This window comes from Salinicola halimionae, assembly GCF_003206065.1.
GTDB lineage: Bacteria > Pseudomonadota > Gammaproteobacteria > Pseudomonadales > Halomonadaceae > Salinicola > Salinicola halimionae.
Genome location: NZ_PZJQ01000004.1, coordinates 1 through 57671, shown reverse-complemented (window position 1 = coordinate 57671; position 57671 = coordinate 1). Strand labels below are relative to the sequence as shown.

General features: G+C 61.6%; 53 protein-coding genes and 1 tRNA gene (1 of these 54 running past the window's edge). 22 read left to right on the top strand and 32 right to left on the bottom strand.

Annotated features, from left to right (window positions below; translation table 11 throughout):
* The 10 genes from DOM27_RS06250 to ffh all read right to left on the bottom strand — a co-directional run.
* On the bottom strand, positions 1 to 112 hold the start of the coding sequence (locus DOM27_RS06250; RefSeq protein WP_110655217.1) for a glutathione S-transferase family protein. It extends 509 nt beyond the left edge of the window; only the first 112 of its 621 coding nucleotides appear in the window; it begins with the start codon at positions 110 to 112; its stop codon lies off the left edge, out of view.
* 40 nt (positions 113 to 152) lie between these two features.
* The gene (gene thrC, locus DOM27_RS06245) at positions 153 to 1541 is read right to left on the bottom strand and encodes a threonine synthase (RefSeq protein WP_110655216.1); all 1389 of its coding nucleotides are present in this window, start codon (positions 1539 to 1541) and stop codon (positions 153 to 155) included.
* A gap of 180 nt (positions 1542 to 1721) precedes the next feature.
* On the bottom strand, positions 1722 to 3038 hold the full coding sequence (locus DOM27_RS06240) for a homoserine dehydrogenase (protein ID WP_110655215.1): 1317 nt from the start codon (positions 3036 to 3038) through the stop codon (positions 1722 to 1724).
* Between the two features lie 179 nt (positions 3039 to 3217).
* Positions 3218 to 3976 (bottom strand): DsbC family protein, encoded by a 759-nt coding sequence (locus DOM27_RS06235; RefSeq protein WP_110655214.1) that lies wholly within the window; start codon positions 3974 to 3976, stop codon positions 3218 to 3220.
* 2 nt (positions 3977 to 3978) lie between these two features.
* Complete coding sequence (xerD, locus tag DOM27_RS06230) at positions 3979 to 4866, bottom strand: site-specific tyrosine recombinase XerD (RefSeq protein WP_110655213.1); 888 nt, start codon at positions 4864 to 4866, stop codon at positions 3979 to 3981.
* 167 nt (positions 4867 to 5033) lie between these two features.
* Positions 5034 to 5390 (bottom strand): 50S ribosomal protein L19, encoded by a 357-nt coding sequence (gene rplS / locus DOM27_RS06225; RefSeq protein WP_110655212.1) that lies wholly within the window; start codon positions 5388 to 5390, stop codon positions 5034 to 5036.
* A gap of 121 nt (positions 5391 to 5511) precedes the next feature.
* Complete coding sequence (gene trmD, locus DOM27_RS06220) at positions 5512 to 6291, bottom strand: tRNA (guanosine(37)-N1)-methyltransferase TrmD (RefSeq protein ID WP_110656355.1); 780 nt, start codon at positions 6289 to 6291, stop codon at positions 5512 to 5514.
* A 47-nt stretch (positions 6292 to 6338) separates the two neighbouring features.
* Positions 6339 to 6983, bottom strand: coding sequence for a ribosome maturation factor RimM (gene rimM, locus DOM27_RS06215; protein ID WP_110655211.1), 645 nt, complete (start codon positions 6981 to 6983; stop codon positions 6339 to 6341).
* Between the two features lie 11 nt (positions 6984 to 6994).
* The gene (gene rpsP / locus DOM27_RS06210) at positions 6995 to 7246 is read right to left on the bottom strand and encodes a 30S ribosomal protein S16 (RefSeq protein WP_110655210.1); all 252 of its coding nucleotides are present in this window, start codon (positions 7244 to 7246) and stop codon (positions 6995 to 6997) included.
* Positions 7247 to 7408: 162 nt separating this feature from the next.
* Entirely contained in the window at positions 7409 to 8842 is a 1434-nt protein-coding gene (ffh, locus tag DOM27_RS06205) for a signal recognition particle protein (protein ID WP_110655209.1), read from the bottom strand.
* Between the two features lie 314 nt (positions 8843 to 9156).
* On the opposite strand from ffh, the gene DOM27_RS06200 reads away from it, so the two are divergent.
* Entirely contained in the window at positions 9157 to 9960 is an 804-nt protein-coding gene (locus DOM27_RS06200; protein ID WP_110655208.1) for a cytochrome C assembly family protein, read from the top strand.
* Between the two features lie 107 nt (positions 9961 to 10067).
* A complete protein-coding gene (locus DOM27_RS06195; protein ID WP_110655207.1) occupies positions 10068 to 11351 on the top strand; it encodes an HlyC/CorC family transporter in 1284 nt (427 codons plus the stop codon).
* Between the two features lie 6 nt (positions 11352 to 11357).
* On the opposite strand, the gene DOM27_RS06190 is transcribed toward DOM27_RS06195, so the two are convergent.
* The gene (locus DOM27_RS06190; protein WP_110655206.1) at positions 11358 to 13259 is read right to left on the bottom strand and encodes an MFS transporter; all 1902 of its coding nucleotides are present in this window, start codon (positions 13257 to 13259) and stop codon (positions 11358 to 11360) included.
* Positions 13256 to 13870 (bottom strand): TetR/AcrR family transcriptional regulator, encoded by a 615-nt coding sequence (locus tag DOM27_RS06185; RefSeq protein ID WP_110655205.1) that lies wholly within the window; start codon positions 13868 to 13870, stop codon positions 13256 to 13258. The genes DOM27_RS06190 and DOM27_RS06185 overlap by 4 nt, the downstream gene beginning before the upstream one ends.
* Before the next feature lie 285 nt (positions 13871 to 14155).
* Between DOM27_RS06185 and DOM27_RS06180 the strand changes: the two genes are divergently transcribed.
* A complete protein-coding gene (locus tag DOM27_RS06180; RefSeq protein WP_110655204.1) occupies positions 14156 to 14830 on the top strand; it encodes an SOS response-associated peptidase in 675 nt (224 codons plus the stop codon).
* Positions 14831 to 14911: 81 nt separating this feature from the next.
* Positions 14912 to 17812 carry an insulinase family protein gene (locus DOM27_RS06175; RefSeq protein ID WP_245392615.1) on the top strand — a complete coding sequence of 967 codons (2901 nt, stop codon included), beginning with the start codon at positions 14912 to 14914 and terminating at the stop codon, positions 17810 to 17812.
* A gap of 114 nt (positions 17813 to 17926) precedes the next feature.
* On the opposite strand, the gene sbcB is transcribed toward DOM27_RS06175, so the two are convergent.
* From sbcB to minC, 4 genes are all read right to left on the bottom strand, one after another.
* Complete coding sequence (sbcB, locus tag DOM27_RS06170; protein ID WP_110656353.1) at positions 17927 to 19405, bottom strand: exodeoxyribonuclease I; 1479 nt, start codon at positions 19403 to 19405, stop codon at positions 17927 to 17929.
* A 170-nt stretch (positions 19406 to 19575) separates the two neighbouring features.
* Positions 19576 to 19845, bottom strand: a complete 270-nt coding sequence (gene minE, locus DOM27_RS06165) for a cell division topological specificity factor MinE (RefSeq protein WP_075560770.1) — start codon at positions 19843 to 19845, stop codon at positions 19576 to 19578.
* Entirely contained in the window at positions 19842 to 20663 is an 822-nt protein-coding gene (minD, locus tag DOM27_RS06160) for a septum site-determining protein MinD (protein WP_110655203.1), read from the bottom strand. Before minD ends, minE begins: the two co-directional genes overlap by 4 nt.
* 46 nt (positions 20664 to 20709) lie before the next feature.
* On the bottom strand, positions 20710 to 21465 hold the full coding sequence (gene minC / locus DOM27_RS06155) for a septum site-determining protein MinC (RefSeq protein ID WP_110655202.1): 756 nt from the start codon (positions 21463 to 21465) through the stop codon (positions 20710 to 20712).
* A 279-nt stretch (positions 21466 to 21744) separates the two neighbouring features.
* Here minC and DOM27_RS06150 point away from each other — a divergent pair, with 279 nt between their 5' ends.
* Together DOM27_RS06150 and DOM27_RS06145 are read left to right on the top strand one after the other, a co-directional pair.
* Positions 21745 to 24513: a DUF349 domain-containing protein gene (locus DOM27_RS06150; RefSeq protein ID WP_110655201.1), complete on the top strand. Its 2769-nt coding sequence runs from the start codon at positions 21745 to 21747 to the stop codon at positions 24511 to 24513.
* Positions 24514 to 24541: 28 nt separating this feature from the next.
* Positions 24542 to 24618, top strand: a tRNA-Met gene (locus tag DOM27_RS06145).
* 220 nt (positions 24619 to 24838) lie between these two features.
* Here the strand turns inward: DOM27_RS06145 and DOM27_RS18180 are convergent.
* A complete protein-coding gene (locus DOM27_RS18180) occupies positions 24839 to 25321 on the bottom strand; it encodes a cold-shock protein (protein ID WP_110655200.1) in 483 nt (160 codons plus the stop codon).
* Between the two features lie 141 nt (positions 25322 to 25462).
* Between DOM27_RS18180 and DOM27_RS06135 the strand changes: the two genes are divergently transcribed.
* Positions 25463 to 25741 carry a SlyX family protein gene (locus DOM27_RS06135; protein ID WP_245392614.1) on the top strand — a complete coding sequence of 93 codons (279 nt, stop codon included), beginning with the start codon at positions 25463 to 25465 and terminating at the stop codon, positions 25739 to 25741.
* A 173-nt stretch (positions 25742 to 25914) separates the two neighbouring features.
* Here the strand turns inward: DOM27_RS06135 and trxB are convergent, their stop codons facing one another.
* The 3 genes from trxB to DOM27_RS06120 form a co-directional block, all read right to left on the bottom strand.
* On the bottom strand, positions 25915 to 26868 hold the full coding sequence (gene trxB, locus DOM27_RS06130; RefSeq protein ID WP_110655198.1) for a thioredoxin-disulfide reductase: 954 nt from the start codon (positions 26866 to 26868) through the stop codon (positions 25915 to 25917).
* A gap of 165 nt (positions 26869 to 27033) precedes the next feature.
* A complete protein-coding gene (locus tag DOM27_RS06125; RefSeq protein ID WP_110655197.1) occupies positions 27034 to 27636 on the bottom strand; it encodes a peroxiredoxin in 603 nt (200 codons plus the stop codon).
* Between the two features lie 148 nt (positions 27637 to 27784).
* Positions 27785 to 27991 (bottom strand): zinc ribbon domain-containing protein, encoded by a 207-nt coding sequence (locus DOM27_RS06120; protein ID WP_110655196.1) that lies wholly within the window; start codon positions 27989 to 27991, stop codon positions 27785 to 27787.
* A gap of 489 nt (positions 27992 to 28480) precedes the next feature.
* On the opposite strand from DOM27_RS06120, the gene acnA reads away from it, so the two are divergent.
* The gene (gene acnA / locus DOM27_RS06115; protein WP_110655195.1) at positions 28481 to 31243 is read left to right on the top strand and encodes an aconitate hydratase AcnA; all 2763 of its coding nucleotides are present in this window, start codon (positions 28481 to 28483) and stop codon (positions 31241 to 31243) included.
* A 471-nt stretch (positions 31244 to 31714) separates the two neighbouring features.
* Here the strand turns inward: acnA and DOM27_RS06110 are convergent, their stop codons facing one another.
* The 11 genes from DOM27_RS06110 to radC form a co-directional block, all read right to left on the bottom strand.
* Positions 31715 to 33397 (bottom strand): NAD-dependent malic enzyme, encoded by a 1683-nt coding sequence (locus DOM27_RS06110; RefSeq protein ID WP_110655194.1) that lies wholly within the window; start codon positions 33395 to 33397, stop codon positions 31715 to 31717.
* A 278-nt stretch (positions 33398 to 33675) separates the two neighbouring features.
* A complete protein-coding gene (locus tag DOM27_RS06105; protein WP_110655193.1) occupies positions 33676 to 34890 on the bottom strand; it encodes a YeeE/YedE family protein in 1215 nt (404 codons plus the stop codon).
* A 165-nt stretch (positions 34891 to 35055) separates the two neighbouring features.
* The gene (locus DOM27_RS06100; RefSeq protein ID WP_110655192.1) at positions 35056 to 36069 is read right to left on the bottom strand and encodes a tryptophan--tRNA ligase; all 1014 of its coding nucleotides are present in this window, start codon (positions 36067 to 36069) and stop codon (positions 35056 to 35058) included.
* Positions 36070 to 36179: 110 nt separating this feature from the next.
* Positions 36180 to 37298, bottom strand: coding sequence for an alanine dehydrogenase (gene ald, locus DOM27_RS06095; protein ID WP_110655191.1), 1119 nt, complete (start codon positions 37296 to 37298; stop codon positions 36180 to 36182).
* Between the two features lie 160 nt (positions 37299 to 37458).
* Positions 37459 to 37893 carry an acyl-CoA thioesterase gene (locus DOM27_RS06090; protein WP_110655190.1) on the bottom strand — a complete coding sequence of 145 codons (435 nt, stop codon included), beginning with the start codon at positions 37891 to 37893 and terminating at the stop codon, positions 37459 to 37461.
* Between the two features lie 57 nt (positions 37894 to 37950).
* On the bottom strand, positions 37951 to 38286 hold the full coding sequence (locus DOM27_RS06085) for a putative signal transducing protein (RefSeq protein WP_110655189.1): 336 nt from the start codon (positions 38284 to 38286) through the stop codon (positions 37951 to 37953).
* Positions 38287 to 38313: 27 nt separating this feature from the next.
* Complete coding sequence (locus tag DOM27_RS06080) at positions 38314 to 39504, bottom strand: class I SAM-dependent rRNA methyltransferase (protein WP_110656352.1); 1191 nt, start codon at positions 39502 to 39504, stop codon at positions 38314 to 38316.
* A 222-nt stretch (positions 39505 to 39726) separates the two neighbouring features.
* Positions 39727 to 40542, bottom strand: a complete 816-nt coding sequence (gene mutM, locus DOM27_RS06075; RefSeq protein WP_110655188.1) for a bifunctional DNA-formamidopyrimidine glycosylase/DNA-(apurinic or apyrimidinic site) lyase — start codon at positions 40540 to 40542, stop codon at positions 39727 to 39729.
* A gap of 106 nt (positions 40543 to 40648) precedes the next feature.
* Positions 40649 to 40804, bottom strand: a complete 156-nt coding sequence (rpmG, locus tag DOM27_RS06070) for a 50S ribosomal protein L33 (protein ID WP_031384643.1) — start codon at positions 40802 to 40804, stop codon at positions 40649 to 40651.
* A gap of 11 nt (positions 40805 to 40815) precedes the next feature.
* A complete protein-coding gene (rpmB, locus tag DOM27_RS06065; protein ID WP_075563219.1) occupies positions 40816 to 41052 on the bottom strand; it encodes a 50S ribosomal protein L28 in 237 nt (78 codons plus the stop codon).
* Positions 41053 to 41484: 432 nt separating this feature from the next.
* Positions 41485 to 42159: a RadC family protein gene (gene radC / locus DOM27_RS06060; protein ID WP_110655187.1), complete on the bottom strand. Its 675-nt coding sequence runs from the start codon at positions 42157 to 42159 to the stop codon at positions 41485 to 41487.
* A 196-nt stretch (positions 42160 to 42355) separates the two neighbouring features.
* On the opposite strand from radC, the gene DOM27_RS06055 reads away from it, so the two are divergent.
* From DOM27_RS06055 to slmA, 14 genes are all read left to right on the top strand, one after another.
* Positions 42356 to 43060, top strand: a complete 705-nt coding sequence (locus DOM27_RS06055) for a GntR family transcriptional regulator (protein WP_110655186.1) — start codon at positions 42356 to 42358, stop codon at positions 43058 to 43060.
* 29 nt (positions 43061 to 43089) lie between these two features.
* On the top strand, positions 43090 to 44301 hold the full coding sequence (manD, locus tag DOM27_RS06050) for a D-mannonate dehydratase ManD (protein WP_110655185.1): 1212 nt from the start codon (positions 43090 to 43092) through the stop codon (positions 44299 to 44301).
* A 58-nt stretch (positions 44302 to 44359) separates the two neighbouring features.
* Complete coding sequence (locus tag DOM27_RS06045) at positions 44360 to 45382, top strand: Zn-dependent oxidoreductase (RefSeq protein ID WP_110655184.1); 1023 nt, start codon at positions 44360 to 44362, stop codon at positions 45380 to 45382.
* Between the two features lie 100 nt (positions 45383 to 45482).
* Positions 45483 to 46466: a TRAP transporter substrate-binding protein gene (locus tag DOM27_RS06040; protein WP_110655183.1), complete on the top strand. Its 984-nt coding sequence runs from the start codon at positions 45483 to 45485 to the stop codon at positions 46464 to 46466.
* A 59-nt stretch (positions 46467 to 46525) separates the two neighbouring features.
* A complete protein-coding gene (locus DOM27_RS06035) occupies positions 46526 to 47119 on the top strand; it encodes a TRAP transporter small permease (protein WP_110655182.1) in 594 nt (197 codons plus the stop codon).
* On the top strand, positions 47119 to 48399 hold the full coding sequence (locus DOM27_RS06030) for a TRAP transporter large permease (protein ID WP_110655181.1): 1281 nt from the start codon (positions 47119 to 47121) through the stop codon (positions 48397 to 48399). Before DOM27_RS06035 ends, DOM27_RS06030 begins: the two co-directional genes overlap by 1 nt.
* Before the next feature lie 4 nt (positions 48400 to 48403).
* Entirely contained in the window at positions 48404 to 49903 is a 1500-nt protein-coding gene (locus tag DOM27_RS06025) for a mannitol dehydrogenase family protein (protein WP_110655180.1), read from the top strand.
* A 2-nt stretch (positions 49904 to 49905) separates the two neighbouring features.
* Positions 49906 to 51087: a mannonate dehydratase gene (uxuA, locus tag DOM27_RS06020; protein ID WP_110655179.1), complete on the top strand. Its 1182-nt coding sequence runs from the start codon at positions 49906 to 49908 to the stop codon at positions 51085 to 51087.
* A 91-nt stretch (positions 51088 to 51178) separates the two neighbouring features.
* Positions 51179 to 52438, top strand: coding sequence for a bifunctional phosphopantothenoylcysteine decarboxylase/phosphopantothenate--cysteine ligase CoaBC (coaBC, locus tag DOM27_RS06015; protein WP_110655178.1), 1260 nt, complete (start codon positions 51179 to 51181; stop codon positions 52436 to 52438).
* An 83-nt stretch (positions 52439 to 52521) separates the two neighbouring features.
* Positions 52522 to 53022 carry a dUTP diphosphatase gene (dut, locus tag DOM27_RS06010; RefSeq protein ID WP_110655177.1) on the top strand — a complete coding sequence of 167 codons (501 nt, stop codon included), beginning with the start codon at positions 52522 to 52524 and terminating at the stop codon, positions 53020 to 53022.
* A 95-nt stretch (positions 53023 to 53117) separates the two neighbouring features.
* The gene (locus tag DOM27_RS06005; protein WP_110655176.1) at positions 53118 to 53669 is read left to right on the top strand and encodes a YaeQ family protein; all 552 of its coding nucleotides are present in this window, start codon (positions 53118 to 53120) and stop codon (positions 53667 to 53669) included.
* A gap of 54 nt (positions 53670 to 53723) precedes the next feature.
* Complete coding sequence (locus DOM27_RS06000) at positions 53724 to 55136, top strand: phosphomannomutase/phosphoglucomutase (RefSeq protein ID WP_110655175.1); 1413 nt, start codon at positions 53724 to 53726, stop codon at positions 55134 to 55136.
* 95 nt (positions 55137 to 55231) lie between these two features.
* On the top strand, positions 55232 to 56137 hold the full coding sequence (argB, locus tag DOM27_RS05995; RefSeq protein WP_110655174.1) for an acetylglutamate kinase: 906 nt from the start codon (positions 55232 to 55234) through the stop codon (positions 56135 to 56137).
* 161 nt (positions 56138 to 56298) lie between these two features.
* Positions 56299 to 56916 (top strand): nucleoid occlusion factor SlmA, encoded by a 618-nt coding sequence (gene slmA, locus DOM27_RS05990; protein WP_110655173.1) that lies wholly within the window; start codon positions 56299 to 56301, stop codon positions 56914 to 56916.
* Positions 56917 to 57146: 230 nt separating this feature from the next.
* Here slmA and DOM27_RS05985 read toward each other — a convergent pair whose 3' ends face one another.
* Positions 57147 to 57467, bottom strand: a complete 321-nt coding sequence (locus tag DOM27_RS05985) for a hypothetical protein (RefSeq protein WP_110655172.1) — start codon at positions 57465 to 57467, stop codon at positions 57147 to 57149.
* Between the last annotated feature and the right edge of the window lie 204 nt (positions 57468 to 57671).

Sequence of the window (57671 nt, the reverse complement as noted above, 5' to 3'; positions counted from 1 at the left end):
CACCATGCGCACCACCGTAATCGATGCGCTCGAACTCGAGCTCCAATTCAGCCGCGCACCAGAGTACCTTTTTCACGTTGTTCGAGTTGTCGCGTCCCAGTACTTTCAACATGGTCTTCTCCGTTATTGGCGCAACGCGCTTCTGGCGAGGTTCACCGACGATTGTCGGCGACGAACGCTTGTACCGCCTCGAGCTCCGCCGGCAGCACGCTGTAGCGCTCCTCGCGCTCGAGCAGGTCGGCCATGTGCGGCGGCAGCGGCACGCCGGAGAAGCCCGCCTTGACCACGGCCTCGGCGAACTTGGCCGGATGCGCCGTGGCCAGGGTGATCATCGGCGTCGTGGCGTCGGCGCGCACGCGCTGCGCAGCCAGATAACCGGTAGCGGTGTGGGGATCGAGCAGTTCCTTGGTGCGATGCCGCGCGTCACGGATGGTCTCGAGAATCGTGTCGTCGTCGACCCTGAAGCTCGAGAACTTCTCGCGCAGCTTGGCCAGCGGTGCCTCGGCCAGCACTGCCGGCTCCTGCTGGAAACGCTCGAGCAATTCACGCACCGCGTCGCCGTCGCGATCGTAGGCATCGAACAGCAGCCGCTCGAAGTTCGACGACACCACGATATCCATCGACGGCGCCAGCGTCGCTGCCAGATCGCGCTTGGAGAAGTCGTTGTCGGCCAGCGTGCGGTGCAGGATATCGTTGGCATTGGTGGCGATGATGAACTGCTTGACCGGCAGCCCCATCTGATAGGCCATGTAGCCGGCGAAGAGGTTACCGAAATTGGCCGACGGCACGCAGAAACTGACATCGCGATGCGGTGCACCCAGCGCCACGCCAGCGGCAACGTAATAGACGATCTGGGCCATGATGCGCGCCCAATTGATCGAGTTGACCGCCACCAGCCGCTCGCCGTTCAGGAAGCCCTGATTGGCGAAGCTCGCCTTGACCATCGCCTGGGCGTCATCGAAGTTGCCCTCGATGGCGATATTGAAGACATTGTCCGCCAGCACCGTGGTCATCTGCCGCCGCTGGACCTCGGAAACCCGGTTATGCGGATGCAGGATGAAGATATCGAGATGGTCGCAGTGACGGCAACCCTCGATCGCCGCCGACCCGGTATCGCCGGAGGTGGCACCCATGATCACCGCACGCTCGCCGCGTTTGGCCAGAAAATGATCGAGGATACGCCCCAGCAGCTGCAGCGCGACGTCCTTGAACGCCAGCGTCGGACCATGAAACAGCTCGAGCAGGAAGTGATTGGCGTCGAGCTGATTGAGCGGCACGATCGCATCGTGGCTGAAGGTCGCATAGGCGTCGCGAATCAGCTCACGGAAGGTGTCATCGTCGATCTCGCCACCGACGAACGGCTTCATGACGCGGAAGGCGATCTCGGCGTAGGAGAGCCCTGCCATCGAGGCCAGCTCGTCGTGCGACAATTGCGGCAGCGTTTCCGGCACATACAGGCCACCGTCGGTCGCCATGCCGGTCAACACCACTTCCTCGAAATTGAGCGCCGGCGCCTGGCCGCGCGTACTGACGTAACGCATCTTGGTTTCCACTCGGTCGTGAGCTGCTAGCCCATACTGTAAGTCGCGCCGAAGGCGGAGGCGAGCGATGGCCAGGCTAGGCGAAACGCGGCGCGGACGCGGAGTTTACCGAGGTAAATGAGCAGTCCAAGCCACGTTTCAACGACGCGTGGTCGAGCGCAGCCCCGGATTCGGGGTGACTTATTCCTGTTCGTCCAGCGACTCTACCCTAATCCGCGTCACCGGACCGGCGATATCGGCCAACGATTCCAACTGACGGATCGCATCGTTCATATGCTGTTCGCGGGTGCGATGGGTCAGCAGGATAATCGGCACCAGCTCACCTTCGGTGGCCTCTTTCTGGATGATGGCCTCTATCGAGATGCCCTGCTCGGCGAGAATCGTCGCGACCCGCGCGAGTACGCCCGGACGATCCACCGCCAGCAGACGCAGATAGTAAGCCGTGACGATCTCTTCCATCGGCAGAATCGGCAGCGCGTTGACTTCGTCGTTGACGCCGCTGAAGGCAAGATACGGCACGCGATAGCGATGCGCCGTGGTGATATCGCGCGCTACGTCCAGCAGGTCGGCGACCACCGCCGACGCCGTGGGTTCGGCACCGGCGCCGGCACCATAATAGAGCGTCGGCCCGACGGCATCGCCCATCACGGCGATGGCATTCTTGACGCCATGCACATTGGCCAGCAATCGCTCTTTGGGGATCAACGTCGGGTGAACGCGCAGTTCGATGCCGTTGTCGCCACGCCGCGTGATACCCAGATGCTTGATGGTATAGCCGAGGTTGTCGGCCTGTTCGACATCATCGGCGGTAATACGCGCGATACCCTCGGTATAGGCGCGATCGAACTGCAGCGGCACGCCGTAGGCGATGGACGCCAGGATCGTCAGCTTGTGCGCGGCATCGATCCCTTCGACGTCGAAGGTCGGATCGGCCTCGGCGTAGCCCAGCGCCTGAGCTTCGGCGAGCACATCATCGAAAGCCCGCCCTTCGTCGCGCATATGGGTGAGGATGTAGTTGCCAGTGCCGTTGATGATACCGGCCAGCCATTGAATACGATTAGCTCCGAGGCCTTCGCGCAGTGACTTGATCACCGGAATGCCACCCGCCACGGCGGCCTCGAAGGCCACGATGACACCCTTTTTATGGGCGGCATGAAAAATCTCGTTGCCGTAGACGGCGATCAGCGCCTTGTTGGCGGTGACCACGTGCTTGCCATGCTCGATCGCGGTCATCACCAGTTCGCGGGCAACGTCGTAGCCACCGATCAGTTCGACCAGCACATCGATATCGGGATTGCGTGCGACCTCGAAGATATCGCGTGTCACATTGACGCCGGAGGTGTCGCAGTCGGGGTTGTCACGACGGGCGCCGACCTGCTCGATGACGATGGGCCTGCCCGCGCGCCGGGCAATTTCATCGGCGTTGCGCGTCAGGACGTCAAAGGTGCCACTGCCCACGGTGCCAAGCCCGCAGATACCCACTCTCACCGGATCCAAGATGTCGCTCTCCCCTACTGATATGTGCTCGCCGCATCACCCTCCGGAGCGGTAACCGCAGTTACGGCACCAGACTCTTTGCTGTCTCGATCTTGATGCACAAAGTGCCCTGAAGGGCGGTCACGGTAGAAACCCCAGGCCCCCTTGTCAAGCTGACCCCGGGGGTTTCACCGCCAGCGTCAGCTATCGCCACCGGCGTTGATGCCCAGCATCGTCGCCAGACGTTTTGCCGGCAGGTAGCCCGGCACCATTTTGCCGTCGGGAAAGATGATTGCAGGCGTCCCCTGAATACCCGATTCGACCCCCAACCGATACTGGGACGCAATCGGTGCTTCGCAGCTAGCGGCGGTCTCCACGCTGTCGCCGCGGAACGCCGCGCTCATCGCCTCGGAGCGGTTGTCGGCGCACCAGACCTCGGCCAACTGTCTCGCCGCATCCGAGTTGGGGCCCATGCGAGGAAAGGCCAGATAATCGACCTCGATCCCCATGTCGTTGAGCTGGGTCATCTCGGCGTGCAGCTTGTGGCAGTAAGGACAGGTCGGATCGGTGAACACGGTGAGCCTGGCCTTGACCTCTCCGGCAGGCTTGTAGATCACGCGCTCGTCCTCGGGCACGGCGTCGACCAGCGCCCGGCGGCGCTCGTTGGCCGCCTGCTCGGTGAGATTAATCATTCCATCGTCGGCGTTCTGATAAAGATCGCCGACGATCATGTACTGCCCTTCTGCGTCCGAATAGAGCGTATTGCCGCCGCGCAGACGTACTTCATACAGCCCCGGGACCGGCGAATCGTCGATGGCCTCGATCGGGAGCGGCTGTCCGCTATGCGCGTTGAGCTTGTCGGCCAGATCGGCCGGCGGCTCGGCAAATGCGCTCGATGCCAGGGCGGATGCCAAGGAAAGCCCCACCAGGGCGAATGCGGGCAGTAAACGACTTCTCATGTTCAACCTCTTGGATGATGTTGTGCGTGCAGCGCTTCCAGGCGCGCCTGGGCCACGTGGGTATAGATCTGCGTGGTCGATAGATCACTGTGACCCAGCAGCAACTGTACGACACGCAAATTGGCCCCATGATTCAATAAATGTGTCGCGAAAGCGTGACGCAGCGTATGTGGCGAAAGCGGTTTGTCGATAGCGGCGAGCTGGGCGTAATGCTTGAGACGGTACCAAAAAGTCTGTCGAGTCATGAAACCATCATGACGCCCCGGAAACAGCGGTGGCTGACGGATATCATGCATCAGCTCGTTACGACCCTGGCGCAGATAGCGCTCGACCCACGCCAGCGCCTCCTCACCCAAAGGCACCAGGCGCTCCTTGTCGCCCTTGCCGCGCACCAGTACCACGCCCTGGCGCAGATTGACCGCCGCCACGGTCAGCTCCACCAGCTCCGTGACCCGCAGCCCACAGGCATAGAGCACTTCCAGCATGGCGCGATCGCGTAGGCCCAGTGCAGTCTCGACGTCCGGCGCGGTCAGCAGCCGATCGACGTCGTGCTCCTCGAGCGTCGACGGCAACCCTGGGCGCACTCGGGGTGGCCGAACTTCCGCCAATGGATCGTAATCCATCAGACTTTCGGCCAGCGCCCAGCGATAGAAACGACGCAGGCAGGAGAGCTGACGGGCGATGGAGCGTGCATGGTAGCGCTCGCGGCAGACCTCGACGAAGTCGCTCAGTGTCGTGTCACCCGGTGCCAGTAGCCGCTCGTCTTGCTCGTCGAGATAAGCGATCCATGCAGTCAGATCATGGCGATAAGCACTCAGCGTATGCTCGCTGACACCGCGCTCCAACCACAGCGCATCAAGGAAGGCATCGCGTCGGTCGTGATCGTTCATGCGGCTCCCGGACGAAAGTGACTGAACAAGAAGAAGGATGACTATAAAAAAAGAGTGCCATCATAACGCGGAAACCCCGCGAGCCGAGTGGCTCGCGGGGTTTCCGTTGGTCCTGCCAGGCACGCTCCGTCAAAAGCAGGAGCGCGTGGATCAGCGCCGTGCGCTGATCAGCCCAGCTTTTCCTTGATCCGCGCAGACTTGCCGCTACGCTCACGCAGATAGTAAAGCTTGGCCTGACGCACGTCACCGCGACGCTTGACTTCGATACCGGCCACCAGCGGGCTGTAAGTCTGGAACGTACGCTCGACGCCGACACCGTGGGAGATTTTGCGCACGGTGAAAGCGGAGTTGAGGCCGCGGTTACGCTTGCCAATAACGACGCCTTCGAAAGCCTGCAGACGCTCACGAGTCCCTTCCACCACCTTGACCTGGACGATGATGGTATCGCCGGGCGCGAACGCCGGGATTTCCTTGCTCATCTGCTCGTTCTCGAGCGCCTGGATCACCTTGCTCTTGCTACTCATGTCTTGCTCCTCGTTTGAAAAACATCCCTGAAGGACGTTTCGTGATCCCGGCGCCCGCCAAAAGAGGGTCGGGGCGGAATCGGACTCGTGGGTGACGCATACAGGCCGATTCGATCGCGCCTCATGCACCGCCGTCGCGGGAGGCAGTGCTTTCCGCGACGTGTTCATCGATGAATTCATCGAGCAGCTGACGCTGTTCGCGATCCAACGTTCGGCTTTCCAACAGATCCGGGCGCCTGAGCCAGGTGCGCCCGAGAGATTGCTTCAGTCGCCAGCGGCGAATCCACTCGTGATTGCCGCTGAGCAAAACGTCCGGCACTCGGTGACCATCAATCACTTCGGGCCGCGTATAGTGCGGGCAATCCAGCAGGCCATCGGCGAACGAATCTTCGCTGGCCGACGCCTCATGTCCCAGCACGCCCGGCACTTCGCGAGCCAGCGCATCGATCATCACCATAGCCGGCAGCTCGCCGCCGCTGAGCACGTAATCGCCGATCGACCACTCTTCATCGATATCGGCGTCAACCACACGCTCGTCGATACCTTCGTAACGCCCCGCCACGACGATCAGACCATCACGCGATGCCAGTTCCCGAACCCCGGCCTGATCCAGCTTGCGCCCCTGGGGCGAGAGATAGATCACGCGAGGCCGGTAGCCGGCCGCCTCGGCGCCAGCTCGCGCATCGGCCAACGCACCGCGCAACGTATCGACTTTCATCAACATGCCGGGGCCGCCGCCATAGGGGCGATCGTCAACGGTGCGATGTCGATCCGTGGCGTAGTCGCGGGGATTCCAGAAAGCCATTTCCAGTAATCCGCGCTCCACGGCGCGGCCGGTAACGCCATGCCGGGTAATGGCCTCGAACATCTCCGGAAACAGGGAGACGACACCAATCCACACGGTACGCTTCTCCTCGCCCCCGGCCGCTGAAATCTCGATGCCCGAGGTCAGAAGGACGGATCCCACTCCACGATCATCGACCGCGCGCCGAGATCTACCTGGACGATGACGTCGTCGGGTAAAAACGGCAAGAGGCGTTCACGATCGTCGAGACTACCTTCCGAGGGCCTGATCACCAGGACATCGTTGGCACCGGTTTCGAACAGATGATCGACACGTCCCAGCTTGACGCCGTCACGGGTCGAGACATCGAGACCTTCCAACTGATGCCAGTAGTACTCGCCGCTATCCAGTTCGGGTAGCGCGGTCTTTTCCATCAACACATCGGCGCCAGCCAACTGCTCGGCCAGCTCTCGCGTGTCAATTCCTTCCAGCCGCACCACCAGCCCCTTGCCCTGAGGACGCGCATCGAGCAGGCGCCGCGACTGGCGCTTACCGTGCGTCGACAGAACCCATGTCGGGTAGTCGAAGATGCCCTCTGCCGGACTGGAGTACGAATAGACCTTGAGCCAACCTTTCACGCCGTGTGGACTGGTCAGACGCCCCAGCACCACATGCTGCGTCTCTCCACCCTGCCTGGACTCATCCTGCTTGGCATTACCCGACGTGGACTCGTCCTGCGTGGAGTTGTCCCGATTGGGTCTGTCTTGACCGGATTTGTCCTGACCAGGCTCGCGAGACGCTTGCGACATGACGATCGAACTCAGGCCTGAGCCTTGCGAGCTTCTTTTACCAGCTCGGCGACGCGCTCGGAGACCTGCGCACCCTGGGACTGCCAGTGTGTAACGCGATCCAGATCGACGCGCAGACGCTCTTCCTGGCCGCGAGCGACCGGGTTGAAGAAGCCGACGCGCTCGATGAAGCGGCCGTCGCGTGCGACGCGAGAGTCGCTAACGGTCAGGTGATAGAAGGGACGCTTCTTGGCGCCACCACGTGCCAGACGAATGGTTACCATTGCGTTGATAATCCTTCGGTTAAGTTAATCGTTACGCCACGAAATCAAGTCTTCTCGAACACTAGCCCGAGACGAAGACGCAGCATTCTACGGAAAAGGCCGCGCCTTGGGAACCTTTTGTTGAGATCGGTGGAAGCGTCGATCCCGATCCCAGCGCATGCCTCAGCGGCGGGGGAAACCACCGCCTCCCATACCCCCCATTCCGCCGGGGCCGCCCATGCCCCCGGGCCCACCTGGGCCGCCGGGACCACCACCGCCCATCATGCCGGACATTCCGCGCATCATTTTCTGCATGCCGCCCTTCTGCCCGGCTTTCTTCATCATCTTCTGCATCTGCTTGTGCTGCTTGAGCAGACGGTTGAGATCCGGCACCTGTAGACCGGCGCCGGTGGCGATGCGGCGCTTGCGCGAGCCATTGATAATCTCGGGCTTGCGGCGCTCCTGGGGCGTCATCGAATTGATCAGCGTCTCGAGCTTGCCGAACTCCTGCTCGGCACCCTTGTTCTGTGCCATGTCCGCCATCTGCCCCATGCCCGGCATCTTGGACATCAACCCGCCCATGCCACCCATCTTCTTGAGCTGCTGGAGCTGATCGCGGAAGTCTTCGAGATCGAACCCCTGGCCCTTCTTGACCTTCTTGGCCAGGCGCTCGGCCTTGCTCTTGTCGACGTTGCGCTCGGCTTCCTCGATCAGCGACAGCATGTCGCCCATACCAAGAATCCGCGAGGCCACGCGATCGGGGTGGAAAGGTTCGAGGGCATCGACTTTCTCGCCCACCCCCATGAACTTGATCGGCTTGCCGGTGATATGACGAACCGATAACGCAGCGCCTCCGCGCGCATCACCGTCTGCCTTGGTCAGGATGACCCCGGTCAGCGGCAGGGCGTCGTGGAAAGCCTTGGCCGTATTGGCGGCATCCTGACCGGTCATGGCGTCGACGACGAACAGCGTCTCCTGCGGCTGAAGCGCCTGGTTCAGCGCCTGGATTTCCGCCATCATCGCCTCGTCCACCGCCAACCGGCCGGCGGTATCGACGATCACCACATCGTGGAACTGGATCTTGGCATGCTTGATGGCTGCCTCGGCGATCGCCACCGGCTGCTGGGCGCTGGTCGACGGGAAGAAATCGACCTCGACTTCTTTGGCTAGCGTCTCGAGCTGATCGATGGCTGCGGGGCGGTAGACGTCGGCAGACACCACCAGTACTTTCTTGTTCTCGCGCTCACGCAGGTACTTGGCCAGCTTGGCGACGGAGGTCGTCTTACCCGCCCCCTGAAGACCGGCCATCAGCACCACGGCAGGCGAACCCCGAAGCGTCAGCGCCTCGTTGGCCTGCCCCATGATCGCCTCCAGCTCCTGCTGGACGATTTTGACGAACTGCTGACCTGGCGAGAGGCTTTTCGAAACCTCCTGCCCGACCGCACGTTCGCGCACACGGTCGACGAAATCCTTGACCACCGGCAGCGCGACATCCGCTTCCAGTAGCGCCCGGCGCACTTCGCGCAGGGTGTCCTTGATGTTGTCTTCGGTCAGACGCGCCTGGCCAGTGATCGACTTGAGCGTCTGCGAGAGGCGATTGGAGAGACTTTCGAACATGGAACGCTCCGGGCGACGATGCCTGGCGCCACCGATGCTCGAAACAAGCTCGTGGCGCCGCTAAAAGGAATGTGGCGAATATTATACGCATGGATGCCGCTCGGCTCCATGCGGCGAATTTGTGCAAGCCAGTCGCCGCGCAAGGATATGACCGTGCAAGGATGCCGTGGACGAGGCTATCGCTGGGCGAGGTGGCGGTGATTGGGTATAGTAGCGGCGAAACGCGATTGCCTATCATCTAGCATATTTGCATCCTGAACTCATTTCATCGTCATGGCGGCCATTAGAAGACCGCCCACGAGGCTAAAACACCGATGCCGGCGCTTCCTTTCGCCCTTGTCGCCATTGTCTGCTATCTCGCTGCCGGGTCATGGCAAAGCCTGAGTCTCGCCCGACGCGTCGCCGAACGTCCGAACTGGGTGCGCGGAGCCGGACTGATCGCCCTGGCTTGCCACAGCCTCATCGTTGGTCTGGCCATTCTCGGCCCCCAGGGCTTGCACCTGGGGCTGACCCAGAGCGCCGCGCTGGTCGGCTGGCTGGTCGTGGCTCTGCTGCTGCTGACCAGCCTGGTCAAACCCGTACTCAATGCGGGCGTCTGCGTGTTCCCGCTGGCGGCGATCACCATCGTCGGCGTGGTCGGTATGCCGAGCCGAATGATCGAATCCGGCGTCTCGCCCGGCCTCTACTTCCATATCCTGAGTTCGATCGCGGCGTTTTCGTTCCTCGCCATCGCTGCCGTTCAGGCGATGCTGCTGGGCTTTCAGCACCACGCTCTGAAACGTCGCCATACCGGCGGCATCGTTCAGGTCCTGCCGCCGCTGACCCGCATGGAGCAGCTACTGTTCGAGCTGATCTGGTGCGGCATGCTGCTGTTGACGGTCGCCATCATCAGCGGCTTCGTCTTCCTCGACAATTTGTTCGCCCAACATCTGGCTCATAAGACCATCCTGTCGCTGCTGGCATGGCTGATCTTTGCCGGGCTGCTAGCCGGGCATCACTACCTGGGCTGGCGCGGCCAGAAAGCGGTGCGCTGGACGCTGACCGGGATCGCCGTCCTGGTGCTGGCATTCTTTGGCACCAAGTTCGTGCTCGAATACATCTTCCATTACAACGCCTGATCGACGCTCTTTCCGGCAGGCATATCCCTGTGCGGCTATTGGCGACGTTGACAGGGTTCGGTCAACGCCCTACAACAATCTGACAACTCCACGAGGAATCCCCCGCCTTGAGCGATGACATACCCTTGGGCCTCATGCTGGGCCTGCTCTTTATTCTGGTTTGCCTGTCAGCATTCTTCTCCAGTTCCGAAACCGGCATGATGTCGATCAATCGCTATCGACTGAACCATCAAGCCAACGCCGGATCTCGCTCCGCCACTCGCGTCGTCGAACTGCTCAAGCGCCCCGATCGCCTGCTGGGCGTCATCCTGATCGGCAACAATCTGGTCAACAACCTCGCGGCCTCGATTGCCACGATCGTTGCCATTCACTTCTTTGGCGACGTTTCGGGGCCGGCTATCGCCACCCTGGCGCTGACGATCGTGGTGTTGATCTTTGGCGAGGTAACGCCCAAGACCTACGCAGCGATCAAACCCGATCGCGTTGCCCTGCCGGCATCGCTGGTACTGGCACCGCTATTGCGACTGTTCTACCCGGTCGTGTGGCTGGTGAACGCCGTCTCCAATGGACTGCTGCGCCTGATGGGTGTACGCCACCTGGATGCCGGCGCCGACAGTCTGACCCGTGACGAGCTACGCAGCGTGGTGCATGAAGCGGGATCGCTGATCCCCAGCCGTCACCAGGCAATGCTGCTGTCGATCCTCGACCTGGAGAATGTCACCGTCAATGACATCATGGTGCCGCGCCACGAGATCGTGGGGCTCGATCTCGATGACGATCTGGAAACACTGCTTGCCCAGATGCGTCAGAGTCAGCACACACGGTTGCCGATCTTCAAGGGCGACGTCAACAACATCATCGGCATTCTGCATCTGCGCAATGCTTCGCGTTTTCTCTCCAAACCGGACCTGAACAAGGCGGCAATCGTGCAGGAAGCCCGGGAACCTTACTTCATACCCGAATCGACGCCGTTGCACACGCAGCTGCTCAACTTCCAGCGACAGAAGCGCCGGATCGGCGTCGTGGTCGACGAATACGGTGACGTGCAGGGGCTGGCGACACTGGAAGATATTCTGGAAGAGATCGTTGGCGAATTCACCACCGATGTGGCCGGCACTTACCGCGAAATTCACCCACAGGCGGACGGCGGCTACGTGATCGAAGGGACAGCCAACATTCGCGAAGTCAACAAGGCACTGGGGTGGGATCTGCCGACCGACGGCCCCAAGACCCTCAATGGCCTGATTCTGGAAGAACTCGAGTCCTTTCCCGACGCCCAGGCCTGCCTGCAGATCGGTACGACGCGCCTCGAGATTCTCGAGATAGGGGACAACCTGATCACCTCGGTACGCTGCTGGCAGCAAGGCGTTCGCCGCCGCAGCACCGAATAGGCCGATCTAGATCGGGCCGCCCGGATGCTTGGATAGACTCGAGTCGGCCGCTCGCTTGAGCCCACGAACTCGGCGCTCCAGAGTTCGTCGCGGCGAGTAGCCAGCCGGAATCGGCTCCCCAAAGACCAACAGAACTCGAGCTCTAAGCCGTCGTGGCCATTTGGTCAGCGCCTTGCCATCCTTGTTTGAGGTCCACGATCCCCACAATCCCGATAGCGCGGCGGGCACCACCGGTACTGGATCTCGTGCCAGCATCAGATCCAGACCCCGGCGAAAGGCATGCACATCGCCATCCGGCGTCAGCCGGCCCTCCGGGAAGATCATTACCACCTCGCCGTTACGCAGCGCTCGACTGACCTCTTCGAGGGCACGACGGACGCCACCCGGGTCACGCCGATCGGAGTCCACGGGAATCGCTCCGGCAATCCGGAAAAACCAGTGAATCCAGGGGTTTTCGTAGATGGGTCGATCCATCATGAAGCGCAGCGGGCGCGGACAGGCGCCGCCCAGTACCAACGCATCCATGAAGCTGACGTGGTTGCACACCACCAAAGCCGGGCCAGTCGCCGGAACATGTTGTCGACCACGGCAGCGCAGCCGATAGAGCACCTGAATCAACGCGAAGATCAACAGCCGCAGCGCGGGTCGCGGATTGCGCATCAGCAGCGACACGCCCACCAGCAGCGACAGCCACCCGAGACAGGCGAACAGCACAGTGAGCGGCAACCCCAGAACGCTCAGCATCACGATCCCGAAGACCGCGGATAGAATCATGAACAGCGCGTTGAGAATATTGTTGGCGGCGATCATGCGGGCGCGACGCTCTTCACGACTGGCTAACTGCATCAGCGTGTAGAGCGGTACGCTGTAGAGCCCACCGCCGAGCCCCACCAGCCCGAGCAGGGTGCTCATACGCCAGAATTCGGTCAACGTCAGTAGCTCGGATAGCGCCATTGACTCGCCGCCAAAGTCCGTCTGCGATGCCAGCTCGATACCGGAAACACCGATCACCAGCGCACCGACCGGCACCAGTCCCAGCTCCAGACGGCCGGCCGACAGCCGCGAGCAGAGTAGCGCCCCGAGGCCGACCCCCACCGCGAAGGCGCCCAGCAGGAAGCTGACTGCGCCTTCGCTGCCGTGAACGACATCGCGCACCCAGGCCGGTAACTGCGTCAGGTAGCAGGCCCCAAGGAACCAGAAAAAACTGATACCGATCAGCGCCGGCCGCACGCTTTTTTCGGTGAGCCCGTCTCGCATGACCTGCCAGGTCCCCGATAGGGGCCGCCAGGCAACGTGGCCCGTGACGCTAGGCGGCGCCGCGGGGATCTTGAGACTGGCGGCGACACCAATGACGGCGATGAGTATCAGGCTCCCGGCAATTGCGGCCCGCTCCAGCGAGCCTTCCAGCGATGTCAGCACTCCCGCCAGCAGCGTACCTAGCAAGATCGACACGAACGTGCCCAGATTGACCCAGGCGTTGCCTCTGACCAACTCCGTGGCGGTGAGATGTTGAGGCAGAATGGCGTACTTTACCGGACCGAACAGGGCGGACTGCGTTCCCATCATGAACAGCAGTGCCAGCAGCAGACCAAAGAGTTCGAACCAGACCGCCACCGCAGCGGCGACCATTGTCACGAGTTCCAGCAACTTGAGCCGACGCACGAGTCGCTGCTTGTCGAGATGATCGGCAAGCGTGCCGCCCCAGGCGGAAAACAGGAAGAAAGGCAAGATGAACAACCCCGCCGCCAAGTTATTGAGCAGTCCCGTGTCCCAGCCATAGCGGGGGACGGCGACGAAAGTCAGCAACAGCAGCAGAATGTTCTTGAATAGATTATCGTTAAAGGCACCCAGCGCCTGAGTCCAGAAGAACGGCGCGAAGCGACGCTGGGTCAGGAATCCCCGGATCACGAGGGGTTTGGCTGATAGTGCAGACCATTCAAGGTCATCGTCAGCAACTGATCGAGCAGATCGCCGGCTTCCATCGGCTGACCCTGCCAGTAGCCGAGACGATCGTTGAGCCCCAGCTGAACCAGACCATGCACGCTTCCCCACAGCGTCCGCGCCATGCGTCTTGCGGTGACGTCGTCGAGGGCGGGTTGGTGCGCCTTGAGCGCACTCTCGACGCGCAGGAACAGAGCATCGATGATATGACTCTGACGCTCATCCAGCTCCCCGTCCTTGGCAAGCGGATATTCGAACAACATCTGCCAGCGATGGGGTTCATGCTGAGCGAACTGCCAATAGGCCATCGCCAGGGCCTTGAGCTGAGGCGTCGGTTCGGCGTCCTCGAGCCAGGAGACCGCGGCCCCCATGCGGTCGAGCGTTTCGATATTGACGTACTGCAGCAGGTTGCTGAAGCTGCCGTAAAGTTTGAGCAGTGTACTCGGTGCACAACCGACATCGCGAGCCAGCGAGCGCAGCGACAGCGTATGCACAGGGTTTTCACGTAGCCAAGCATCGCAGGCCGCCATGACCTGAGCATGGAGCGCCTCGGGGGCGTGCTGTCGCGGTCGAGCCATAACATCCCTCGCTCGGAATAGTGTCGAATTGCTGCCGATGCTGCAAAAGCCGGGAAATCTTGTTGTCGACTTAAAATCGAACAGCGTTTCCCAGCATATCGCCATACCGTATAAACGCAAGCGTCATGCGCATTAACGCTACGATTTCGTGAGACTTTTATGCCGACCGCCGGTATCGATGGATGGCTCTGTTTCCGTCATGATCAGCGCAATAACGTCTTGGCCCCGAACCCACGGTGGCATAGGCTGTGAGCCCTGCTAACCGATCATCCACGAGGAGAGACCATGGCCGGTCGACTGCACGTCGACGACTGGACACGACATCCGACGAGCCCCGCTTTTCGAGGTATCGATCCGCCGGTATTCAGCCCAAACCTGGCGCCTCGCCGCTGGTTGTCGATCCTGCGCCAGGAAGCGGACACGACGGTTCTACGAGACGCCTTCTGGGGGCTCACGCCGACTTGGCTGAAAGTCCTGGATCAGGCGCCTCACTGCGCCCGCGCCGAGTCACTCGACGAGCGACCTATGTTCCGCGAGGCATTGGCCGATCGGCGTTGCCTGGTACCCGTTACCGGCATTTACGTTTGGCAGACCGGGCTGCGTGGCAAGCAGCCGTTCCTGGTCACGCATACCGATCGCTCGCCGCTGCTGCTGGCCGGCATCTGGAGTCGCTACGCACCGGATACGGGCGAATCACGCGACACGTTCGCGCTGATCACAGTTCCCTCCCCTGAGGTCGTCGCCCCCATGAGCGATCGCCTGCCGGCGCTCATCGATGCTTCCCTGGCAGAGACGTGGCTATCGACGAAAACGCCGCTGGCCTCGGCACGAGGTCTCATTGGAGCGGCCGACAGGGAACTACTGGGCGCGTTTCCGGTATCTAGACGAGTGAACGATCCTGCCTATCAGGAGTGGGCCTGCGCCTATCCGGTCGGCCCGATGCGGGTGTGGACCGCTTGAACGCCCACGCCATTACCAACCTCCCTGTTCACTAGCGTGCTCCATTCATCATCTAGTCGATCCATTATTGAGAGAGTCTGTATGCAGGAATTCCATCCTCTAGGTTCATCGCATCGCGATTTTTTCCCTGACGACTCTACCGCACAGCGTGCTGGCTTCCGTACCTGGTTGACTGCCGGCTATCTCGCGATCAGTTTGGCGCTGGCGTTTACGGTCATGTCAGGCACAGCCGTCGCCAGCTCCGAGTCCGCGAATCCCGTTCAGCCGATTCAAAGCCAGCTGATTCAAAGCCCGAATGACGACCGCCAATACCGCGCCGTCACTCTCGACAACGGCTTGCAGGTGCTGCTGGTCAGTGATCCCGATGCCGACAAGGCGGCCGCAGCCATGGATGTTTCGGTCGGCAGCGACAATGACCCCACCGACATGCCAGGACTCGCGCATTTTCTCGAACACATGCTGTTTCTGGGCACTGAAGGCTACCCCGATCCAGATGGTTATCAGCGCTTCATCACCCAAAATGGCGGGTCACACAACGCCTTCACCGCGGATCAGGACACCAACTTCTACTTCGACGTCGATCCAGATGCCTTTTCCGAGGCTCTCGATCGTTTCTCGCAGTTCTTCGTGTCCCCACAGTTCAACCCGGACTACGTCGATCGCGAGCGACACGCGGTGAACTCCGAGTATCAGGCGCGGCGCGACGATGATGCCCGGCGCATCAACGAGGCGTTGGGCAGGGCGCTCAATCCCGATCATCCGATCAATCATTTCTCGGTCGGCAGCCTGGAAACGCTCAATAGCGACAAACGCCCGCTGCGCCAGGCCCTGCTCGATTTCTATCACCAGCATTACGACGCCAACGTCATGCATCTGGCCGTGCTGGCGCCGGAGTCGCTGGATGCCATGGAGCAGCAGGTTCGCCAGCGCTTCGCTGCGGTACCCGACCGCGAGCTGAAAAAGCCGGTCATCGATCAACCGCTGGCCAGGGAAGACGATCTCCCGGCGTCACTGCGCATCAAGACCAACGAGGCACGACGCCAACTCGAGTTCCTGTTCCCCATCGATGACCCGATCCTCGAGTACGCCGACAAGCCGGACGACTATCTCGCCAACCTGCTGGGTCACGAAGGTGAAGGCAGCCTGCTGGCCGCCCTGCGCAAGGCCGGCTGGGCCGACGGTCTTTCCGCCGGCACGACTCAGAGCGACGGCGAGCATGCGCTGTTCGATATTTCCGTCAGCCTGACACCGCAGGGCGAGCAGCATCTCGACGACATCCAGGCGAGCCTGTTCGACCAAATCCGACGTATTCGCGATCACGGCGTTGACGCCTGGCGCTACGACGAACAAGCCAAGCTGACCGAGCAGAGCTTCCGTTTTCAGCAGCGCAGCGAGCCGATCGATACCGTCAGCGGCATGGCAATGAGCCTGGCGCACTATTCGCTCGAGGACGTGCAGTACGCGCCCTACCGCATGGATCGTTTCGACAAGGCCGCGATCGACGACATTCTCGACCGGCTGACACCGGGCAATCTGCTGCGCGTCTATAGCGGACCGGATGTCTCGGGTGACGAAACCACACAGTACTTCGCGACGCCCTACACGCTGACGCGTCGCGACGACTGGCCCCAAGGCGCTACGCTTTCCGGTCTCGGGCTTCCCGACGCCAATCCGTATATCGCCGGGGATCTGAGCGTTCAGCCATTCGATAGCGCCGAACCGGACCGGCTCATCGATTCGCCCAGCGTCGAGATCTGGCATCAGGCCGACAGCGAATTCGGCGCGCCGCGGGTCGAGTGGCGCTTCAGTCTGCAGAACCCCGACGCCACCCGCGATGCCCGCCATGCCGCGCTGACACGCCTGCTCGCCGGGTGGTTGAACGACGGCCTCAACGAACGCTTCTATCCCGCGTCATTGGCAGGTCAGGAGTTCGCCGCCTATGCTCACGGCCGCGGCATCACGCTGGCCTTTTCCGGATGGCGCGACCATCAGGACCGCCTGATGCAGACCGTCGTCGAGCAGCTCGAGCGGGGAGAAATCACCGCCGACAGCATTGCCCGGGTCAAGCAGGGCTTGAAGCGTAGCTGGGAGAATGCCCCGCAGGATGCGCTCTATCAACAGACACAGCGAACGCTCGGCGAAGCCCTGATGCGCCCCCAGATCAGCACCCGCAATATGCTGGCCGCGCTCGACGGCCTCGGCGTGAAGGATGTGCGCGACTATCGTCAGCAATTCCTGGGCCGCCTCTATGTCCAGGCCATGGCCGTGGGCAATCTCGATGCGACCCTGGCCAGACGCGAGGGCCTGCTGGTTGCCAACGCCCTGGCGCCCACCCTGAATGCCGGCGATATTCCACCGCTGAGCGTGCTCGATGTGCCGCCGGACGCGCCGACGCTGCATCCGGCGACGACGCGAAGCGACGCCGCCGTACTGCGCTACCTCCAGGGCCCCGACCTCTCGCTGCAAAGCCAGGCCAGTATGGCCGTGATCGGCCAGCTGATCGGCCCCCCGTTCTTTGCCAAACTGCGCACCGACGAGCAGCTCGGGTATATCGTCAGCGCCGGTTATGCGCCGTTCATGAACGCGCCGGGCCTGATGATGCTGGTACAGTCGCCGAGCGTCGCAAGCGATACCATCGGCCAGCGCATAGATGCTTTCCTGAAGACCTTCGATCAACGCATCGACGCGCTGAGCGATGATGATCTGGCGCCCTATCGCCAGGCCGTGCGGCAGCAATTGCTGCAGCGTGATCAGTCGCTGTCGGCGCGCGCCGATCGACTGTGGCAGACGCTGGCCTACCCACAGGCGCATTTCGATCGCCGCCAGCGACTGGCCGCGCAGGTCGACAAGCTGGGTATCGAGGATATCCGCGGTGCCTGGAAGACGCTACGCCGGAGCCCGGCACTCGAGATTACCGCCGATCCGGACGATCAACCGAGTGATGTCGATGCGCTGACTCGCGGCTATGCGCCGCTGTACTAGCTGGAGCTCACGAAACGCAAAACCCCAGCCAATTGGCTGGGGTTTTTTCCCATCTACATCCGGTCGGCGCGGCTGCCGCCGGCACCGAACGTTCGTCCATTCCCGCCATGCCTTTCAATAGGCATCGAACGCCTGCTCCGGCATGATCGACTCGACGTACATCACCAATTCCTCGAGCACCTGACGTTCGCGATCCTCGAGTGGCGCCTGATTCAGGCGTTCGATCTCGCGGGCGAAATCCTTGAGCGTCACGCCACCGCTTTTGGCGTCGTTCATCCGCGCCCAACGGAAGGCGTCCCACTGGGACTTCTCTTCGCTGCTGAGCGTGTCCGGATAGCTGCGCGCGCGCAGCCGGAACAGCATCTCTTCGAGGCGGGGATCCTGAAAGGCGAAAGCGGTCGTCCCCAGATCATCGGGGGACGTGGCGTGCACGCGCTCCATGATCTGCCGATCGTGCGGGGAGAAAAAACCGCCGGAGTAGAGCATCAGGTCGGGGTCATGGGGCGGGTCCGGAGGCGACTCGGCGAACGCCCTCGCTGCCTTGCTGGAGGACTCGGGATTCTGCACCAGCGCCTGCCAGTGCTGCTCGCACAGCGCCCGATCAAGCCCCACACGCGCGGCAACGGCATCGTCGGCCGTGGCGATCGGCAACAGTACAGGGCTCCGGTTGAGATGAACCACTTTCAGCGGAATGCGCGTCTCGCCCTCTGCCAGCTCGTTGTCGCTGACGAAGATACGGGCGCGAATCTCTTCGGGGGTCAGTGAAAACAGCGGTGCCGGATCGACGGCGAGATCGTAGACGATGACGCCATTGGGATTGGAGGGATGCATCGCCAACGGTACGACCAGAGCACTGCAACCGCGACTGGCGGGGTATCGCCGGGAAATATGCAGCATCGGCTTGCGAGCATCGACGTCTAGCAACCCAGCCACGCGACGCTTGCTGCGCAGCGACAGCAGATAATCGAAAAACTTGGCATTCCGTGCCCGTAGCAGCCTTGCCAGGCCGATGGTGGCACGCACATCGGCGAGAGCATCGTGAGCCCCTTCATGCGCGATACCATTAGCCGCGGTCAAGTGCTCGAGCTTGAAACTCGGTGCGCCATCTTCGCGCTTGGGCCATTCGATACCATCGGGACGCACGGCGTGGAAAGCACGAACCGCATCGATCAGGTCCCAGCGGGAATTGCCATTTTGCCATTCCCGAGCATAGGGATCGAAGAGATTGCGATAGAACAGGTGGCGACTGACCTCGTCATCGAAGCGCAGACTGTTATAGCCCAGCGAACAGGTACCAGGGACGCTCATTTCTGCCTGGATACGCGCCGCGAACTCGACCTCGGGTACGCCACGCCGCAGCGCTGCCTGTGGCGTGATGCCGGTGATAAGACAGGCATGGGGGTTAGGCAGGTCGTCATCTGCGGGCCGCGCGTAAAGCGTCAGCGGCTCGCCAATCTCGTTGAATTCGGCATCGGTGCGAATCGCCGCGAACTGCGACGCCCGATGCCGACGCGGATCGGCGCCGAAGGTTTCATAGTCATGCCAGAGAAATGTGGGCTCTGCCTGGGACCGGGCTTTTCTGCTTTGGACCATTCCGCTCTCGGCCATTCCGCTCTCCGCCTGCGCAAAAGCCCAAGCCTAGCATAGCCGACCACACGACTCATGTGTGGCCGACCCGCAGAGACCATCGCCCGTCTGCCAACGAACCATCGCCACGCTGGGGTGCCAAGATTCCTCGACACGACCATCGTTGGCGCGAGAGTTCAGCTCTTGGCCGCTTCGCCTTCGTTGGGCAGCGTCACATTGAGTTCGAGCACCGAGCAGTCGTTATCACTGTCGAGGCTGATATTGATGGCGTCCTGATCAACCTTGACGTAGCGCCGAATGACCGCGAGCAACTCCTGCTCCAGCATCGGCATGTAGTCGGGCTGACCTCGGTGCCCCCGTTGATGAGCGACGATGATCTGCAACCGTTCCTTGGCAACGGATGCCGATTTCTTGCGTTCGCCCTTGAGAAAATCGAGTAGCCTCACCGGCGGCCTCCTCCTCCGAACATGCGTGCGATCAGTCCACGTTTCTGCACCGACTGAAAACGGAGTGGCACGTCTTCACCCATCAAACGCGACACGGTATCGGCGTACGCCTGACCGGCGTCGCTCTTGTCGTCATGGATGACCGGCACCCCCTGGTTGGAAGCGCGCAGGACGGCTTCCGATTCGGGAATCAGGCCGACCAGATCGATCGCCAGAATCTCGCGAATGTCGTCCAGATTGAGCATGTCGCCGTCGTTGACCCGATTCGGATTGTAGCGGGTCACCAGCAAATGCTCCTTGATCGGGTCGCGGTTCTGCTCGGCGCGACGCGATTTGGATGACAGCAACCCGAGAATACGGTCGGAGTCGCGCACCGACGACACTTCCGGGTTGGTGACGACGACGGCCTCATCGGCGAAATAGAGCGCCAGTTGAGCACCACGCTCGATACCGGCGGGAGAATCGCAGATGATGTAATCGAACTCCTCGGAGAGATCCATCAGCACCTTCTCCACGCCTTCCAGCGTCAGTGCGTCCTTGTCGCGCGTCTGCGAGGCCGGGAGGATGTGCAGATTCTCCGAGCGCTTGTCGCGAATCATGGCCTGCTTGAGCCCGGCCTCGCCCTGGATGACGTTGACCAGGTCATACACCACACGGCGCTCGCAACCCATGATCAGATCCAGGTTACGCAGACCCACGTCAAAGTCGATGACCACGGTCTTGTTGCCGCGCAAGGCCAGGCCCGTGGCTATGGCCGCTGCGCTGGTCGTTTTACCGACGCCACCTTTACCGGATGTTACAACGATGATCTTGGCCAAGATGAACTTCCTGTTGCCCGATAAATGTTGATCACTCTCGCGCCATTCAGGTCAGCGCCGAGATCCTTAACTGGTCTTCTTTGAGCCCCACCTGCACAGAACATCCCAGCATCTTGGGATCGATATCCTCGAGACGCTTGTAGGTCCCTGCCACGGACAGCAGCTCGGCATTCAAATCGTGGCAGAAGATGCCGGCCTCGCGATCGCCATGGATACCGGCCAGCGCCCGTCCTCGTAGCGGTCCGTAGACATGGACGCTACCCGCGGCGAGCACTTCGGCGCCGGGATTGACCGCGCCGATCACTACCAGATCCCCTTCCGAGGCGGAGATCTGCTGCCCGGAACGCACCGTGCCGCGATGAATACGCCCTCCAGCCTGAACCGCCACTTCCGTCGGCGGCACCGGCAGATCGGCTTCAATCGACGCCTCGACGAGCCCGGATTCGACGGGGCGAGTCTCGACTGCTCGCGGACGGCTTTCCTGCGGCGGGAACCACCCCAGCCCCAACGCCCACGCCGACTGCTTGACCGGGTCCGACCCACCGCGCACGGCTACCGGCAGCAGCTTGTGCGCGCGACACACCGCGCAGATGCGCTCGAGCGCAAGGTGCGGCTCGTCGATCTGTTCGACGCTCAGCACGACCGGCGTATGCTGGAAAAAGGCAGGTGCCTGACTGACCTTACCGGCCAATTGCGCACGAATGCGCTCCGGGTCTGCACTGGCCAATTCCATGACTGTCATCGGCAGCATGCCACCTTTGAAGGTAAAGGCAGTATCTGCCCGATCCCTGTTGAGACTCATGACCGAACTCCGCGGAGGGGGAATGGGGTTAAGCTAAGCGAGGGCGGACGTCGCTGCAACCGATCATAAGGCCCCTCAGACCTTTTGTCAGGTGTCGCCGCTGACCGACGCGACCATTCGAATCGGACCGAGACCACCGACCAACCGCACTCATGCCACCGGTGAATCGGGCTTTTACCGCCGGCCGTCAAATGGTTAGATAGACAGTTGCCGTCGGCACCGCGAGTTTGCGAGGCCGACCTTTGCCAGCCCCGTCGCTTTCAGGATGCCACATCGGCCATGCCAGGACTCTTTCAACGTCTGTTTTCTCCCCGCTGGCGGCACAAGGATCCCGCTGTCCGCGCCCAAGCCGCCTCTCATTTGAGCTCGGATGAGCTCGACACGCTTCGCCAGCTTGCTCAGGATGACTCACCGCAGGTGCGCCAGGCGGCACTGTCGCGAGTGCAGGAACTCGATCCGCTATTCCAGTGGCACCGTCAGTCACCGAGCGAAGAATCGTTCCAGCGCCTCGTCGATCTCCTTGGCGGTCGTGTATCGCCCAGCCCCGATCTCGAGACGCGTCTGGCAAAGGTCGAGGAGCTCGAGGACTTTGCCCTGGTCGACGCACTGATCAGTCATAGTGACAATCAGGCGTTGCGCCTGGCGGCACTTGCTCGCATCGAGGATGAGAATCGTCTGATCCACCACGCCAGTGACAACGGCATCACTGCCGTGCGTCACGCTGCCGCGGAGCGAGTCACCTCGCCCGAAGGGCTGACACTGCTGGTCAAGCAGGCCCGGCGAGACAAGCAGGTTGCTCGACTTGCCCGCGAGCGCCTGGCACGCCTGCGCGCCGACGCCGAACAGCAAGCGCGAGAAGGGAATGAACGCGAGCACCTTCTGGAAACGCTGGAAACCCATGCCAATCGCCCCTGGGAACCCACCTTCGAGGCGCGCCTGAAGCATTGGATCAAGAGCTGGGAAACATTGACCAGTAGCGCCGACAAGGAACAGCGAGCACGTTTCGACGCAGCCGTGGCTCGCTGCCGCCAACGCGTGGCCGAGCACGAGCATCAGTCCAGAGAGATCGAACGCATCAAGCGCGAGAAGAGCGAGGCGCAGGCGACTCGCGAGGGTATTCTCGAAGCGCTGAGTCAGGCCTTGAGAATCGTTGGCGAAGCCCAACGCCTGACGCCGGAGATCATGCAGGCGCTACAGGGTAAGTGGCGGCTGCAGGAGGAGCGCTGGCAGGACGTCTCGGATCGCTACGGCGTCAGCGAGTCTTTCCAGCAGCGCTATCTGGCACTCGATCAGCAGGCACAATCCATCTGGCAGGCCTGGGAGCGGCTACAGGTGGAAGCGCCCGCTCTGCGCAAAGGCCTCGATCAGAACGAGCCACTGCAACCAGCCCTCGATCGTCTGGCCTGGCCCGACGCGTTGCCGCCGACCGAGCTGGTCCTCGATGCGCAACGTCAGGCGACGGCCAACCAGCGCTACGCGAGCGCGCAGAACGCTGCCAAGGTCGAGGACCACTGGTCGGAAGAGGAGATCGGCAGCCACCTCGAAGCCCTGACCCAGGAGCTCGACCAGGGCCGTTATCGCCCCGCCTCGCAGCTACACCGCCGGATTCGTCAGCATCTGGAGTCCAGCGGGCAATCACTGCCCTCGACGCACGAACAGGTCTACAAACAGCAAACCGCCCGCCTGGCAGAACTAAGGGACTGGCGTGGCTTTGCCGCGGCACCCAAACGCGAGGCGCTGCTGGCAAACATCGAAGCATTGGCCGAGACCCGCGATCAACCGGATGCCGAGCGTCATCGTCGTCATCAGCAGCTGATTCGCGATTGGCGACAACTCGGCGACGCCGCGGCGACTCGCGATCTGGCTCAGCGATTCCGCGCCGCATCCGATGCGCTGCATGCGCAGCTGGCGGAATGGGAAGCAGAACTCGATTCGCGAGAGCAGGACAACCTGGCTTCCCGCAAGGCACTCTGCGAACAGCTGGAAGCACTGCTGGCCAACCCTTCCGAAGCGGCCGATCCTGATGGCCTGCGCCGTGTCCGCGATGCCGCTCAGGAACAGTGGGACCATCATTGGCCGATTCCAAAACGCCAGGCGGCGGCTACCGGGCGGCATTATGCCCGCCTGCGCCGCCAGTTGCAGACGCTGATCGACGAGCGCGCCGGCGACGTCGCCAATCGCAAGCGCGAGCTGGTCGAACAGGCCCGGCAACTCGCCGATGACGCCGCACCCGCCAGTCAACGTGCCGAACAAGCCAAGGCGCTGCAGCAACGGTGGCGCGATTTGGGCCGCGCACCCAAAGGGATCGAACAGACGCTGTGGCATCAGTTCCGCAATCACTGCGATACCATCTTTGCTGCGCGTGACACCGTTCGTGGCGAACAGCAGGCGCGTCAGCAACAACGTTTCGACGATATGCAGGCCCTGCTCGATCGCCTCGATGCCTGGCAACCCGAATCCGGCCGCGAACGTCATGTCCTCGATGCAGCACTGGCGGAGGCCCAGCGCCTGATCCCGCTCCCGCGCAGCCGACGTAGCGACGGCATGGAAAAGCGCTGGCAAGGCATCGTCCATGCGCGGGAAGTAACGCTGGACCGTCTCGCCCTGGTAGAAGAAGCGAAGCAGTGGCCCGACTACCGGGCATTTCTACGCCAGGCGATCGTCGGCGAACTCGATACCGCGCAACTCGATGGCGACGTACGTCTCGCCTTCGAGACCCGTCAAGCCCAGCATCAGTCACAGTCGCCGGAATACGCCGAAGAGAGTCTGCAACGATGCCTGGTTCAACTCGCGCTACTGGCCGGCGATTCGATTCCCACCGAACTGGAGCCGCTGCGCCTCGAGGTACAGGTGGCAAGACTCAACGATGGGCTGGGTCGTCCGCCCACACCGCCCGAAGAGCTGGAGCAAACGCTGCTGCGCCTACTGGCTATCGCCCCGCTCTCGCTGGAGACCTGGGAGCGCTACGAGCCGGCTTTCGACAGCGTCATGCGACGCCTCGGACGCTCAGGACATCATCGTGACAGTGAGACTGTTGACATCGTCTAATCCATCCGTATAATACGCCACAAGTTGATGCGGGGTGGAGCAGTCTGGTAGCTCGTCGGGCTCATAACCCGAAGGTCATCGGTTCAAATCCGGTCCCCGCTACCAAATTATTTGACCGGTGCCTTCCCCAGGCGCCGGTTTTTTTGGTCTGAATTTTTTGTGATTTCATCCACTGTCGAAACCGTCTTCTCTGGCAGATCCCAAATGCTTCGGTAGCTTTCGACTCTACTTGGCAAGGCCCAGCCTAACTAGACGGGTAACCCAACGAAAAATGCCCCCGAAAGCGCAAGCTCTCAGAGGCATCGAAGCGCTTCTCGATGTCGGATCAGGTGATGACGGTCACGTCATCCGCCTGCAGACCCCGATCATTCTCGATCACGTGATAACGCACTTTCTGCCCCTCGGCGAGGGTACGATGCCCTTTGCCGCGAATCGCGCGAAAATGCACGAACACGTCCTCGCCATCGGTTCGGGTAATGAACCCGTAGCCTTTATTGACGTTGAACCATTTGACCTCGCCCAGTTCGCGATCGTCATTTTCGACATCGGCGAGCATGGCGGCGGTGACAGCCTTGGGCGTGGCCGGCGACAGCAACGCCATTGCCAGGGTGCCCAGCCATAGCACAATGAACACGGCAATCACCGTCGCACCATACATGGCGGAGACCCCTTCCACATTCAGGAACCAGGTCAGGTCGGTCGCCAACATGCTACTGATCAGCGTGATCAAAAGACCAATCAGCAATGGCGAGGGTATCGAAAGGAGTAGACTGATCAGCGTACAACGCAGAATTACCTTGCTATTCATGGATTCTCATATCTCTAGACGTCGGGACACGGAAAACGCCCCCATCCTGTGGCGGGCCGGAACGGTTTTCATACTCATTATCACTAATCTACTATCACTAACTGACTATCACTAATCTACTTTTTACTGAAGGTGCCGTGAATGAAAGATGACACACACCCGCAGAAGTCTAACACGGTAGACACGCCCTCGCGCACGGCCATGGAAGACCGTATCGACGCGCTGGAAAGCCGCCTGGCATTCCAGGACGACTGGCTGGAAACACTGGATCGTCTGGTGAGAGAACAATCGGCCGAACTGGAACGATTGACTCGCGTCAACACGCTGATGCGCACGAGACTCAGCGAACAACGCCAGGCCATCGACGAGTTGGGCGGGGAGATGCCGCAGCCGGAGGACGAACTTCCGCCTCACTACTGAGATCGGCAGCTCACGCCTCATGGCGGTGCATCGAGACCGAGCTCCAGTTACCCCTCCGACCAACGCATCTGAGCTCGACGCCAAGGCTTGGCACCGCGACCCGCTTTCGACACTCCAGACACAATGAAGCCCAGCCGAGGCTGGGCTTCCATAGCGCAAAAACCTTGTCTACCTCAGTCGATGCCGTCCAGGAAGCGCTCGGCATCCAGCGCCGCCATGCAGCCGCTGCCGGCGGAAGTGATCGCCTGCCGGTAGATATGGTCCATGACGTCGCCAGCGGCGTAGACACCGGGGACGCTGGTAGCCGTGGCGTTCCCTGCTAGGCCTGACTTGACGCGAATGTAGCCGTTGGCCATGTCGAGCTGGCCTTCGAAGAGGCCAGTATTCGGGGTGTGGCCGATGGCGATAAACACCCCCATGGCATCGAGCTGCTTGGTCTCGCCGGTCAGCGTGGACCGTAGCTGGGCGCCGGTTACGCCGCTTCCATCGCCCAGCACTTCGTCGAGGGTATGATTCCACTCGATCGCCATGTTGCCGTTCTCGACCTTCTCCCGCAGACGGTCCTGCAGAATCTTCTCGCCCCGGAGCCCGTCGCGGCGGTGAACCAGAGTCACCTTCGAGGCGATATTGGAAAGATAGAGCGCCTCTTCCATCGCCGTATTGCCGCCGCCGACCACGACCACATGCTGATTGCGATAGAAGAAACCGTCACAGGTCGCGCAAGCGGAAACGCCCTGTCCCATGAACTGCTGTTCGGAAGGCAGCCCCAGGTAACGGGCGCTGGCACCGGTGGCGATAATCAACGCATCGCAGGTGTAAGTGCCATTATCTCCCTTGAGGGTGAAAGGCTTCTCGCGTAGCTCGACCTCGTTGATATGGTCGAACAGCACTTCGGTCTGGAAGCGCTCGGCATGCTTGCGCATGCGTTCCATCAACTCGGGCCCCTGGACGCCTTCATCATCGCCGGGCCAGTTATCGACGTCGGTCGTCGTTGTCAGCTGGCCGCCTGCCTGCATCCCGGTGATCAACAACGGCTTGAGATTCGCTCGCGCGGCATACACGGCGGCCGTATAACCGGCCGGCCCGGAGCCCAGGATGATCAAACGTTCGTGGCGCGCGTCGCTCATGGCTACCTCGGTTCAGATATCGATTCGATTGGCGTGTCGATCCAAACGCCTTGTGGCATGCATCGCGATACGAGGCATGCCGCAAGGCACTTATAAAAATGCCCCGGGATGATACCAGAAATGAATGAGGCGACCGTATCGGTCGCCCCAGGAACTCAGCACGGCTTACAGATTGCCGGCGTAAGTGCCGAGGTACTTGGCCACGCCTTCGGCGGTGTCCTTCATACCTTCCTGACCTTCTTCCCAGCCAGCCGGGCAGACTTCACCGTGCGTCTGGTGGTACTTGAGTGCCTTGACCATACGCAGCATCTCGTCGACGTTACGACCCAGAGGCAGATTGTTGACGGTCTGATGCTGAACGACACCGTCTTCGTCGATCAGGAAGGAGGCGCGCAGCGCGACACCGGCTTCCGGATGCTCGATCCCGTATGCCTGACAGATATCGTGCTTGACGTCGGCGACGATCGGAAAACCGACTTCGCCGATGCCACCGGCGTCCGGCGAGGTCTTGCGCCAGGCGTGGTGGGTATACTGGGAATCGATGGAAGCACCAATCACTTCGACGCCGAGTTCCTTGAACTTCGCCAGACGGTTGTCGTGCGCAATGATCTCGGACGGGCAGACGAAGGTGAAGTCCAGCGGCCAGAAGAACAGCACGCGCATCTTGCCGTTGCTGTCGGACAGGCGATAATCGTCCTTGATGGAGCCATCGGGCATGACGGCTGCTGTTTCGAAATCCGGGGCTTGGCGACCTACGAGTACGCTCATGAGCATCTCCTGATAGTGGGTTATCGAAAGGGTTCAAATCTTGAGCGATTAGACTAATGGCTAACCACCCATACTCCAATTTAATTGCCGCAATAGATCATATAGTTTTTTACTATCTTGGCCTTGCAGCATCGCTATCAGTGACCGGTCAGACCACATCATCGTCGTCCGCCAGCGTGACGCTTTCCAATTCACCGGAGAGCGTGGTTTTCACCACCACGTGAATCGGCTGGCAACAGACCACACAATCTTCCCAAGTGTCATAGCCGCCAGCGCTGAGATCCAGCAGCAACGAAAACGGCGCGTCGCAATAGGGGCAGTTGACGGGCCATTCGATGATCGACTCATGCGGCATGCGTTGCCTCCCGCGATGCGGATAATTTCCGGTAACAAGCTTTTACGGCCCGAACTTTGACAGCGTGTTTCGGCAAGCTCCATTGGCGGAGCCCTTCGGCAGAGCAGCTCGGCAAAATCCACGGCCACGAACTACGCTGAAACTGGAGGCGATGGCAGGCGCTTTCAAGGTCGCACCGGACGATAGTCGCGAAGCATCCGATTGAAAATGCGTGTTATTGTACCCATGATTATTGTCGACAACCTGTTTCGTCCTGCCGTCGTGCTCGATGACGGCTATGTTCGATGATGGTCGCCGGATCGCCGGTTGGCACCGAGTGATGTCGCGAGATACGGCGAAGCAGATCGGCCGACACCCAACACAAGAGCGGTGCACAGACACCCCATCGACAGACGGTCGGCAACGCTGCCGAATCGTCGCCAAGGAACCGGACAGGCTCGCTGGCATCACGCATCGAGGCCAACAGCCGCCATGAGGAGGATCACCGCAATGTCTACATCCCCGAGTCATACGCTAGCGACGCTCGACGTCAAAGGTACGACCTTTCACTATTACAGTTTGCCCAAGGCTGCCGAGACGCTCGGCAATATCGACAAGCTGCCGATGACACTCAAGGTGCTGCTGGAGAACCAGCTGCGCTACGCCGACGATCCGACCGTGGCGGAAGACGACATTCAGGCGCTGGCCGACTGGCTCAAGGAAGGCAAGTCGACCCGTGAGATCGGCTATCGACCGGCACGCGTCCTGATGCAGGACTTCACCGGCGTTCCCGGCGTCGTCGACCTGGCCGCGATGCGGGACGCAGTCAAGAAATTGGGCGCCAAGGCAGAGCGCATCAATCCGCTTTCACCGGTGGATCTGGTCATCGACCACTCGGTGATGGTCGATCACTTCGGTGATGCGTCCGCGTTCAAGGATAACGTCGCGATGGAGATGGAACGCAACCTCGAGCGCTACGAGTTTCTGCGCTGGGGTCAGAACGCGTTCGATAATTTCCGCGTCGTACCGCCGGGCACCGGCATCTGCCACCAGGTCAATCTGGAATATCTCGGCAAGACGGTGTGGACCAAGGAAGTCGATGGCAAGACCTACGCCTTCCCGGACACGCTGGTCGGTACCGATTCCCACACCACCATGATCAACGGCCTGGGCATTCTCGGCTGGGGCGTGGGCGGTATCGAAGCCGAAGCGGCGATGCTGGGTCAGCCGGTTTCGATGCTGATCCCGGAAGTGGTCGGCTTCAAGCTGACCGGCAAGCTGAAGGAAGGCATCACGGCGACCGACCTGGTGCTGACCGTTACCCAGATGCTGCGTAAACAGGGTGTAGTAGGCAAGTTCGTCGAATTCTACGGCGACGGCCTCGACGACCTGCCGCTGGCCGATCGCGCGACCATTGCCAACATGGCACCGGAATACGGCGCCACCTGTGGCTTCTTCCCGGTCGATGAAGAAACGCTCAACTACCTGCGCCTGACCGGTCGCGAAGAAGATCAGATCGAGCTGGTCAAGGCTTATACCCAGGCGCAGGGCCTGTGGCGTCAGCCGGGTGCCGAGCCAACCTTCACCGATGCCCTTCACCTGGACATGGGCGAAGTCGAAGCGTCTCTGGCCGGCCCCAAGCGCCCGCAGGACCGTGTCGCCCTGACCGATCTGAAGTCCACCTTCGAGGGACTGATGAACGGCAGCAAGCCGGATGCCTCGGCCGAAGAGCAAGGCAAGTGGATGTCTGAGGGTGGCGATACCGCCGTTGGCGCCCCGCCCGCCGACGGCGAAAACTATCGGTCAGGAAGCGATTACCGCACTGGCGATAGCCAGGAAGTCGAGTACGAGGGCGAAACGTTCTCTCTCAATCATGGTGCTGTAGTGATCGCCGCGATCACGTCCTGTACCAACACCTCCAACCCCAGCGTGATGATGGCCGCTGGTCTGCTGGCACGCAAGGCACACGAAAAAGGGCTGACGACCAAGCCGTGGGTCAAGACCTCGCTGGCGCCCGGTTCCAAGGTCGTCACCGATTACCTGGCCGCCGGTGGCGTGCAGGACGATCTCGACGCGCTGGGCTTCAATCTGGTGGGTTACGGCTGCACGACCTGTATCGGCAACTCCGGCCCGCTGCCGGAGCCGATCGAAAAGGCCGTCAACAGCGGCGATCTGACCGTTGCCTCGGTGCTCTCCGGCAACCGCAACTTCGAAGGCCGCGTGCACCCGCTGGTGAAAACCAACTGGCTGGCGTCGCCGCCCCTGGTCGTCGCCTATGCCCTGGCCGGCAACGTCCGTCGGGACTTGACCAAGGAGCCGCTGGGCAAGGATCAGCAGGGTAACGACGTATACCTGAAGGACATCTGGCCTTCCCAGGCCGAGATCGCCGAAGCGGTCGAGAAGGTCAAGACCGAGATGTACCGCAAGGAGTACGCCGAAGTCTTCGACGGCGACGAGATCTGGCAGTCGATCGAGTTTCCGGAAAGCGAAGTCTACGCCTGGTCCAAGGACTCCACCTATATCCAGCACCCGCCGTTCTTCGAGGGCATGGAGAAGGAGCCGAAGCCGGTCGAGGACGTCAAGAACGCACGCGTTCTTGCCAAGCTCGGCGATTCCGTCACCACCGACCACATCTCGCCGGCCGGATCGATCAAGCCGGACAGCCCCGCAGGCAAGTACCTGCAGGAGCATGGCGTGGCGGTGAAAGATTTCAACTCCTACGGCTCGCGTCGCGGCAATCACGAAGTGATGATGCGCGGTACCTTCGCCAACGTGCGTATCCGCAACGAGATGCTGGAAAACGTCGAAGGAGGCTACACGCGTCACGTGCCCAGCGGCGAGCAGATGTCGATCTATGACGCGGCGATGAAGTACGCCGAGGACGATACTCCCCTGGTGGTCATCGCTGGCAAGGAGTACGGCACCGGTTCCTCACGTGACTGGGCAGCCAAGGGCACTCGTCTGCTCGGCGTGCGCGCCGTCGTTACCGAATCCTACGAGCGCATCCACCGCTCCAACCTGATCGGCATGGGCGTGCTGCCGTTGCAGTTCCCAGAGGGCGAGAGCCGCGAGACGCTCGGCCTCACCGGTGATGAAACGATATCTATCGAAGGCTTGAAGGATCTCGCACCAGGCAGCACGGTCAAGGTGACCATCGCTTCCGACAAGGGCGAGAAAACGATCGACGCGCTATGCCGCATCGATACCGCCAACGAGCTGGAGTACTACCGTCACGGCGGCATCCTCCACTACGTACTGCGCAGCATGCTGTAAACGCCTATCGCGTCGATTGAATGGCGTTGAATGCCACCAACGAAGCCCCACCGATCAAGCCCCACGGATCGGTGGGGCTTTTTCGTGGCTTCTGTTCCAACCTGATGGGGCGGCTCATTTCATGCCGCCGCGTTTACCACTGAGCAGGCATTAACCTACCTTCCGGTCATGGGCGCGAGGGGCAAGCCCCTCACACTCCCCTTATTGACGCCGCGTAATAACGAAACCCTGAAAGCGGTAACGCCGAATTCGGGTCGGCGCAAAAGGGCATCCTGCCCAACGCGCCTTTTGCGACATCCATGTCGCAAAACCCGATTCATCGTACCCGCGTTCAGTGCTATTCCGGAGGCGTCGTTATGCAGCGGGATTCAAACTCGGTAGAAATACTATCGAGCTGAAATCAGTCGGCGGGGGCCAAATACGAACAAGCCCCGCACTTGGCGGGGCTTGTCGTGACTCATTGAGGATCGATCAGATCGAGCGGCGACGATACTGCCGATAACGCGGATACCAGAAGTGGCCGTGGATCGCGTCCCACAGCACCTCATCGCTGGACGAGAGCGCGACACTGTCGGTTTGGGCCTGCTTGCCGACAGCGAAGGCAATCGCCTGACTGATCTCGCGGATATCGCCCAGTGCGGGCAGCAGCGCGCCCTCCCCGGTCTTGACGATCGGCGCACTGTCGGCGAGCGCATTGGATGCCGCCATCAGCATGTTGTCGGTGACGCGCGTCGCGTTCGCGGCAATCACGCCCAGCCCGATGCCCGGGAAGATATAGGAGTTGTTGCACTGCGCGATGGGGATCTTGCGGCCGTTGATCTCCACCGGCGGAAACGGACTGCCGGTGGCGACCATCGCCTGACCATTGGTCCACTCGAGCACGTCCTGCGGCACTGCCTCGACCTTGGAAGTCGGGTTCGACAGCGGCATGATCAACGGATTCTTGCAGTTGGCATTGAGGGTCTTGATCACCTCTTCGGTGAACAGCCCCCGCTGACCGGAAACACCAATCAGAATCGTCGGCTTGGCATTACGAATCACATCGATCAGCAGGCGAACGTCGCTATCGAAATCCAGCGCGGCGGGATCATGGGCGAGACGCTGCTGGAAACTGTGCAGCCCTTCCATGTCGGTGGTCAGCAGACCGTCCTTGTCGACCATGAAGATCCGCTGGCGTGCTTCGGCTTCAGAAAGTCCCTCACGGGTCATCGCGATCACGATCTGCTCGGCGATGCCGCAACCGGCGGAACCGGCCCCCGCGAAGGTGATCGTCTGCTCGCTAAGCTTGACGTTCTTGGCCTTGCACGAGGCCAGCAGCGTGGCGACTACCACCGAGGCCGTGCCCTGGATATCGTCGTTGAAGCAGCACAGCTCGTCGCGATAGCGCTCCAGCAGCGGCATGGCGTTGGTCAGCGCGAAGTCCTCGAACTGCAGCAACACATTCGGCCAGCGAGCCTTCAGCGCCTCCATGAACAGAGTAATGAACTCCGCGTACTCGTCCGGCGACACGCGCTTGTGACGCCACCCCATGTACATCGGATCATCGAGCAACTTCTGGTTGTTGGTGCCCACGTCCAGCGTGATCGGCAGCGTGTAGGCTGGGCTGATACCGCCGCAGGCGGTATAGAGCGAGAGCTTGCCGATGGGAATGCCCATGCCACCAATGCCCTGATCGCCCAGGCCAAGGATACGCTCACCGTCGGTCACCACGATCACCCGGACCTTGTCCTTGGTGGCGCTGCGCAGGATGTCTTCCATGCGGTGACGGTCGGGATACGAGATGAACAGCCCACGGTGATTGCGATAGATATTGGAGAACTCTTCGCACGCCTCTCCCACTGTCGGGGTATAGATGATCGGCAGCATCTCTTCGAGATGCTCTTCCAACAGGCGGAAGAACAGCGTCTCGTTATCGTCCTGGATCGCCCGCAGATAGATGTGCTTGTCGAGATTGTTCTGACACAGCGTGTACTGGTGATAGGCGCGTTCGAGCTGCTCTTCGATGCTCTCGACGTTCTGCGGCAGCAGACCCACCAGGTTGAACTCGATACGTTCTTCACTGGTAAAGGCGCTGCCCTTGTTGAGCAGCGGTGTTTCCAGCAGCGACGGTCCAGCGTAAGGGATGTAGAGCGGGCGCTTGGCGTGATCGGACATGAATCGACTCTCGCGGTAACCAACGAATGAAACGCGCCTGTCGGCCGGGCGAGCTCACCGGTCGTTGGTGCAGGCCCGATGGCGCATTGTCGTTATCGCCCACGCGGTTGCCACGCAACCGAACGGACGCCCGGACAACCCATGGCTGGCCGAGGGTCGAACAGTATGCCATCTGCGGCGGTTAATGGCATGCCTGCCGTGAGAACCCTTGCCAAAAGACTCAGCCGGCAACCGAAAGCCCCACCTGAGCAGGGCTTCATCACCATATCAGCCGGCTCTTAGCAGCTGGCCGCTACCGGTTTCGCTGGCCCAGGAAAGAACAGCGGACGCAGTTTGACGCCGAACATGTTGCCGGCGAACGCCGCCACCAGCCATAGCCAGCCGTGGAGACTACCGGACGCGATGCCGCTGAAATAGGCCCCGATATTGCAGCCAAAGGCCAGACGAGCGCCGTAGCCCAGAAACAGGCCGCCGATTATCGCTGCCGCTACAGAACGCAGCGGAATTCGGAAGCTGGGCGCAAATCGCCCTGCCAGTGAAGCCGCCAACCCGGCACCAAGAATGATGCCAACATTCATGACGGTGGTGATGTCACTGAAGATGCTGCTGTCGAGGGAGGCCGCGCGGCCCGGATTTTGCCAGTAGCCCCAGCCGGTAACGTCACCGCCGACGGCCTGAAATGCCTGGGCGCCCCACAGCGCGAACGCCGAGGTAATCCCCCACGGGCGACCGGCCAGCGCCAGCGTCACGAAATTGAGCAGCGCCAGGCCGACCGCACCGGCAAGTATCGGCCAGGGGCCCGTGAGCCAGCGTCCCGGGCCGGGCGAAACCGATGAGGTCTGCTCGAGTTGACCGTGACGACGCTTCTCCATGGCGATGGTCAATGCCGCGATCGCCGCGAACAGCACCAGGCTGGCGACGATCCCGCCACCGGTGCCGAACAGATCGATCATCGAGGTCGGCTGGAAGGCCGGTAGGCTCTGCCACCAGGCAAAATGCGCCGTGCCGATTACCGAACCGACGATGAAGAACAGCAGCGTGATCAGCATACGGGCGTTACCGCCACCCACGGTGAACAGCGTCCCCGAAGCGCAACCGCCGCCCAATTGCATTCCCACGCCAAACAGAAAAGCGCCCACGATCACCGAAACACCGATCGGCGAAACGAAACCCTGCACCGGGTGGCCAAACAATGTCCCCGCCCCCAATGCCGGAAAGAACAGCACAACCGCCAGCGCCAGCATCACCATCTGCGCGCGCAAGCCGCGACCGCGACGCTCGGTGATGAACACACGCCAGGCAGAAGTGAACCCGAACGAGGCATGATAGAGCACGATACCCAACGCGCCACCGACCAGCATCAGCCAGCCCTGATTGCCGCCAAAAGACAGGCCGACGCCCAGTGATCCCAGCCCGAGCAAGATCGCCGCGATCCAGGCTTTCGGCGACAGCCGACCGATCCCCGGTGGCGACGTGCGTGTCAGAGTCGTCATAAGTAGAGCTCCCTTTAGACTAAAATCGAATGGGCAATACTTTAGTCTTTTGGTCGGGAATACGAAAACGACAAAAACGACTTTATTTAGCCACTTTAGTTATATATATGAATCATTATCAAAAAAACCGGCTCATATGGCCGGCTTTCCTGCTTGAACGGACGCCTACTGAAAGCGGCCCAACCCTACCGCGATACGCAATTTTTCCATCAGCGTATTAGCTTCGTCTCGCGCGCGCTCGGCTCCGTTCAACAGCACCTGCTCGATATGAGCTGGATCGTTCATTAACGCCTCGTAGCGCTCGCGCGGCTCGCGCAGGTGAGCGTTGAGGTATTCGAACACCTCGTTCTTGGCGTCACCCCAGCCGATACCTTCCTGGTAGCGTTGGCGCATGGCCGCGCTCTCTTCCGCCGTGGCAAAGGCCGAGTAGATCTGGAACAACGTGCAGGTATCCGGATCCTTGGGCTCGCCCGGTTCCAGCGAGTTGGTCTTGATCTTGCGTACCAGCTTGAGCAGCTTCTTCTCGCTGACGAACAGCGGAATGGTGTTGTCGTAGCTTTTCGACATCTTGCGGCCGTCCAGGCCCCGCAGCACCTCGACCTTCTCGTCGACGATCGCCTCGGGCAGGGTGAAATAATCGCCCTTGTAGATATGGTTGAAGCGCCCCGCCATATCGCGCGCCATCTCGATATGCTGAATCTGGTCCCGCCCCACCGGCACCTTGTGAGCGTTGAACATCAGAATGTCGGCCGCCATCAACACCGGATAACCGAACAGGCCCATGGTAACGCCGCGATCGGCATCACTCTGACCCGCGGCCTCGTTGTCCGCTACCGCCGCCTTGTAGGCATGCGCCCGATTCATCAGCCCCTTGGCGCAGACGCAGGAAAGCAACCAAGTCAGCTCGGGGATCTCGTGAATATCGGACTGGCGATAGAAGATGGCATTGTCGGTATCCAGACCCAGCGCCAGCCAGGTGGCAGCGATCTCGAGACGCGACTGCTGAATGCGTTGCGGATCCTGTGACTTGATCAGCGCGTGCAGGTCGGCGAGAAAATAGTAGGACTGGACATCGGGATTCTGGCTCTCGGCGATGGCCGGCTTGATCGCGCCGACATAGTTGCCCAGATGCGGCGTACCCGTGGTGGTGATGCCGGTTAGAACGCGTCGCTTGCTCATGGAGTCTTCGAATCTGTCAGAGGAATGGCAAAGGGGAAAGTGGCAGTGAGGGCAGTTTACCGTGCCACCTTCCCTATAGCGAACACCTCACTTTGGTAGAACGCTCGGCCTCAGGCTTTCAGAATCTGCTCGGTAGACACCACATCCAGCCCGAATGCCTCGCCCACGGCGGCATAGGTCACCTGGCCGGCGTGAACGTTGAGGCCACCCAGGAAGTGCGCGTCGTCGGCCAGCGCCTGCTTCCAGCCCTTGTCGGCGAGTGCGATCACGAACGGCAGCGTCGCGTTGGTCAGAGCCTGGGTCGAGGTGCGGGCCACCGCGCCGGGCATATTGGCGACGCAGTAGTGAACGATACCGTCGACCACGTAACTGGGATCGGAATGGGTGGTCGGCTTGCTGGTCTCGAAACAGCCGCCCTGATCGATCGCCACATCCACCAGCACGCTGCCCGGCTTCATGTCGGCGAGCATGGCGCGGCTGATCAGCTTGGGGGCTGCCGCGCCGGGCACCAGCACCGCGCCGATGATCATGTCCGACTCGCGCACGGCCGTTTCCAGGGTCTCGGTGGTCGAATAGACCGTACGGATCTGGCCCTGGTAGCGATGATCAAGCACCTCGAGACGCGGCAAGGACTTGTCGAGGATCGTCACTTCGGCGCCTAGGCCCAGCGCCATGCGCGCAGCGTTCTCGCCGACCACGCCACCGCCAATGACGGTTACCTTGGCCGGCGCCACACCGGGCACGCCCGGTAGCAGAATACCGGCACCACCCTGCGCCTTTTCCAGACTGTGAGCCCCGGCCTGGACGGCCATGCGCCCGGCGACGCGACTCATCGGCGCCAGCAGCGGCAAGCCGCCTAGCGCATCGGTAATGGTTTCGTAGGCTATGCAAGTCGCGCCACTCTCGATCAGCCCTCGCGTCAGCGGCTCTTCAGCGGCCAGATGAAGATAGGTGAACAGTGTCTGCTCCGGGCGCAGCCGGGCGACTTCTTCCGCCTGAGGCTCCTTGACCTTGAGAATCAGGTCGGTGACTGCCCATAGCGCATCGACGTCGCTCATCATCTCGGCGCCCGCTTCCTGATAGACATCGTCCGCATAGCCGGATCCGGTGCCCGCCTCGACCTGCACCGAAACGCGGTGACCTCGCGCCACCAGTTCGCGCACGCCGCCCGGTGTCAGAGCGACGCGGTATTCATGGTTCTTGATTTCCTTGGGCACGCCGATATGCATGATGATTTCCTCGATCGCTGGTTGTCATTGAAGGATCGAGAGAATTACAGCACAGCAGCAATAAAGACGGGATAGACACAAACAAAAGACGAACAACACCCGAATGCACCCCGCTCTTCAAAGGAATATCCGGATTTAAAGAAAAAGACAGGAATATTCGCTAATCGGCAATCACCGCATCGCCGTAGACCTCGATGAATCGAGACGGCATTCGTTTCGGCCGACCGCTGGAGAGTTCGATACAGGCGAAACGCGTGTGTGCACGAAGCAGAGTACGTCGAGTTCCAACGTCGCATAGCTGGAACCGGCGCTCCAGCGTCAGGCGACCGTCACAGGCGATGATCCACGTCGCAAGCTGGAGGTGATCGCCTTCGAAAGCGGGCGCCAGGTAATCCAGTTCATGGCGATGGACGACCATGCCGCGATCGAGCGCTCGGTAATCGTCGAGGCTCAGCCCGAGATGGCGGGAGTGGGCCCAGCTGGCACGCTCGACCCAGCGTAGGTATTCCGCGTTGTTGACGTGAGCGTAATGATCGATGCTCGATGCCTCGACCTGGATGTCGATCACGAAAGAGGTAGGTAGATCCCAGTCCATGACAGCCTCCTGAGGGGATCGGGCGGATCGGGATCGCCTGAGCGCGACGACCCGGGCTTAATCGCCAGCGTCCTCCGGTCGCATCTGCCCGCACTGCCAGCAGCGATCGAACACGCCGTCCAGCCGTTCGCCGCAGCCTGCGCAGCGCCATGCCGGCGCGCTCACGGCAGGGCCGTCGAGCGCATCCCGCACCAGCTGGCTCGCCGGAGCTTGGTCCTCCGCAGCCACCCAGACTTCCGCCTCGCACTGATCGGGTGGCAGCTCTCCCGCGCCACCAGCCAGCGTCATGTTGCACAACGTGGCCGAGAGGCCAGCATTCTCGATCACGTTACGAACATGACTGACCAACAAGACATTGGGATGACGAAACACGCAAACCTGGCCGGCAGACATGTCAGCGATCCCCGTCAGTGGCGTCAATCAATTGTGAAAGACCCGCACGCCGAGCGCTTTCAGATAGGCCGTTTCCGGAATGGCCGGATGAATCGGGTGATCGCCGGACTGGCCGCCACGATAGAGAATCTGGCCGTGGCGATCTTGGTGACGAACCGCACCCCGTACGCACTCGACCAGCCGCTCTTCGTAAAGATGCATGGAGCAGGAGGCCGACATCAGCAGGCCATCGCGGCTCAGCAGGCGCATCGCTTCGCGATTGAGTCGGGCGTAGGCGCGCTCGCCGTTGGTAAGGTCCTTGCGCTTCTTGATGAAGGCCGGCGGATCGAGTACCACCACATCGAAACGCTCACCCTCGGCACGCAACGCGGTCATGGCTTCGAAGACATCGCCATGACCCACGGCGACCTGCTCGTGGACACCGTTGAGCGCGGCGTTCTCGGCGACGCGATCCAGTGCCGACTCGGAGGCGTCGACGCAAAGCACTTCACTGGCACCGTGTGCCGCGGCCTGCACACCCCAGCCACCCACATAGCTGAACAGATCCAGCACGCGCTTGCCGGCGACCAGGCCGTTGAGCCAGGCGCGGTTGGCGCGGTGGTCATAGAACCAGCCGGTCTTCTGACCATCCAGCACCGGCGCCACGAAACGCACGCCGTTCTCTTCCAGCAGCACCTCGTCCGGCAGCTCGCCATGGACCACCGCCACTTCGGAATCGAGCTTTTCCAGACGACGGCCGCTGGAATCGTTCTTGAACACGATGGCGCGGGGCGACAACACCTTGTCCAACGCCGAGATCACCTCGTCGCGCACCATTTCCATGCCGAGCGTATTGAGCTGGACCACGAGCACGTCGTCGAATCGATCGATGATCAGGCCCGGCAGCAGATCGCCCTCGCCATGGATCAGCCGATAGAACGGCTTGGCGAACAAGCGATCTCGCAGCGCCAGTGCCTGATTGAAGCGATGCACCAGTAGCGAGCGGTCGAGTCGGACATCGGCATCGCGGGAGACCACACGAGCGCAGATCAGCGAGTTCGGATTAACGTAGGCAACGCCCATCGCCTTGCCGTTGGCGGCTTCGATGATCACCTGCGCGCCCGGCTCGAGATCCTTGAGCGGGGTCGCCTGGATATCGATCTCGTTGGAGTAGAGCCATAGATGGCCCGCCTTCAGACGTCGATCGGCGTTCTTCTTGAGGCGCAGGGTCTGGGTCACGGTTGACTCCATGTGCAGGGGCTCCATCGGCAAGAGAGATCAGGAAAAGAATAGGGAAGCAACGTTTCGAACAGGCATCTTTGAATAGAAATCTTGGCGCATTCTAACCCGCATGCAGCTGGCACCAACCCGCAAGGACAAAATCGGATGAATTTCGAACCCATCTCAAGCCGATCGCGATTCGACGAACGACGTCGAGCAAGAAGATCAGATAATCACCGCTCAGGTCTGACAGAGGGTGCAGTAGACCGTGGCGCGCTGCCCCAGCACGATATGGCGCAGTTCCAGCCCGCAGTGACGGCACGGCTCGCCGGCACGGCCATAGACGTTGAGCCGCTGGGCAAAATATCCCGGCTCGCCGGTACCGCTGACGAAGTCCCGCAGCGTGGTTCCGCCTTGGGTAATCGCCGCCGCCAGCACGGTCTTGATCGCCTCGGCGAGGCGATCGAAGCGCTCGAGCGAGACACGCCCTGCTGCCCGGCGCGGATCGATGCCTGCCATGAACAGCGCTTCGGTGGCGTAGATATTGCCCACGCCGACCACCACGACATTGTCCATGATGAAGGTCTTTACCGCGGCACGCCGACCCCGGGAGAGCCGATAGAGCCGCTGACCGTCGAAGCCGGGCGACAGGGGTTCCGGCCCCAGCCGCGACAACCGGGTATCCAGGTCGGCGCTGCCCCGCAGCCAATCGACGAACCCGAAACGCCGCGGATCGTGGTAGCGCAGGATGGCCCCGTCCTCGAACACGAGATCGACATGATCGTGCTTCTTGGGTGGATCGCCGACGCGGGCGATCCGCAAGCTGCCGGACATGCCCAGATGCCACAGCAAGGTGCGCTCGGCCAACGGCAGTAGCAGATACTTGGCGCGGCGTTCCAGCTCGCCGAACTGCCCGCCGATCAGCGCCGATTCCAGATCGCTCGGCACCGGTGTGCGCAAGCTGCGATGGCGCACGATGACCTCGACGATCTCCCGACCCTCGACGTAGGGCGCAATACCGCGACGAGTTGTTTCGACTTCGGGAAGCTCGGGCATGCTCGAATTCTCGCGTTTCAGCCATCACAAACGAGAAAACCCGGTCGAGGACCGGGTTTTCCGTACTGTCATTCCAGCGCCGACTCAGCGCTGTCGGAAAGCTAGATCACTTGATCTTGGCTTCCTTGTACATGACGTGCTTGCGAACGACCGGATCGTACTTCTTGAATTCGAGCTTGTCCGGGGTGTTACGCTTGTTCTTTGCCGTGGTGTAGAAGTGGCCGGTACCGGCACTGGACACCAACTTGATCTTGTCACGCATGTCTCGACTCCTTAAAGGCTAGCGGCACGCTTGCGGATATCGACGAGCACCGCTTCGATGCCCTTCTTGTCAATAATGCGCATGCCTTTGGAAGACAGACGCAGCTTGACGAAACGCTTCTCGGATTCGACCCAGAAACGATGCGTGTGCAGGTTCGGGACGAAACGACGACGTGTCTTGCGCTGTGAGTGCGAGACGTTATTACCAGTCACCGGACGCTTACCGGTAACCTGACAAACTTGGGACATGGAAGCCTCCGACCACTGGCGGGTTGGGTTGTTCGGTTTATCTCGGGCATCTGTTTCGGAATACCCCTTTCGGGACTACCCCAGCCACCTCGGAAGACGCACGAAATGACGAGCTCTCGCCGTATGCCCTGATTCAAAGGGCGTACTTTATACCAGAGCGCCCTGATTTTCGCAACAAGTCGAGCCACAAGGCACTGAAGCAATCATCCGTGCCGTGCGAGCAAGACGCGGGGCAATCGTTACCGATAGCCCCCTCGAGAAACCACCCGAGAACATGGCGCGGTATGTTACCCGAAACCGACACGCGTTCCCATCCCCATCTCGAAATGGTTCTCCTGCCTCTCTATATGATGCAGCCAACGCCCTGTAACCACCGTGTACAGCCAACGTTCGAGAACCGCTCTACAAGACCAGAGCTCCACGACCAACGCTCTACAACCACCCGCGTTCGGCGAAAGAGATCACTTCGCCGTCACCGATCACGAAATGATCGAGCACGCGGATGTCGAACAGGGCCAGCGCCTCGCGCAGGCGTTCGGTGATTCGTCGGTCGGCATCGCTCGGCTCGGCGACGCCGGAGGGGTGATTGTGCGCGAAGATGACGGCGCCGGCATTGCGCGCCAATGCTCTCCGAGCGACCTCGCGCGGGTAGACGGAAGCGCTGTCCAACGTGCCTTCGGACAGGATCTCGAATCGGATCACGCGATGCTGAGTGTCCAGAAACAGGGCCGCGAACGCTTCGTGATCGAGGTGACGCATCTGAGCGCTCAAGAACTGCCGCACCAACGCAGGCGACGTCAGCGCCGCGTCACGCTCGAGCAGGCTGCCCAGATGGCGGCGCGATAGCTCGAGCGTCGCCTGCAGCTGAACGTAGGTCGCCTCCCCCAGTCCGTGCTCGGCGCAGAATCGTCGCCGATCTGCCTCCAGCAGCGGGCGCAGTCCGCCGAAAGCGCTCAGCAGGTCCCGCGCCAGATCCACTGCCGAGCGCCCCTTGACGCCGACGCGCAGAAAGATCGCCAGCAGCTCGGCATCCGACAGCGCCGAGGACCCCAGCGTCATCAGCTTTTCCCGCGGCCGCTCTCCCTCCGGCCAATCGCGTATTCCCATGCCCCTCCCGTTCACCCGTCGTGTCTTGAACCCCTGACTCAGGACATCGGCCGCGTCTCTCAAAACCTGTGAACGGTTTTCGGGGATGGCACGCATCTACCCCCAAAGTTGAATCGCCAATTTCCGGCAAATCACTACCATACTAGTCAGACAAGACCATAAAGCGAGCCGGTCAGACAAGAATTCTGGAGCCCTAGTGACCACGACCACCCTACAAAGCCTCTGGACCACCTCGGATGCCGGCCATGTGCGCCAGCGTCTCTATGACGTGCTGCGCCACGCCATCATTCGGCTGGTGCTGGCCCCGGGGCAGGCCCTGTCGGAGAAAGAGATCGCCGACACCTTCGATGTGAGTCGTCAGCCCGTCCGCGAGGCTTTCATCCGACTTTCTGAGGCAGGGCTGGTCGAAGTCCGCCCTCAGCGCGGCACCTTCGTGGTCAAGATTTCACCCCAGGCGGTCTACAGCGCGCGCTTCGTGCGCGAGGCGATCGAGGTGGCGGTAGCCAAGTCCGCAGCGGAAGAAGGTCTGTCGTCACGCGGGCTCGACGATCTCTTCGAACTGGTCGAGCGCCAGCGCAGGACGATCGGCGGGGGGGATTACGACCGCTTCTATGTCCTCGACGAGGAGTTCCACCAGACGCTGTCCCGAGAAGCCGGTCATGAATCGGCCTGGCGATTTACTGAAGAGGTCAAGGCGCATTTCGATCGCGTGCGTTACATCAGCGTACCCGATGGCACCCCGCTGGAAACCCTGGTCGAGCAGCACGCCCGCATCGTCGAAGCCATCAAGAATCGCGATCCGAGCGCTGCCGAACATGCCGTGCAGACGCATCTGCGCGAGCTGCTCATTTCGCTGCCGCGACTGATCGAACGTTTTCCCGATCTGTTCGACAACCACTGAAACCGCCTTTTCCTCAAGCCGGAGAGTCCATGAAAATCATCGACGCCCGCGTCATCGTCACAAGCCCCGGACGCAACTTCGTCACGCTCAAACTGATCACCGAATCCGGTACCTACGGCATCGGCGACGCCACGCTCAATGGCCGCGAAATGGCCGTGGCCGCCTATCTTGAAGAGCATGTCGCGCCGGCGCTGATCGGTCGCGATGCCAGCCGCATCGAGGACACCTGGCAGTATCTCTATCGCGGCGCTTACTGGCGTCGCGGCCCGGTCACCATGAGTGCGATCGGCGCCGTCGACATGGCCCTGTGGGACATCAAGGCCAAGGCCGCCAACATGCCGCTCTATCAGCTTTTGGGCGGCAAGAGCCGTGAGCGTGTGATGACCTACGCCCACTGCACCGGCAAGGATATCGACAGCTGTCTGGAGGAAGTCGCCCGGCACGTCGAACTCGGCTACAAGGCGGTTCGCGTGCAGGCTGGCGTCCCGGGTATCAAAACGATCTACGGCGTCGCCAAACGTGAAGGCGAGCGCTATGAGCCGGCGGACTCCGAGCTTCCCGCCGAGCACGTCTGGAGCACGGAAAAGTACCTCAACCACGCGCCGCAGCTGTTCGCCGCGGTGCGCGAGCGCTTCGGTCACGATCTGCACCTGCTGCACGACGTCCACCACCGTCTGACACCGATCGAAGCGGCGCGTCTGGGCAAGGCGGTGGAGCCTTACCACCTGTTCTGGCTGGAGGACTGCGTCCCCGCCGAGAACCAGGAAAGCCTGCGTCTGATTCGCGAGCACACCACCACGCCGCTCGCCATCGGCGAAGTGTTCAACTCGATCCACGACTGCCGCGAGATGATCCAGAACCAGTGGATCGACTACATCCGTACGCCGCTGACCCACGGCGGCGGCATCACACAACTGCGTCGGATCGCCGATCTGGCCTCGCTCTATCACGTGCGCACCGGCTTCCATGGCCCCACCGACCTGTCGCCGGTATGTCTTGGCGCCGCAATCCACTTCGATACGTGGGTGCCCAACTTCGGCATTCAGGAGCACATGCCGCACGATGAGCTGACCGACAGCGTCTTCCCCCATGACTATCGCTTCGAGGATGGCCATTTCCTGGTTGGCGAATCGCCGGGACACGGCGTCGATATCGATGAGGAAGCCGCCGCTCGCTATCCGTTCAAGCGCGCCAGCCTGCCGGTCAACCGGCTCGATGACGGCACGCTGTGGCATTGGTAGACGACCGCACTGGTGATCCAGCCATACGGCGATTGCGATAATTTCGGGAGAGTCATCGATGCAAGCCTTTGAAGTCAGCGCCCCTCATGCGTTCGCCGTCGGCGACCAGCCCGAGCCTCAGGCGGCGCCGGGTGAAGTCGTGATCGATGTGGCCTACGCCGGCATTTGCGGCTCGGACATGCACATCATCCACGGCGACAATGCCTTCGTCCGGTTTCCGCGCATCACCGGTCACGAGTTCGCCGGCGTGATCAGCGCCGTGAGCGACGGTGTCGACCCCGCTCGCGTCGGCGAGCGCGTGTGTATCGACCCGGTCGTCAGCTGCGGCCGGTGCTACCCGTGCCGCATCGGTCGTCCCAACGTCTGCAGCGCAATGCAGGTGATCGGCGTACACCGCAACGGCGGTTTCGCCGAGCAGGTCAACGTGCCGGCGAGCAACGCACATCGACTTCCCGACGATCTCGATCTCGATGCCGCCGCGCTGGTCGAGCCCTACTCCATCGCCGCCAACGTGCTGTCGCGGATGGGACCTCAGCCCGGCGATCGTCTGCTGATCATCGGCGCCGGCGTCATCGGCCTGACCTTGCTGCAGATGGCGCGCGCCATCGGTCTCGAAGAGATCACCGTCACTGATATCCTCGATGAACGTCTGGCCTCGGCCCGCGAACTGGGCGCCGGCCACACCATCAATGGCCGCAGCGAGGATCTCGAGCAGGCCGTGCTGAACGCAACCGATGGTGAAGGCATCCCGCTGATCGCCGATGCCGCCTGCATACCGGCGATGCTGCCAGCCATGCTGCGGATGGCCTGCCCCGCCGGGCGCATCGGACTACTCGGTTTCAGCCCCACCCCCAGCGATCTGATTCAACTGGAAGTGATCAAGAAGGAGCTGACGCTGGTCGGCTCGCGTCTGAACAATCGCAAATTCCCGGAGGTGATCGAACACATCGCCGCCGGTCGTCTCGATCCCAAGGCGCTGATCAGCCATCGCATCGCTCTGGCCGAAATGCCCGGCGCCATCGATCTGCTCGAGAACCACCCGGAACAGGCGCGCAAGGTGCTGGTAAAGATTTCATCTTGAACGCCCCGTGAAGCCCGTCCCTGATTCTGGAAAAACCGGAAGCGGGACTGACTTGGACAACAAAACCGACGCGTATCCCACGCGACAGGAGACTCACGCCATGTTGACGACCACCACACTCAAACACATGCTCGCCGGCGCCGCCCTAGGGGCCACGCTGCTGGGAAGCCAGGCAGTAATGGCCGCGGACTACACCCTGAAATTCGGCCATCTGGCCAATGAGCAGAACATATGGAACAAGGCCGCGCTGAAGTTCAAGGAGCTGGTGGAAGCCAACTCCGATGGCCAAATCGAGGTCCAGGTCTTTCCCAACGAGCAGCTCGGCAGCGAGATGGATGTGATCAACAGCATCCAGTTGGGGACCGCCGACATGACCATCACCGGCGAGAGCCTGCAGAACTGGGCACCCAATGCCGCGATGATGGCAGTGCCCTATCTGTTCCGTGACGCGGACCACATGCGCAAGGCCGTGGAAGGCGACGTCGGCGAGCAGATCGAACAGCAGATCACCGAGCGCACCGGCCTGGTGCCGATCGCCTGGTTCGAGCGTGGCCCGCGAGAGCTGACCTCCAATCGTCCGATCAAGACGCCGGACGATCTCGATGGTCTGCGCATTCGCGTGCCCAACGTGCCGCTGTTCGTCGATACCTGGGAAGCGCTGGGCGCCCGCCCGACCCCGATGGCTTTCAGCGAAGTGTTTACCTCGCTGCAGCAGAACACCATCGAAGCTCAGGAAAATCCGCTCAGCCTGATCGAGAGCGCCAGCTTCAATGAAGTCCAGCAGTACGTGGACATGACCGATCACGTGCGCAGCTGGATCTACGTGGTAATCGGTAAGCAGAAACTAGAATCGATGCCGGACGATCTGCAGAGCGTGGTGCGCGACGCGGCCAGCGAGATGCAGTCCTACGAGGAAGGTCTGTTCGTCGATGACCAGAAGCGTCTCGAACAGGCACTCAAGGACAAGGGCATGCAGTTCGTCGACGTCGATCAGGAAGCGTTCGCCAAGAAAGCGCGTCCGGCAGTTCTCGACTCGCTCGACGATGATCAGCGCAAGCTCTACGACGAGATTCAGGGTCTCTGACCGCCGTACGCCGGGGGCAAGACGCTTCCGGCTTTCTCATTTCCCGTTCGGAGATCGCCATGTCGGAACAAGAAACGGACACTCAACAGCAGGATATCCAGGAAAGCCTGGAGATCCTGAACCGTGTTCCGCGCCTGGGCGGCCCCATCGGCCGCCTGGCTGACGGGCTGGATCGCATTCTGCTGTGGTTGGCCGTGATCGCCCTGATAGGGCTGTCACTGACCGTGCTGCTGCAGGTCGCCTCGCGATTGTTTCTGCCCATCACGCTCTCGTGGACCGAAGAGCTCACACGCTATCTCTTCATTTACATGGTGGCGCTAGGCGCTGGCGTGGTGCAGCACCGTAACCGGCACGTCAACGTCGAGCTGTTTCATGGTTGGCTCGGTTTCCGTGGTCGAGCGGGCTATCTGGTACTGATCTCGGCGATCACCTTCATTTTCACGATCCTGGTGCTGCCTAACGCCTGGCAATTCGCCCAGATCGGCGCGTTCCAGACATCGCCGACGCTGCGCATTCCCATGCTCTACATCTTCCTCTCTTCGGTGGTGCTGTTCGGGTCGCTGTTGCTGTACAGCCTGATCGGGCTGGCCGAGGGGATCATCGCCATGATTCGTGGCGAGCGCGCCGACACCACCCGCCAGGAGGCGCTCTGATGGAAATCGCCGTTCTCTTCGTCACCTTTCTGGTACTGCTGTTGATCGGCCTGCCGATCGCCTTCTGTCTCGGCGTGTCGTCACTGGCCTATCTGATGCTCGGCGGAATCTCGTTGACCATCGTGCCGCAGCGAATGTTCTCCGGCATCGACTCCTTCGTGCTGCTGTGCATTCCCGGCTTCGTGATGGCCGGCAATCTGATGAACGTGGGCAACATCACCCAGCACATCGTGCGCTTCTCCAATGCCCTGGTCGGGCATATCCGCGGCGGGCTGGGGCTGGCCAACGTCGGCGGCTCGATGATATTCAGCGGTATCTCCGGCACCGCCGTGGCGGACGCCGCCAGCATCGGCTCGGTGATGATCCCCGGGATGGCAAAAGCCGGCTACGACAAGCCGTTTGCCGCCGCCGTGACCGCTGCCTCCTCGACCATAGGCCCGATCATTCCACCCAGCGTCCCGATGATCATCGTCGGCTCGCTTTCGGGCATTTCCGTGGGTCGAATGTTTCTGGCCGGCGCTCTGCCCGGCCTGCTGCTGGGCGTGGCAATGATGATAACCGCCTACTGGCTGGCCGTGCGGCGAGGCTATCCGAAGGAGAAGCGCGCTACGCTCAGAGAGCTGATCAAGGAAGGCCGTAGCGCATTCTGGGCGCTGCTGATGACCTTCATCATTCTCTACGGCATCATCGGCGGCCTGTTCACGCCGACCGAGGCTTCTATCGTCGCCAGTCTCTACGCCTTGCTGGTCGGCACCTTCATCTACAAGGGGATCAACTGGCGAAACCTGGGTGGCATCCTGTCCGATACCGTCATCACCTCGGCATCGCTGATGCTATTGGTCGGGCTGGCCAACCTGTTCGGCTGGATCCTGACCAGCCAGCAGATTCCGCAGATGCTGGCCGATGCGATTCTCGGCATCAGCACCAATCCGATCGTGGTCATTCTGATCCTCAATCTGATCCTGCTGTTCGTCGGCGCTTTCATGGAGACGATCGCTGCGTTGATCATCCTGTTCCCGGCGCTGCTGGGCGTGGCCACCGGCATCGGCATGGATCCGATCCACTTCGGCGTGATGGCGGTACTCAACCTGATGATTGGCCTGACCACACCGCCGGTGGGTGTCTGCCTGTTCGTGGTCTCGAGTATCGGCAAGCTACCCATGCTTCGGGTCGCCAAAGCCATCATCCCGTTCCTGATCTGCAACCTGATCGTGCTGATGTTGGTGTCCTTCGTGCCGGCACTGTCGCTGTGGCTGCCCAACCTGCTGATGGGGAAATAGCGCAATGGCTCCAAACGACATCCATATCGAGCGTGAACCCAGCCAGACCACGCCGGTCAAAAACGGCATCGTCCACCTCGGGCTCGGCGCCTTTCATCGTGCCCACCAGGCGGTCTACGTGCAGCGAGGCATCAATCGCACTCGCACCGGGCAGGGGAACGAATGGGGCATCTGCAGCGCCAACATTCGCTCCAATCACATGCTGGTCGATCAACTGCGCAAGCAGGATCTGCGCTATCACGTCGTCGAGTTCAGTGACAGCGAACACGTCACCCTGCGCGAGATCAGCGCCATTCGCGAAGCCCTCTATGCCGGGTCGGACGGGCCGGATCGCGAGGCGCTTCTGGCCCGCATGAGCGATCCCGGCGTCCGCATCGTCACCCTCACCGTGACCGAAAAAGGTTATTTCCTGAACCCTGGCAGCGGTGAACTGCTGCACGACGCTGCACCGATCGCCCACGATATCGCTCATCCGGAATTACCGGACACCGCGCCGGGCATACTGGTGGAAGCACTGGCGCGACGCCGCTCGGCAGGCATCGCGCCATTCACCGTGCTCTGTTGCGACAATATGCCCCATAACGGTCAGCGCACGCGTCGCGCCGTCATTTCGCTGGCGCGTCACCGCGATACCGAGCTGGCCGAGTGGATAGAGGCGGAGGTTGCCTTCCCCTCGAGCATGGTCGATCGCATCGTGCCGGCCATGACCGATGCCGACCGCCAACGCCTGGCGGCGCTGGGTGTGGAAGACCCGGCCGCGGTGGTCTGTGAAACTTTCAGCCAGTGGGTGGTCGAGGATCGTTTCCCGCTGGGCCGGCCGGATTGGGAAGCCGACGGCGTCGAGATGGTCGCCGACGTCGCGCCGTTCGAAACCATGAAGCTGCGTCTGCTCAACGGCGCCCACTCGCTGCTGGCCTATCTCGGCGCCCTGGCCGGTATCGACACGGTCGATGCCGCCGTCGCTCGCCCCGCTTTTCGCCAGCTTCTTCAGCACTACTGGCAGCGGGAAGCGATCCCTACGCTTTCGCTGCCGGATGGCACCGATGCCGACGTCTACACCGGGAGCCTGCTGGCGCGCTTCGGCAACGATAGCCTCCAGCACCGACTGCAGCAGATCGCCATGGACGGCTCGCAGAAGCTGCCCCAGCGCTGGCTGGCAGGCGGTGTCGAACGGATGACCGCCGGCGACGAGGTCAGCGTCACTGCCTTGGGCGTGGCCGGCTGGATTCGCTATACCGCGGGTAGCAATCTGTCCGGCCGACTGCACCCGGTCGACGATCCCATGGCCGAGACGTTTGCCACGCTGCATCGTCGCCATGCCTGCGACCGCCCCGCACTGGTCGACGCCTTTCTCGGGCTTGATGCCGTTTTTCCCGCGGCACTACGCGATGATCGGCAGTTCGCCCAACAAGTCGTCGACGCGCTGACGCGACTGGAACGCGATGGCGTGGAAGCCACAATTACCACCGCTCTGACACTCAACTTTTCTGATCGGGATGCTTGATCATGGAACACACCTGGCGCTGGTTCGGTCCGGCCGATCCCATCACCCTCGATGACATCCGCCAAGCCGGCGCCACCGGCATCGTCACTGCCCTGCACGAGATTCCCAACGGTGACATCTGGCCGGTCGAGGCGATCGCCGAGCGCAAACGCCTGATCGAATCCGCCGGTCTGACCTGGTCGGTGGTCGAAAGCGTGCCGATTCACGAGGCGATCAAACAGGGCCTGCCTGAAGCCCAGGGCTACATCGACAACTACCGCCAGACGCTCGCCAATCTGGGCCAGTGCGGTATCGATGTGGTCTGCTACAACTTCATGCCGATCCTCGACTGGACTCGCACCGATCTGGCCTGGCCGCTACCCAACGGCGGCACCGCGCTGCGCTTCGACCAGACCGCCTTCGCCGCCTTCGATCTGTTTCTGCTCGAGCGCGAAGGGGCAGCAACCGATTACAGCGAGACCGAGCGGGAAGCGGCCAGCGCTTATCTGGAGACACTCGACGCGGCGGCACGAACGCAGCTAGTCGACACCGTCATCGCCGGGCTGCCCGGCACCGAAGAGCACTACACGCTGGAAGATTTCCGCCAGGCGCTCGACGCCTACCGCGAGATCGATGCCGAACGGCTGCGCGCCAATCTGACCACGTTCCTGCGCGCCATCGTGCCCACGGCGGAGGAAGCGGGCGTGCGCCTGGCGATTCACCCGGACGACCCGCCCCGGGAACTGCTGGGGCTGCCGCGCGTGGTCTCGACCGCCGAAGATGCCCAGTACGTACTCGATAGCGCACCCAGCCCAGCCAACGGCCTGACCTTCTGCACCGGCTCCTACGGCGTACGCGAGGACAACGACCTGGTCGCCATGGCCAAGCGCTTCGCGCCGCATATTCATTTTGTGCATCTGCGCGCCACCCAGCGTGAGTCCAACCCGCTCAGTTTCCACGAGGCCGACCATCTGGATGGCGACGTCGATATGGTCGGGGTGATTGGCGCTCTGGTTCAGGAACAGCGCCGACGCCAGCGTGAAGACGGCAACCGACTGCCGATGCGCCCGGATCACGGTCATCATCTGCTCGACGACCTGACTCGCGACAGCCGCCCCGGGTACCCGTTGATCGGTCGACTCAAGGGGCTCGCCGAGCTGCGTGGCGTCGAGCTCGCCGTCCAGCGTCTGCTGCCGCGGGATTAGATTCCAGCCCGGCTTTTCGGCGCACTGCCACGCTACGCAAATCCCCGGCGCCGGTGGTAAGGTGAGCGTCTGCATTTCCAGGACGCCTACCATGTCGCTACCGCTTGCCCCGGGGCTGGCCGGAACCCGAATTCTGCTCGGCATCAGCGCCGGCATCGCCGCCTACAAGAGCGCGCATCTCGCTCGTCTGCTGAAAAAGACGGGTGCCGAGGTGCGCGTCGTCATGACCGAGGGCGCCCAGGCGTTCATTACCCCGCTGACCCTGCAGGCGCTGACCGGCGAGCCGGTGCGCACCTCGCTGCTGGATCCCGAGGCCGAGGCCGGCATGGGCCATATCGAGCTGGCCAAGTGGTCGGATATTATCCTGATCGCGCCGGCCACCGCCGATCTGATGGCACGACTGGCCCACGGCCACGCCGACGATCTGTTGACTACGCTGTGTCTCGCCACCGAGGCGCACTGTCTGATGGCACCGGCGATGAACCAGGCAATGTGGCGCCACCCGGCGACGCTGGCCAACGCCGATCGGCTGCGTGAGCTGGGCTGGGCACTGTTGGGTCCCGACGCCGGCGATCAAGCCTGTGGCGACGTCGGTCTAGGCCGCATGCTCGAGCCGGAGACGATTCTCACCCAACTGCTGGCCGAGCGCGAACGCCCCCGCGGCGAGTCATCCGAAATGATGCCCGTGCATCAGGATCTGGACGGCAAGCGCGTGGTCATTACCGCCGGACCGACCCGCGAAGCGCTGGACCCGGTACGCTATCTCTCCAATCACAGCTCCGGCAAGATGGGCTACGCCTTGGCCGCGGCCTGCGCCCAGCGCGGTGCCAGCGTCAGCTTGGTGAGCGGCCCCGTCACGCTATCGACGCCGCCCGGCGTCAATCGAATCGATGTGACGTCGGCCTCGGAAATGCTGGCCGCCGTCGAATCCCAATTGCCTTGCGATCTGTTCATCGGCTGTGCTGCCGTGGCGGACTACCGTGCCGCATCGGTTGGCGAGCACAAAATGAAGAAAACGGATGACGACGCCGGCCTGACGCTCGAGCTGGTGCGCAATCCGGATATCGTTGCCACGGTCGCGGCGCGTCCGGACCGCCCGTTCACGGTCGGCTTTGCCGCCGAGACGCAGGATCTCGAGACGCATGCCGGCAGCAAGCTCGAACGCAAGCGCCTGGACCTGATCGTCGCCAACGATGTCTCCCGTGAAGGTGTCGGTTTCGGCAGTGACGACAACGCCGTCACGCTACTGTGGAAACAGCACGATCAGACGACACGTCGCGAACTTCCGGTTCAAGCCAAAGCGACACTGGCTGCCGTCATCGTCGATCACATCGTCGACCGCCTGCCCTAGTCGCGCCCGACCCATGCCACGCAGTGCTAAGCTAGATCGCTTGCTTGCCTTTCAATGTCATTCGCTTTCAGGAATATTTTTCCATGTCATTCAGTAACCCGTCCGTCGCGTCATCTTCTCCATCGGCGGTCAAACCCAAGCTTTCGGTCAAGATTCTCGATGAGCGTGTCCACGACTACCCGCTGCCGCACTACGCCACCGTCGGCAGTGCCGGCATGGACCTACGCGCGCTGCTCGATGAAGCGTTGACGCTGGCTCCCGGTGACAGCGCCCTGGTGCGCACCGGCCTCGCCATTCATATCGGTGATCCGGGCCTGGCCGGCGTGGTGCTGCCGCGCTCCGGTCTCGGTCACAAGCACGGTATCGTGCTGGGCAACCTGGTCGGCCTGATCGATTCCGACTACCAGGGGGAGCTGATGATCTCGGTGTGGAACCGGGGCCGCGAGACGTTCATGCTCGAACCCGGCGAACGCCTGGCACAATACGTGCTGGTGCCGGTGGTCCAGGCCGAACTCGAGATCGTCGAGGATTTTGTCGCCACCGACCGCGCCGCCGGTGGTTTCGGCCACTCTGGTCGACAATGAGCGGGCGACAGTGACGGATAGACCATGACGGTTCGACGATAATCGCCGGACGCCTCTCGCCTGTCACGGGCGATCTCTCTGCAAGGAAATGTCGCGTGGCGCTAAGCGCAACCATCTATAAAGCGAAACTCAACGTCAGCGATCTGGATCGTCATTACTATGGCGATCACGCGCTGACCGTGGCCTGCCACCCTTCCGAGACGTCGACCCGGTTGATGGTGCGTCTGCTGGCGTTCATCGCCAACGCGCACCTCACCAGCGGCGACGATGAACTCGCCATGACCCGCGGGCTGAGCAGCGACGACGAGCCGGATCTGTGGCTCAAGGCGCCGGATGGCCGCATCCTGCTGTGGATAGAATTGGGTGAACCGTCGCTGAAGCGTATCAAGCAGGGGCTTTCCCGAGCCGAACGCGTACTGGTCTATCCCTATGCGCCCCGCAGTGCGGCGCAGTGGTGGAAAAAACTGGAGAACGATATCCGGGCGCTACCGCGGGTCGAGGTCTGGAACCTACCGACTGAACCGCTGGCGGCGCTGACCGCCCTCGTCGACCGCAACCTGAGCCTGGGTGCCACCCTGATGGAAGGTCAGTGGTTGATTACCGACGGACAGACCTCGGTGGACCTCGAGCTCGAGCGCTGGACGTGACCGCCGACGCCGGCGCGCGATGACGCCGGACAATGACGATGCAAGGAAACGACGATGAATGACTCGTCCGAGGCCAACGTGCCCGCCTCGATCTTCCGGGCCTACGATATTCGCGGCATCGTCGATGAGGCGTTGACCGAAGAGACGGTAGAGTGGATCGGCCGCGCAGTGGGCAGCGAAGCTGCTGCCCGCGGCCAGCAGTGCGTGATCGTCGCTCGCGATGGCCGCCGCTCCGGCCCTCGCCTGCAGGCGGCATTGGTCCGCGGCCTGAGGGCCTCCGGCCGCGACGTAATCGATATCGGTCGCGTACCCACGCCGGTGCTCTACTTCGCGACTGCCACCCTCGATGAGAGTCGCAGCGGCGTGATGGTAACCGGCAGCCACAACCCGCCGGATTACAACGGCTTCAAGATCGTGCTCGACGGTGTCGCGATTTCGGGCGACGCGATTACCGGCCTGTTCGAGCGCATCCGCAGCGGCGACCTCAGCAAAGGCAACGGTACCCTGACACCGCTCGATGTCAGCGAGGCCTATCTCCAACGCATCCTGGGCGATGTCTCGCTCGATCAAGATCAACGCGGGCGCCCGCTCAAGGCAGTCGTCGACTGCGGCAACGGTGTCGCCGGGGAACTGGGGCCGAGGCTGATCGAGGCGCTGGGCGTGGAGACGATTCCGCTTTTCGCCGAAATCGACGGTGATTTCCCCAATCACCACCCCGATCCCGGCAAGCCGGAAAATCTGGTCGACCTGATGGCCAAGGTCAAGGAAACCGGCGCCGATATCGGGGTGGCTTTCGATGGCGACGGGGACCGTCTCGGTGTGGTCACGCCCGAGGGAGAGATGATCTACCCGGACCGACTGCTGATGGCCTTCGCCACGGATCTGCTCCAGCGTGATCCGGGCGCGCGCATCGTCTTCGATATCAAGTGCACCGGCAATCTGGCCCAGATCATCGAGTGCGCGGGAGGCGAGCCCGAGATGTGGCGCACCGGCCACTCGCTGATCAAGGCACGCATGAAGGAGACCGGCGCCCAGCTTGGTGGCGAGATGAGTGGTCACATCTTTTTTGCCGAACGCTGGTACGGCTTCGATGACGGGCTCTATGCTGCCGCCCGGCTGCTGGAAATTCTATCGCGCCAACCGCATGACGCCGATCATTTTTTCAGCGCTTTCCCGCAGGATATCTGTACGCCGGAGCTGAACGCGGCGGTCACCGACGAGGAGAAGTTCGCGATCATCGAGCGACTGGCCGAGACCGGCGACTTCGGTCAGGATGGCATCAAGACGACGCTCGATGGCATTCGCGTCGACTACCCCGATGGCTGGGGGCTGTGTCGCGCCTCCAATACCACGCCGGCACTGGTTTTGCGCTTTGAAGGCAAGGATCAGACGGCACTGACGCGCATCCAGCGACAGTTCGGCGCCGCGCTGCTGGCGGTGGCGCCGGGCGTGGAACTGCCGTTCTGAACATGCAGAATACGACACATACGCTCGATAACAGGGAATGCGCCACCGGTGCTGAAAGTCCGAATGGCGCGCAGATAGTGGAGACTTAACGCCTCATGAACGAGAGCTCACGCGACCCGCGTCAGGTGGTCGAGATCCTGTCGGAAGCGCTGCCCTATATTCAGCGCTATTCCGGCAAGACAGTGGTGGTCAAGTACGGTGGCAACGCCATGACCGAAGACAAGCTGATCGACTCCTTCGCCCGCGACATGGTGTTGATGAAGGAGGTCGGGATCAATCCGGTGGTGGTCCACGGTGGTGGCCCGCAAATCGGCCAGCTGCTGGCACGGCTCAACATCGAATCGCGCTTCGTCAACGGCATGCGCGTGACCGACGCCGAAACCATGGACGTGGTCGAGATGGTGCTCGGCGGGTTGGTCAACAAGAACATCGTCACCCAGATCAACCAGTGCGGTGGCAAGGCGATCGGTCTGACCGGCAAGGACAACGCCCAGATTCTGGCGCGTCAGCTCAAGGTCGAACAGTACAACCCCGCCCTGACCGAACCCGAGATCATCGATATCGGGCACGTCGGCGAGGTGGAACACATCTCCACCGATCTGATCGAGATGCTCGCCGAACGCGATTTCATTCCCGTCATCGCACCGATCGGCGTCGATCGCGAAGGCCATAGCTACAACATCAACGCCGACCTGGTCGCCGGCAAGGTGGCCGAAGCGCTGAAGGCCGAGAAGCTGATGCTGTTGACCAACGTCGCCGGCCTGCAGGATGCCGAAGGCAACGTCATGACCGGACTCTCCACCGAGCAGGTCGATGCGCTGATCGCCGATGGGACGATCTATGGCGGCATGCTGCCCAAGATTCGCTGTGCGTTGGATGCGGTCAAGGGTGGCGTCGGTAGCGCCGTCATCGTCGATGGCCGCGTGGTACATTCGACACTCCTGGAAATCTTTACCGATGCCGGGGTCGGCACTCAGATCACCGACCATCGTGACTCGTGACTGACCATCGAACGTGACTGGCGATCGACGCTGACAACGTCGTAGACAGGCATTCAGATCATCGCGGGCCCGGAAGGCCCGCCCCGGCTGCCAAGCAACAAGACAATCAGTCCGGGCCGCTCCAGGAAGGAGCTCCAATAAAACGACCGATAAGAACCGTCATGACGCAGGCAACTCCCCCACTCTCCCGTCGCGAACAGATTCTCCAGGCCCTGGCCCTGATGCTCGAGGAGGATAGCGGCAAACGCATCACCACGGCCGCGCTGGCTCGACAGGTCGGCGTCAGCGAAGCCGCTCTCTACCGCCATTTTCCGAGCAAGGCTCGCATGTTCGAGGGGCTGATCGAATTCATCGAAGCGAGTCTGTTCGAACGTATTCGCCGCATCCTCGATGACGAGCCTTCGGCACTCGCCCGCTGCGAAACCATCGTTCAGCTCGCGCTGACGTTTGCCGAAAAGAACCCTGGTCTCAGCCGGTTGATGGACGGCGACGTACTGACTGGTGAGACGGCACGTCTACGGACCCGCATGTCCCAACTGTTCGAGCGTCTGGAAACGCAACTCAAGCAGGTACTGCGCGAAGCGGAGCTCCGCGAGGGGTTGCGGCCACAGTTGCCGGTGTCGGCGGCCGCCAATCTGTTGTCGGCTTTCGTGGAAGGCAGAATCAGCCAGTACGTGCGCAGTGACTTCCGTCACCTGCCCACCACGCACTGGGAAGATCAATGGCGTCTGCTGGGCGGCGGTTTGCTGTTCGCGACGACACAGTCGACACCGGCTTGACGCTCCGACGCCAGCCTAGCGCACTGACTCGCCCTCTTGCGTGGAAAGAATGCGAACATCAGGCGTGAAGCATGCGCTCATCGACATTTCAGGCGGATACTAAAAGGCCCGAGTTCATGCAATGCATGAGGCTCGGGCCTTGAATACCAACCGGGATGAACCGTCTCCTTCAGGAAATGAATCCACCCAAGCTGGGCTTACGACTTCCTATCTTCGTACAGCCAAAAATATCAGTTTTGATTCTCTTTGGCTTCGTCCTGCATGTCTTTACCAGCGTCTTCCATAGAATCACCGGCATCATCCATCGTATCTTCGGTGGCGTCGCCAGCGTCGTCCATCTTGTCGCCCATGGTGTCGCCAGCGTCGTCCATCTTGTCTTCGGCGGAGTCTACAGCATTGTCGGTAGACTCTGCGGCGTTATCCGCTGCATTGTCAATGGACTCACCAGCTTCTTCGGCAGCCCCATCATCGCTGTCACAGGCGGCAACGCCTAGCGCCATGGTGCCTACCAGTGCGGCCATAGCCAACTTTTTCAACAGTTCAGATTGCATCGTGTAGCTCCTTTACTCTTCCATGAATTCCCTAACAAGATAGCTTGAGCCGAGCAAATCATCCACCGATCTGCCCTCTTTCCTCATTTTTTGCTAAACGTGAACAGTCTGCTTTAAAAATGGCGAATCGCTCAAATGAGCAATTATATGAACATTACTCCATACTCAATGGCCGATATTATCTGGCAATTCTTTCCGGCATAA

Excerpts from the sequence above, each read along its gene's own strand:
- DOM27_RS06040 (WP_110655183.1), top strand. The coding sequence starts at position 45,483 with ATGTTGACGACCACCACACTCAAACACATGCTCGCCGGCGCCGCCCTA.
- minC (WP_110655202.1), bottom strand. The coding sequence starts at position 21,465 with ATGAGTCTCAACAGGGATCGGGCAGATACTGCCTTTACCTTCAAAGGT.
- rpmB (WP_075563219.1), bottom strand. The coding sequence starts at position 41,052 with ATGTCCCAAGTTTGTCAGGTTACCGGTAAGCGTCCGGTGACTGGTAAT.
- mutM (WP_110655188.1), bottom strand. The coding sequence starts at position 40,542 with ATGCCCGAGCTTCCCGAAGTCGAAACAACTCGTCGCGGTATTGCGCCC.
- DOM27_RS06150 (WP_110655201.1), top strand. The coding sequence starts at position 21,745 with ATGCCAGGACTCTTTCAACGTCTGTTTTCTCCCCGCTGGCGGCACAAG.
- DOM27_RS05985 (WP_110655172.1), bottom strand. The coding sequence starts at position 57,467 with ATGCAATCTGAACTGTTGAAAAAGTTGGCTATGGCCGCACTGGTAGGC.
- DOM27_RS06200 (WP_110655208.1), top strand. The coding sequence starts at position 9,157 with ATGCCGGCGCTTCCTTTCGCCCTTGTCGCCATTGTCTGCTATCTCGCT.
- DOM27_RS06105 (WP_110655193.1), bottom strand. The coding sequence starts at position 34,890 with ATGACGACTCTGACACGCACGTCGCCACCGGGGATCGGTCGGCTGTCG.
- DOM27_RS06100 (WP_110655192.1), bottom strand. The coding sequence starts at position 36,069 with ATGAGCAAGCGACGCGTTCTAACCGGCATCACCACCACGGGTACGCCG.
- manD (WP_110655185.1), top strand. The coding sequence starts at position 43,090 with ATGAAAATCATCGACGCCCGCGTCATCGTCACAAGCCCCGGACGCAAC.
- DOM27_RS06000 (WP_110655175.1), top strand. The coding sequence starts at position 53,724 with ATGAATGACTCGTCCGAGGCCAACGTGCCCGCCTCGATCTTCCGGGCC.
- coaBC (WP_110655178.1), top strand. The coding sequence starts at position 51,179 with ATGTCGCTACCGCTTGCCCCGGGGCTGGCCGGAACCCGAATTCTGCTC.
- DOM27_RS06035 (WP_110655182.1), top strand. The coding sequence starts at position 46,526 with ATGTCGGAACAAGAAACGGACACTCAACAGCAGGATATCCAGGAAAGC.
- DOM27_RS06090 (WP_110655190.1), bottom strand. The coding sequence starts at position 37,893 with ATGGACTGGGATCTACCTACCTCTTTCGTGATCGACATCCAGGTCGAG.
- DOM27_RS06045 (WP_110655184.1), top strand. The coding sequence starts at position 44,360 with ATGCAAGCCTTTGAAGTCAGCGCCCCTCATGCGTTCGCCGTCGGCGAC.
- thrC (WP_110655216.1), bottom strand. The coding sequence starts at position 1,541 with ATGCGTTACGTCAGTACGCGCGGCCAGGCGCCGGCGCTCAATTTCGAG.
- DOM27_RS06235 (WP_110655214.1), bottom strand. The coding sequence starts at position 3,976 with ATGAGAAGTCGTTTACTGCCCGCATTCGCCCTGGTGGGGCTTTCCTTG.
- DOM27_RS06180 (WP_110655204.1), top strand. The coding sequence starts at position 14,156 with ATGGCCGGTCGACTGCACGTCGACGACTGGACACGACATCCGACGAGC.
- trxB (WP_110655198.1), bottom strand. The coding sequence starts at position 26,868 with ATGAGCGACGCGCGCCACGAACGTTTGATCATCCTGGGCTCCGGGCCG.
- rpsP (WP_110655210.1), bottom strand. The coding sequence starts at position 7,246 with ATGGTAACCATTCGTCTGGCACGTGGTGGCGCCAAGAAGCGTCCCTTC.
- radC (WP_110655187.1), bottom strand. The coding sequence starts at position 42,159 with ATGGGAATACGCGATTGGCCGGAGGGAGAGCGGCCGCGGGAAAAGCTG.
- DOM27_RS06110 (WP_110655194.1), bottom strand. The coding sequence starts at position 33,397 with ATGTCCGATCACGCCAAGCGCCCGCTCTACATCCCTTACGCTGGACCG.
- rpmG (WP_031384643.1), bottom strand. The coding sequence starts at position 40,804 with ATGCGTGACAAGATCAAGTTGGTGTCCAGTGCCGGTACCGGCCACTTC.
- rplS (WP_110655212.1), bottom strand. The coding sequence starts at position 5,390 with ATGAGTAGCAAGAGCAAGGTGATCCAGGCGCTCGAGAACGAGCAGATG.
- DOM27_RS06085 (WP_110655189.1), bottom strand. The coding sequence starts at position 38,286 with ATGTCTGCCGGCCAGGTTTGCGTGTTTCGTCATCCCAATGTCTTGTTG.
- sbcB (WP_110656353.1), bottom strand. The coding sequence starts at position 19,405 with ATGGTCCAAAGCAGAAAAGCCCGGTCCCAGGCAGAGCCCACATTTCTC.
- DOM27_RS06135 (WP_245392614.1), top strand. The coding sequence starts at position 25,463 with ATGAAAGATGACACACACCCGCAGAAGTCTAACACGGTAGACACGCCC.
- dut (WP_110655177.1), top strand. The coding sequence starts at position 52,522 with ATGTCATTCAGTAACCCGTCCGTCGCGTCATCTTCTCCATCGGCGGTC.
- DOM27_RS06120 (WP_110655196.1), bottom strand. The coding sequence starts at position 27,991 with ATGCCGCATGAGTCGATCATCGAATGGCCCGTCAACTGCCCCTATTGC.
- slmA (WP_110655173.1), top strand. The coding sequence starts at position 56,299 with ATGACGCAGGCAACTCCCCCACTCTCCCGTCGCGAACAGATTCTCCAG.
- DOM27_RS06025 (WP_110655180.1), top strand. The coding sequence starts at position 48,404 with ATGGCTCCAAACGACATCCATATCGAGCGTGAACCCAGCCAGACCACG.
- ald (WP_110655191.1), bottom strand. The coding sequence starts at position 37,298 with ATGCATATCGGCGTGCCCAAGGAAATCAAGAACCATGAATACCGCGTC.
- DOM27_RS06030 (WP_110655181.1), top strand. The coding sequence starts at position 47,119 with ATGGAAATCGCCGTTCTCTTCGTCACCTTTCTGGTACTGCTGTTGATC.
- rimM (WP_110655211.1), bottom strand. The coding sequence starts at position 6,983 with ATGTCGCAAGCGTCTCGCGAGCCTGGTCAGGACAAATCCGGTCAAGAC.
- DOM27_RS06175 (WP_245392615.1), top strand. The coding sequence starts at position 14,912 with ATGCAGGAATTCCATCCTCTAGGTTCATCGCATCGCGATTTTTTCCCT.
- xerD (WP_110655213.1), bottom strand. The coding sequence starts at position 4,866 with ATGAACGATCACGACCGACGCGATGCCTTCCTTGATGCGCTGTGGTTG.
- acnA (WP_110655195.1), top strand. The coding sequence starts at position 28,481 with ATGTCTACATCCCCGAGTCATACGCTAGCGACGCTCGACGTCAAAGGT.
- DOM27_RS18180 (WP_110655200.1), bottom strand. The coding sequence starts at position 25,321 with ATGAATAGCAAGGTAATTCTGCGTTGTACGCTGATCAGTCTACTCCTT.
- uxuA (WP_110655179.1), top strand. The coding sequence starts at position 49,906 with ATGGAACACACCTGGCGCTGGTTCGGTCCGGCCGATCCCATCACCCTC.
- DOM27_RS06125 (WP_110655197.1), bottom strand. The coding sequence starts at position 27,636 with ATGAGCGTACTCGTAGGTCGCCAAGCCCCGGATTTCGAAACAGCAGCC.
- DOM27_RS06185 (WP_110655205.1), bottom strand. The coding sequence starts at position 13,870 with ATGGCTCGACCGCGACAGCACGCCCCCGAGGCGCTCCATGCTCAGGTC.
- argB (WP_110655174.1), top strand. The coding sequence starts at position 55,232 with ATGAACGAGAGCTCACGCGACCCGCGTCAGGTGGTCGAGATCCTGTCG.
- ffh (WP_110655209.1), bottom strand. The coding sequence starts at position 8,842 with ATGTTCGAAAGTCTCTCCAATCGCCTCTCGCAGACGCTCAAGTCGATC.